Origin of the sequence: Zhongshania aquatica, assembly GCF_027257955.1 — a bacterium.
In the GTDB taxonomy this organism is placed as follows: domain Bacteria; phylum Pseudomonadota; class Gammaproteobacteria; order Pseudomonadales; family Spongiibacteraceae; genus Spongiibacter; species Spongiibacter aquatica.
This window is the reverse complement of record NZ_JANZNQ010000001.1, coordinates 115344-173014: the sequence shown is the minus strand read 5'-3', so window position 1 is coordinate 173014 and position 57671 is coordinate 115344. Positions and strand designations below refer to the sequence as shown.

General features: G+C 49.0%; 48 protein-coding genes (1 of these 48 only partly in view). 29 read left to right on the top strand and 19 right to left on the bottom strand.

The window, feature by feature from the left end; all coding sequences use genetic code 11:
* Positions 1–134: 134 nt before the first annotated feature.
* The 4 genes from O9X78_RS00745 (at position 135) to O9X78_RS00730 (ending at position 4384) form a co-directional block, all read left to right on the top strand.
* On the top strand, positions 135–605 hold the full coding sequence (locus tag O9X78_RS00745; protein ID WP_269617659.1) for a hypothetical protein: 471 nt from the start codon (positions 135–137) through the stop codon (positions 603–605).
* Between the two features lie 121 nt (positions 606–726).
* Positions 727–1344, top strand: coding sequence for a MarC family protein (locus O9X78_RS00740; RefSeq protein WP_269617658.1), 618 nt, complete (start codon positions 727–729; stop codon positions 1342–1344).
* A 505-nt stretch (positions 1345–1849) separates the two neighbouring features.
* Complete coding sequence (locus O9X78_RS00735) at positions 1850–3121, top strand: O-acetylhomoserine aminocarboxypropyltransferase/cysteine synthase family protein (RefSeq protein ID WP_269617657.1); 1272 nt, start codon at positions 1850–1852, stop codon at positions 3119–3121.
* A 195-nt stretch (positions 3122–3316) separates the two neighbouring features.
* On the top strand, positions 3317–4384 hold the full coding sequence (locus O9X78_RS00730) for a zinc-binding metallopeptidase family protein (protein ID WP_269617655.1): 1068 nt from the start codon (positions 3317–3319) through the stop codon (positions 4382–4384).
* 153 nt (positions 4385–4537) lie between these two features.
* Here the strand turns inward: O9X78_RS00730 and O9X78_RS00725 are convergent, their stop codons facing one another.
* Complete coding sequence (locus O9X78_RS00725) at positions 4538–5575, bottom strand: porin (RefSeq protein WP_269617654.1); 1038 nt, start codon at positions 5573–5575, stop codon at positions 4538–4540.
* A gap of 23 nt (positions 5576–5598) precedes the next feature.
* Positions 5599–6579 (bottom strand): TRAP transporter substrate-binding protein, encoded by a 981-nt coding sequence (locus O9X78_RS00720; RefSeq protein WP_269617653.1) that lies wholly within the window; start codon positions 6577–6579, stop codon positions 5599–5601.
* A gap of 216 nt (positions 6580–6795) precedes the next feature.
* Here O9X78_RS00720 and O9X78_RS00715 point away from each other — a divergent pair, with 216 nt between their 5' ends.
* The 7 genes from O9X78_RS00715 to O9X78_RS00685 all read left to right on the top strand — a co-directional run bounded on the left by O9X78_RS00715 (position 6796) and on the right by O9X78_RS00685 (position 18612).
* Complete coding sequence (locus O9X78_RS00715) at positions 6796–8643, top strand: sensor histidine kinase (protein ID WP_269617651.1); 1848 nt, start codon at positions 6796–6798, stop codon at positions 8641–8643.
* The gene (locus O9X78_RS00710) at positions 8640–9998 is read left to right on the top strand and encodes a sigma-54-dependent transcriptional regulator (protein ID WP_269617649.1); all 1359 of its coding nucleotides are present in this window, start codon (positions 8640–8642) and stop codon (positions 9996–9998) included. Before O9X78_RS00715 ends, O9X78_RS00710 begins: the two co-directional genes overlap by 4 nt.
* 221 nt (positions 9999–10219) lie before the next feature.
* Positions 10220–10756, top strand: a complete 537-nt coding sequence (locus O9X78_RS00705) for a TRAP transporter small permease (RefSeq protein WP_269617646.1) — start codon at positions 10220–10222, stop codon at positions 10754–10756.
* A gap of 1 nt (position 10757) precedes the next feature.
* Entirely contained in the window at positions 10758–12155 is a 1398-nt protein-coding gene (locus O9X78_RS00700) for a TRAP transporter large permease (protein WP_269617645.1), read from the top strand.
* Between the two features lie 751 nt (positions 12156–12906).
* The gene (locus O9X78_RS00695) at positions 12907–14025 is read left to right on the top strand and encodes an efflux RND transporter periplasmic adaptor subunit (protein WP_269617643.1); all 1119 of its coding nucleotides are present in this window, start codon (positions 12907–12909) and stop codon (positions 14023–14025) included.
* A 5-nt stretch (positions 14026–14030) separates the two neighbouring features.
* A complete protein-coding gene (locus tag O9X78_RS00690; RefSeq protein WP_269617641.1) occupies positions 14031–17120 on the top strand; it encodes an efflux RND transporter permease subunit in 3090 nt (1029 codons plus the stop codon).
* On the top strand, positions 17113–18612 hold the full coding sequence (locus O9X78_RS00685; RefSeq protein ID WP_269617639.1) for an efflux transporter outer membrane subunit: 1500 nt from the start codon (positions 17113–17115) through the stop codon (positions 18610–18612). The genes O9X78_RS00690 and O9X78_RS00685 overlap by 8 nt, the downstream gene beginning before the upstream one ends.
* Before the next feature lie 202 nt (positions 18613–18814).
* Here the strand turns inward: O9X78_RS00685 and O9X78_RS00680 are convergent, their stop codons facing one another.
* Positions 18815–19666 (bottom strand): AraC family transcriptional regulator, encoded by an 852-nt coding sequence (locus tag O9X78_RS00680; RefSeq protein WP_269617637.1) that lies wholly within the window; start codon positions 19664–19666, stop codon positions 18815–18817.
* A 225-nt stretch (positions 19667–19891) separates the two neighbouring features.
* Here O9X78_RS00680 and O9X78_RS00675 point away from each other — a divergent pair, with 225 nt between their 5' ends.
* A complete protein-coding gene (locus O9X78_RS00675) occupies positions 19892–20302 on the top strand; it encodes a hypothetical protein (RefSeq protein WP_269617636.1) in 411 nt (136 codons plus the stop codon).
* Positions 20303–20556: 254 nt separating this feature from the next.
* Here the strand turns inward: O9X78_RS00675 and O9X78_RS00670 are convergent, their stop codons facing one another.
* Positions 20557–21972, bottom strand: coding sequence for an aromatic ring-hydroxylating oxygenase subunit alpha (locus O9X78_RS00670; protein ID WP_269617634.1), 1416 nt, complete (start codon positions 21970–21972; stop codon positions 20557–20559).
* A gap of 701 nt (positions 21973–22673) precedes the next feature.
* Here O9X78_RS00670 and O9X78_RS00665 point away from each other — a divergent pair.
* From O9X78_RS00665 to O9X78_RS00640, 6 genes are all read left to right on the top strand, one after another.
* The gene (locus O9X78_RS00665; RefSeq protein ID WP_269617632.1) at positions 22674–23597 is read left to right on the top strand and encodes a glutathione S-transferase family protein; all 924 of its coding nucleotides are present in this window, start codon (positions 22674–22676) and stop codon (positions 23595–23597) included.
* Positions 23598–23665: 68 nt separating this feature from the next.
* Complete coding sequence (locus tag O9X78_RS00660) at positions 23666–23842, top strand: DUF2986 domain-containing protein (RefSeq protein WP_269617631.1); 177 nt, start codon at positions 23666–23668, stop codon at positions 23840–23842.
* A 236-nt stretch (positions 23843–24078) separates the two neighbouring features.
* Positions 24079–25425, top strand: coding sequence for a DASH family cryptochrome (locus tag O9X78_RS00655; protein WP_269617629.1), 1347 nt, complete (start codon positions 24079–24081; stop codon positions 25423–25425).
* Positions 25422–26915, top strand: coding sequence for a cryptochrome/deoxyribodipyrimidine photo-lyase family protein (locus tag O9X78_RS00650; RefSeq protein ID WP_269617628.1), 1494 nt, complete (start codon positions 25422–25424; stop codon positions 26913–26915). Before O9X78_RS00655 ends, O9X78_RS00650 begins: the two co-directional genes overlap by 4 nt.
* The gene (locus O9X78_RS00645) at positions 26912–28462 is read left to right on the top strand and encodes a cryptochrome/photolyase family protein (RefSeq protein ID WP_269617626.1); all 1551 of its coding nucleotides are present in this window, start codon (positions 26912–26914) and stop codon (positions 28460–28462) included. The genes O9X78_RS00650 and O9X78_RS00645 overlap by 4 nt, the downstream gene beginning before the upstream one ends.
* A gap of 160 nt (positions 28463–28622) precedes the next feature.
* A complete protein-coding gene (locus O9X78_RS00640) occupies positions 28623–30041 on the top strand; it encodes a cytochrome P450 (RefSeq protein WP_269617625.1) in 1419 nt (472 codons plus the stop codon).
* Between the two features lie 82 nt (positions 30042–30123).
* On the opposite strand, the gene O9X78_RS00635 is transcribed toward O9X78_RS00640, so the two are convergent.
* Both O9X78_RS00635 and O9X78_RS00630 read right to left on the bottom strand, forming a co-directional pair.
* Entirely contained in the window at positions 30124–30549 is a 426-nt protein-coding gene (locus tag O9X78_RS00635; RefSeq protein WP_269617624.1) for a DUF3010 family protein, read from the bottom strand.
* 65 nt (positions 30550–30614) lie between these two features.
* A complete protein-coding gene (locus O9X78_RS00630; RefSeq protein WP_269617623.1) occupies positions 30615–32114 on the bottom strand; it encodes a protein adenylyltransferase SelO in 1500 nt (499 codons plus the stop codon).
* A 384-nt stretch (positions 32115–32498) separates the two neighbouring features.
* Between O9X78_RS00630 and plsB the strand changes: the two genes are divergently transcribed.
* The 6 genes from plsB (at position 32499) to trpC (ending at position 39805) form a co-directional block, all read left to right on the top strand.
* Positions 32499–34973 carry a glycerol-3-phosphate 1-O-acyltransferase PlsB gene (plsB, locus tag O9X78_RS00625; RefSeq protein ID WP_269617621.1) on the top strand — a complete coding sequence of 825 codons (2475 nt, stop codon included), beginning with the start codon at positions 32499–32501 and terminating at the stop codon, positions 34971–34973.
* 23 nt (positions 34974–34996) lie between these two features.
* Entirely contained in the window at positions 34997–35596 is a 600-nt protein-coding gene (locus O9X78_RS00620) for a GNAT family N-acetyltransferase (protein WP_269617619.1), read from the top strand.
* A gap of 222 nt (positions 35597–35818) precedes the next feature.
* A complete protein-coding gene (gene trpE / locus O9X78_RS00615; RefSeq protein ID WP_269617618.1) occupies positions 35819–37357 on the top strand; it encodes an anthranilate synthase component I in 1539 nt (512 codons plus the stop codon).
* Positions 37357–37941, top strand: a complete 585-nt coding sequence (locus tag O9X78_RS00610; RefSeq protein WP_269617617.1) for an aminodeoxychorismate/anthranilate synthase component II — start codon at positions 37357–37359, stop codon at positions 37939–37941. The genes trpE and O9X78_RS00610 overlap by 1 nt, the downstream gene beginning before the upstream one ends.
* A gap of 5 nt (positions 37942–37946) precedes the next feature.
* Positions 37947–39002, top strand: a complete 1056-nt coding sequence (gene trpD, locus O9X78_RS00605) for an anthranilate phosphoribosyltransferase (RefSeq protein ID WP_269617926.1) — start codon at positions 37947–37949, stop codon at positions 39000–39002.
* Entirely contained in the window at positions 39002–39805 is an 804-nt protein-coding gene (trpC, locus tag O9X78_RS00600; RefSeq protein ID WP_269617925.1) for an indole-3-glycerol phosphate synthase TrpC, read from the top strand. The genes trpD and trpC overlap by 1 nt, the downstream gene beginning before the upstream one ends.
* Positions 39806–39910: 105 nt before the next feature.
* Here the strand turns inward: trpC and crp are convergent, their stop codons facing one another.
* The gene (gene crp / locus O9X78_RS00595) at positions 39911–40549 is read right to left on the bottom strand and encodes a cAMP-activated global transcriptional regulator CRP (RefSeq protein WP_269617615.1); all 639 of its coding nucleotides are present in this window, start codon (positions 40547–40549) and stop codon (positions 39911–39913) included.
* 175 nt (positions 40550–40724) lie between these two features.
* On the opposite strand from crp, the gene O9X78_RS00590 reads away from it, so the two are divergent.
* Both O9X78_RS00590 and O9X78_RS00585 read left to right on the top strand, forming a co-directional pair.
* Positions 40725–41147, top strand: a complete 423-nt coding sequence (locus O9X78_RS00590; protein WP_269617614.1) for an OsmC family protein — start codon at positions 40725–40727, stop codon at positions 41145–41147.
* The gene (locus tag O9X78_RS00585) at positions 41140–41550 is read left to right on the top strand and encodes a VOC family protein (RefSeq protein ID WP_269617613.1); all 411 of its coding nucleotides are present in this window, start codon (positions 41140–41142) and stop codon (positions 41548–41550) included. Before O9X78_RS00590 ends, O9X78_RS00585 begins: the two co-directional genes overlap by 8 nt.
* Positions 41551–41614: 64 nt before the next feature.
* Here O9X78_RS00585 and coq7 read toward each other — a convergent pair whose 3' ends face one another.
* The 12 genes from coq7 to O9X78_RS00525 form a co-directional block, all read right to left on the bottom strand.
* Positions 41615–42256 carry a 2-polyprenyl-3-methyl-6-methoxy-1,4-benzoquinone monooxygenase gene (gene coq7, locus O9X78_RS00580; protein ID WP_269617612.1) on the bottom strand — a complete coding sequence of 214 codons (642 nt, stop codon included), beginning with the start codon at positions 42254–42256 and terminating at the stop codon, positions 41615–41617.
* 40 nt (positions 42257–42296) lie between these two features.
* On the bottom strand, positions 42297–45092 hold the full coding sequence (locus O9X78_RS00575; protein WP_269617610.1) for a hybrid sensor histidine kinase/response regulator: 2796 nt from the start codon (positions 45090–45092) through the stop codon (positions 42297–42299).
* Positions 45043–46320, bottom strand: a complete 1278-nt coding sequence (gene purD / locus O9X78_RS00570; protein ID WP_269617609.1) for a phosphoribosylamine--glycine ligase — start codon at positions 46318–46320, stop codon at positions 45043–45045. Before purD ends, O9X78_RS00575 begins: the two co-directional genes overlap by 50 nt.
* Positions 46321–46467: 147 nt before the next feature.
* A complete protein-coding gene (gene purH, locus O9X78_RS00565; RefSeq protein WP_269617608.1) occupies positions 46468–48048 on the bottom strand; it encodes a bifunctional phosphoribosylaminoimidazolecarboxamide formyltransferase/IMP cyclohydrolase in 1581 nt (526 codons plus the stop codon).
* A 60-nt stretch (positions 48049–48108) separates the two neighbouring features.
* A complete protein-coding gene (fis, locus tag O9X78_RS00560; protein ID WP_269617607.1) occupies positions 48109–48423 on the bottom strand; it encodes a DNA-binding transcriptional regulator Fis in 315 nt (104 codons plus the stop codon).
* Positions 48420–49409 (bottom strand): tRNA dihydrouridine synthase DusB, encoded by a 990-nt coding sequence (gene dusB, locus O9X78_RS00555; RefSeq protein ID WP_269617606.1) that lies wholly within the window; start codon positions 49407–49409, stop codon positions 48420–48422. Before dusB ends, fis begins: the two co-directional genes overlap by 4 nt.
* Before the next feature lie 123 nt (positions 49410–49532).
* Positions 49533–50396, bottom strand: coding sequence for a zinc-ribbon and DUF3426 domain-containing protein (locus O9X78_RS00550; protein WP_269617605.1), 864 nt, complete (start codon positions 50394–50396; stop codon positions 49533–49535).
* Between the two features lie 17 nt (positions 50397–50413).
* Positions 50414–51301: a 50S ribosomal protein L11 methyltransferase gene (gene prmA, locus O9X78_RS00545; protein WP_269617604.1), complete on the bottom strand. Its 888-nt coding sequence runs from the start codon at positions 51299–51301 to the stop codon at positions 50414–50416.
* A gap of 103 nt (positions 51302–51404) precedes the next feature.
* The gene (gene accC, locus O9X78_RS00540; protein ID WP_269617603.1) at positions 51405–52745 is read right to left on the bottom strand and encodes an acetyl-CoA carboxylase biotin carboxylase subunit; all 1341 of its coding nucleotides are present in this window, start codon (positions 52743–52745) and stop codon (positions 51405–51407) included.
* 61 nt (positions 52746–52806) lie between these two features.
* A complete protein-coding gene (gene accB / locus O9X78_RS00535; RefSeq protein WP_269617602.1) occupies positions 52807–53262 on the bottom strand; it encodes an acetyl-CoA carboxylase biotin carboxyl carrier protein in 456 nt (151 codons plus the stop codon).
* Positions 53263–53295: 33 nt separating this feature from the next.
* A complete protein-coding gene (gene aroQ / locus O9X78_RS00530) occupies positions 53296–53736 on the bottom strand; it encodes a type II 3-dehydroquinate dehydratase (RefSeq protein ID WP_269617601.1) in 441 nt (146 codons plus the stop codon).
* Positions 53737–53915: 179 nt separating this feature from the next.
* Positions 53916–55613 carry a protein-disulfide reductase DsbD family protein gene (locus tag O9X78_RS00525; protein ID WP_269617600.1) on the bottom strand — a complete coding sequence of 566 codons (1698 nt, stop codon included), beginning with the start codon at positions 55611–55613 and terminating at the stop codon, positions 53916–53918.
* Between the two features lie 163 nt (positions 55614–55776).
* Between O9X78_RS00525 and O9X78_RS00520 the strand changes: the two genes are divergently transcribed.
* The 3 genes in view from O9X78_RS00520 to O9X78_RS00510 are tightly spaced (at most 3 nt apart) and all read left to right on the top strand, a layout consistent with a single transcriptional unit that may run on beyond the window.
* Complete coding sequence (locus tag O9X78_RS00520) at positions 55777–56232, top strand: copper chaperone PCu(A)C (protein WP_269617924.1); 456 nt, start codon at positions 55777–55779, stop codon at positions 56230–56232.
* Positions 56229–57266, top strand: a complete 1038-nt coding sequence (locus O9X78_RS00515; protein ID WP_435056036.1) for a DUF2333 family protein — start codon at positions 56229–56231, stop codon at positions 57264–57266. The genes O9X78_RS00520 and O9X78_RS00515 overlap by 4 nt, the downstream gene beginning before the upstream one ends.
* Before the next feature lie 3 nt (positions 57267–57269).
* Positions 57270–57671 carry the 5' portion of a YajG family lipoprotein gene (locus O9X78_RS00510; RefSeq protein ID WP_269617598.1) on the top strand. Its footprint extends 186 nt past the window's final position, so only the first 402 of its 588 coding nucleotides appear in the window; the start codon lies at positions 57270–57272; its stop codon lies off the right edge, out of view.

Here is a 57671-nt window from a genome sequence, read left to right as displayed (position 1 = left end):
AAAGATGATTATAAACAAAGGGATAAAGGATATGATGTCGCATATCTTAATTGGGGATATACGTACGTGACGTGTTTAATCACGTCGTATCGAAGTCTATTTAGCTGTTATACGAAATCCACGCTGAGAGTCTGATGGAAAGAATTCCTGCGCTAGATTGGATAATTGATTATCTTGATCTATATGAAATCCCATATCTAGTATGTGGTGGGCTTGCGGCACAAGCATACGGTTCTAAAAGGAAGTTAGCTGATATTGATCTTTATATCCCCGATTCCTACATCTCACAGGTTTCGTCAATGGGTGCGGATTACATTACATTTGGCCCAGCCCATCATGTTGGTGAGAAATGGGACCTCACTTATGTGCAGTTCGAATACGAGGGGCAAAAGGTGGAAATAGGTAGCGACAAGGAATGTAGAATATTCGATGCCATCTCAGGAACATGGCATCAAAAACAGCTGGATTTTGAAAGGTACAAAAAACTCTCGCTGTATGGCCGGCTGCTTAGAGTAATGGAGAAAGCCGAATTAATTTCCTATAAGCGTAAATTAGCGCGGCAGGTTGATCTAGAAGATGTCAGTCAAATCACCGAATCAATATGAAAGAACGGCTGCATAATATTGAAAACGAATGGCCTCCACTTTATGGGGGGAACTCTCGCCTCCGCTGTCGCTTCGGCGCCCCAAATGCGAGCGTTAGCGCAACAATAGGTACAGTAAGAATATGAGTGATTTGTATACGCAACTGATTACAGTTTTTATGGGATTTTTTGCAATTATGAACCCTATTGCTAATACAGCTGCGTTCGCTGGTTTGGTCGGTGAAAAAAGCAAAGCAGAACAGAAAAAAATTGCGGCTAAGGCACTTTTTATTACGTTTATTGTAATTGTATCTTTTTCGTTTCTCGGAAAAGCTATTTTTCACTTATTTGGCATCACCATTGATGCATTAAGGATAACTGGCGGTATTTTAGTATTTATTGTGGGGTATCACATGCTAAATGGGCATGGCTCCAAGCTGCATTCTGCTGAGAGTGACGATGAATCTGATTTAGCAGTATCACCTTTAGCCGTTCCCCTTCTTGCAGGCCCTGGCACCATTGCAACGGCAATGAATTACTCTGCATCCGGTGGGATGATGGGAATACTAACTACCGTATCCGTTTTTGCAGTTTTATGCCTTATAACTTTTATTTGCTTTATTTTTAGTTCAAATATTTTGTCAGTTATTGGTAAAAGTGGTCTTAGTATAGTCACTCGATTGATGGGGTTAATTCTTGCTGTTATCGGCATGCAAATGTTCATCGTTGGGGTAACTGCTCTTTTCAATACATTGAGCTAACAAGGCTATCAAAAATCGTTCCGGCCCAAAAACGGCCTCCACTGGACGCGATAACACGATCCTATTATAGGGGTTTGGCCGAGATGGCCTAATTATCGATATTGAGAAAATAACGTATTCCGACATGGAGATATTCACTGGGAGAGAATACCTTCGTGCTCCTCTTTGATAATACAGGTGGGTTTGCCGGCTTCGACGAGTATTGTGAAAAAGCGCGACACAACTGGATCTTAGTTAGTTGCCGCCAGCTTTAATGAAAAGGAACTGAGGCGTCACAGAACGTTCGGTTTGAAAAAAGAGAATTACCCACTGTAGCGAAAGACGTTGATGACATTGATGTTCGTGGTGTGTAAAGGCGCATATCTGGTTATCTTTGGTTTAACGTTTTTATGATTGTTGTTATACGTTTACAATGCATCCTGTTGACTAATACTTTAGTTACGCAAGCCAACTAGAAGGCTGTTATTTAGTAATATAACCACCATAAATCTAAACGAGACATATTATGAAACTCGAATCTATTGCGCTACACGAAGGCTATGAGTCCGAAGCGACCACCAAAGCTGCAGCTGTACCTATTTACCAAACCACGTCGTATACCTTCGATGATACTCAGCATGGTGCAGATCTGTTTAATTTAGCTGTGCCGGGCAATATCTATACCCGCATTATGAACCCAACCACCGATGTGTTAGAAAAGCGTGTGGCTGCGATGGAAGGCGGTATTGCGGCGCTGGCGGTGGCATCTGGTATGGCCGCAATTACCTATGCGATTCAGTGTATTACCCAGGTGGGAGACAATATTGTCAGTACTAGCCAGTTGTATGGGGGTACGTATAATCTGTTTGCGCACTCGCTGCCGCGTCAAGGTGTGGACGTGCGTATGGTGTCGCATGATGATTTTGCGGGTTTTGAAAACGCGATTGACGAAAATACCAAGGCGATATTTTGCGAATCTATTGGTAACCCAGCCGGTAATATTGTAGATATTGTGCGTTTGGCTGAGATTGCGCACAAACAAGGTGTGCCTTTAATTGTAGATAACACGGTGGCCACGCCTTATTTGTGTCGGCCGTTTGAGCTTGGTGCCGATATTGTGGTGCATTCACTGACTAAATATATTGGCGGCCACGGGACATCGATTGGCGGTATTATTGTCGATTCTGGCAAGTTTGATTGGGTTGCCAATAAAAAACGTTTTCCGATTCTTAATGAGCCAGACCCTTCATACCACGGGGTGGTATACACCGAAGCCTTAGGTGCTGCCGCCTATATTGGCCGTTGCCGAGTGGTGCCATTGCGTAACACTGGCTCTGCTATTTCTCCGATGAATTCGTTTCAAATTTTACAAGGCTTAGAGACGTTAGGTTTGCGCATGGATCGTCATTGTGAAAACGCTCAACGCCTTGCCGAGTATTTACAGCAACACCCGAAAGTAGAGTGGGTAAACTACGCTGCCTTACCTAATAGTCCGTATTATGCAAGCTGCCAAAAAATTACCAAGGGCAAAGCCTCCGGTATTTTGAGCTTTGGTATCACCGGGGGTGTTGATGCCTGCGCCAAGTTTATTGATTCGCTCGATATGATTTTGCGCTTGGTCAATATTGGCGATGCCAAATCTCTGGCATGTCATCCTGCTTCTACTACACACCGTCAGTTGAATGAAGAAGAGCTTAAGAAAGCTGGTGTGAGCGCCGACCTAGTGCGTATTTCGGTGGGTATTGAGCATATCGACGATATTATCGCTGATGTATCGCAGGCTCTGGATAAAGCTTAAAGCGTGATTCGAGGCCTGTGTTCAAGTGGCAGGCCTTGTTTGTCAGAGCTGTTCTCTCACGAACATGTAATTGATACTGATCGTCCGCTTGATGATATCAGGCGGCAGTTAGGCCAAATACCAGAACGCATATGGCACAGAAGATGTTGCATAGCGAAGCCGGAATTACTAACTACAACTATTTGAGTAATCAGTATGCAGACCTTCAAGTGTGATCATTGCGCGCAACTCCTTTTTTTTGAAAATAATCATTGCATTCGCTGTGGCTATTTATTGGGTTTCTCAATTGAAGAGGGAGATATTCTCACCCTTAAGCCCACAAAGGATTCCCCCGATACCTACATTGACGTCAGTGACCCAAAAGGTTCTCAATACCGTTTATGTACAAATTCGATAAAATATAACGCTTGTAATTGGCTGATTCCTACAACGGAATCTCATGAGTTCTGCGTTTCTTGTCGGTTAACTGAAATATTGCCTCCTATGCAGGATGAAACACGTCGAACTCAATGGGTAAAAGTAGAGGCAGCAAAAAGACGTTTGTTGTATACCTTGATTGGTTTGGGGTTGCCCGTTCAGTCTAGAGTTGAAAACCCCGAGCTCGGGTTGGCGTTTAGATTTGAAGAATCTACTGAAGACAAACCCGTTTTTACGGGGCATGCGTCGGGCGTCATTACTTTAAATATGGCTGAGGCTAATGCTACTTTTCGAGAAAATACGCGAGAGAAGTTGGGTGAAGCTTACCGAACGATTTTAGGACATTTGCGTCATGAGTGCGGGCATTACTATTGGGAGCTGCTTGTTTTACCTTCGGAAAAATGGTTGCCCAAGGCGCGCGACGTGTTTGGTGATGAGCGGGTAAGCTATCAAGATGCTATCGCCAAGCATTACGCTGATGGTGCGCCAGCAAATTGGACTAACTCATATATTAGCGCGTATGCCACGATGCATCCCTGGGAAGATTGGGCAGAGTCATGGGCACATTATCTGCACATGCTTGATACCTTAGATACCGCAGCGTCTTATGATTTGAGTATGAAGTCACCCTCTACAAAAGGTCGGCATCGACACCTTAAAGCGAGTATGCGTCATCGTCAGGACTTCGATAAATTATTTGAAATGTGGTATTCGCTCACGTTTGTGTTAAACGGTTTAAGCAGAAGCATGGGTATGCCTGATAGCTATCCGTTCGTAATTTCTGACACGGTTAAAGAAAAGTTAAGGCTCATTCATCATATAGTGGATGATCTGGCGGTAGGCTGAAGCTAAGTCAGGCGCTTGTAGTTAAAACGATGGATGCTCAGGTGCTGAGGATCATGTTTAAAGTGATATATGATTGGTGCTGAATTTAACCGTCAGTGATCTCAGCTGATCTTATCTTAGATAAGATCAGCTTTTGTGAGGATTAACTACAATTTAAAAATCTGCGCGAACACCCAGTTGTAACTCAGACATATCGTCGCCTGAGCTAGTGGTGGGTTTTCGACCAATATCATTTTTTAGATCTTCATAAGAAAGCCATACTGAATAATTTTTCCCTAAGCTTCTGACATATTCCAATTTGACAGAGTCAACATCGCCAGAAATATCACATGTATCTATAGCATATCTAGCATGGATCTTATTTTTTCCGAAAACATATTGCCCATAAATTCCGTTGCTGCTGCTTTCCTCCGTTATGCATGAGTTTATACCATTTTTATTACCTTCAATTTCCGCTTCACGTAGGCGAACATTTCCAGTACTAGTGCCATACAGGTCAAAATCTTCATCTGCTCTATGTGAATACGCCGACAAGGTAAAACTATCAGTGACTTTCCACCACGCCCTTAAACCCAGTAGTCCGCCGGTATTGTCACCACGATTATCTTTTAGATAGGCTGCTTGCAGTGTAACTGGGCCGGCTTTGTATTCACCACCAATTTGAAATTGATCGAATGAATCACCGTCTTGCCCCTCCATTTGAACCCCGAGGCCCAACGTGAAGTCGCCAGCCTGATAGTAATATTGTAGCAAGTCATCATCACGGATGGTGCCTTGGCGGACAGAATCATAGCCGTCGGAAAAATAGGAGCCGCGAACGAACTTATGCCACACCAATGTTTGAGATCCGTAGTACACGGTACCCCAGTCGCCTTTTAGACCAACCATCATTAAGCGCATGGTAGGCCCTTCATTTTGTTCAACATCCACCAAGTTATCAGAGCGTAAACCATACTCAAGTTGCGCAAGGCCAGTTAATCCGTCTCCCAGGTCCATACTGCCTTTCACGCCAATTCTACTCAGGTAATCTCGTCCGTTTGCGCCATCGTCGCTGGTGCCAGCATCCACACTATCAATACCAATACGAAAGGAGGCATATAAGTCCAAATCTGGTTCACTTTGGGCAAAGGCTTGACCGGCTGCTGCCAGAATACTTACAACTAGGGCTGATTTAGAAAGTACTGTTTTCATTATTATCACCTTATTTTTTTAAATCATTCTTCGTTTGATTGAACTGCAGCATTAATGAGATCAGAGCCAATTTTGTTGCTAAACTTATTCCAGACAGGCCTCATCGCGTTAACCCACTCTTCTCTCTGAGAGTCTGTAAGCGTATATATCGTCGAAACTCCGGAATCAGCAATTAGTTTTCTGTCCCGTAAATCAAAAGCCAGCGCTTTTTCGTTGCCGTATTCTATGGCTTCATCTAATGATTTTTTGATTACGCCACGATTTTCTTCCGGGATTTCAAGCCAAAATTCAACGGAGGTAACTACGAGGTAATCTAATAAGCCATGATTGGTTTCAGTAATATACGGCTGAACTTCATAGAACTTTTTAGAGTAAATGTTCGACCAGGTATTTTCCTGTCCGTCGATGGCCTTTGTTTGTAGCAAAGTAAAAACCTCAGCAAATGGTTTTTTCAAGGGCATGGCGTTGACGGCCTCAAACTGAGCCTGCAACACGTCAGACGTCATAATGCGAAACTTTTTACCTTTGGCGTCGGACGGAATGATAACGGGGTCATTTGCAGTGAGCTGCTTCATTCCATTGTGAAGATAACCAAGTCCAATGAGCCCTTTGTTGCGCATAGACATTAGCAATTTCTGGCCTACATCACTTTTTTGAAAACGTTCTGCTGCAGCTAGATCTTTAAACAAAAACGGTAAATCAAATATCTGCAGTTTATCGGTATACTTTTGCAACTTAGAGAGTGAGGGTGCGGCCATTTGCACATCACCAAGAATCATGGCTTGTAAAACGGTATCGTCGCCAAATAATTGCGCATTTGGATATACGTCTACATGTACTTGCCCTGGAAGGCGCTCTTCTACAAGCTCCTTGAATTTCAGGGCCATTTGACCTTTTGGCGTATTTTCGGCGACGACATGAGAGAACTTTATCGTAATGGGTGCGGACCAACTTAGAATGGGGGCTGCCAGCAATACAGCTGCAAGAAGTGTTTTAATCTTCATGTTCGATCTCCTGAATTATTGATTATTTAAAAATGGATCAACATTTATTTAGAAAAAGCTGATAAAGGTTCAGCGAATTTATTATCAGCGAATTGGAATTTGCACTAAGTATGCCAATCTGCGCTATACTCAAGCCATCGCCCGTCATTGCTGGTATTACGAATCCCGCGTTACAAATAGAGAATTATAAAATGGGTCAGTTCTGAAACATTTGTCATGGAAAAAATGACTATCGCCACCCAAAACGATCAGCAGATGGCCAGTTCGAAGAGATGGCCGCTTTTTAGCTTCAATAATATTTGGATGTTACTCCTATGGATTGTTCTCTCATTTATATGGGGAAGCTATAAATTTAAGTCAGATAAGAATAGTAGTCTGATTGCGCTGGGCTTAGAGGCATCCCAAGTTGCGTCGAGTCTTGAGGCACATCTGGCAAGGTTTCAATCATTGCCAAAAATCCTTGCGAAAACCCCCGACATTAAACGTGTTTTGTATTTACCGAATGAAGTCGTCACCGAAAGAACAAATCGGCTGCTTAAACAACTTAATGAGCAGCTTAGTACTGATGTCATCTATATCTTACAAACAGACGGAACAACGGTTGCCTCAAGTAATTATGACAACCCCGAAAGTTTTATTGGCAAAAACTATGATTTTCGCCCCTACTATAAATCCGCATTACTCGGTAATGAGGGGCGCTACCATGCACTTGGTACGGCGTCACGTAAGTTGGGCTATTACTATTCTGCGCCCATATATAGCAGTGATCGGATTATTGGCGTAATTGTTATAAAGATTAATTTAAAATTTATAGACCGCTTAACTAGCTATCCAGATCTTGACTATATGATTGTAGATGAAAACGGAATTATCTTTTTTTCAACTAAAAGGGATTGGATGTATCAGGCGATAAGTAGTTTGTCGGAAGAAAAGGTATTAAAAATAAACAAAAGCAGGCAATACGGAAAGCTCAATCCAGGCGTAATTTTGAAAGACATTAAGTCCGTCGATTCAGATGAGTTTTTTTGTATTGGAAGTGGGAAATATTGCAATAAATATCTCCATGCAGAGGAGTATATTCAGGAAAGTAAGTGGGATGTATATACTCTAAGTCCGCAGCGCTTATTGCTTACTGATTTGTTTTATAGCTTAGTGTTGTCGAGTTCACTATTTTGGCTGATAGCGTTGAGCGTTCTTTTCTATAGAAATTACAAGTCACATGAGCGGTACTTAGCCGATGAAAAAAGTCGACTGTTAAACACTGTAGGAATTTTGACGGCTGATTTGCGAAAAACTAATAATGAGTTACAGGCCAACGTTGACCATTATCGAAGTGCAAAATTGGAGTTAGAACACACTCAAGACGAGCTTATTCAAGCAGAAAAGCTTGCATTGCTTGGCGAGTTATCTGTTGGTTTAAATCATGAGCTTAATCAACCTATCTTGGCAATTAAGGCCTATTCTGAAAATGGCATTCGATTTTTACAGCGACATCAGATTGACTCCGCCGAGAGAAATCTTTCTGAAATCAGCAAAATTTCAGACACAATGGGCGAGATAATTGCTCAATTTAAAGTATTTTCTCGAAAAGAGAATACATTGAGTTTGGTGAATATGGCAGACATCGTTGAAGGCTCGTTAGTTATCATGCAGCCGCGTCTATCATTTCAAAAAGTGGTCTTGAACAAACACTGGGAAGATAATATAGATGCCATTTTTTATTGCAATTCAACTCAGATGCAGCAGGTAGTTGTAAATTTAATAGCTAACGCAGCTCAGGCGTTGGATAAAACGCCACATCCAAAAATAGATATTTCTATTTTTATCCATGCTGATTTAGTTGTACTGGAGGTGGCAGATAATGGTCCCGGTATTGACAGCCAAAACAAGGAAAATATTTTCACTCCATTTTTCACTACTAAACCTCAGGGCTTAGGTGTGGGTCTTTCACTTTCAAAAAGAATTGTGGAGTTATTTAAAGGTAAAATTTACGCGAAAAATAATATTCACGGTGGAACGGTATTTAGATTGGAATTTTCCGCATACAGTGGACAGCTTAAATGAATAGAGATATTGAGATAATTTTCGTAGATGACGAAGAAAATGTTCGAAAAGCGCTATGCCAAACGATTGAAATAGAAGGGTATCGCGTAAATGATTTCGCCTCTGCAGAGCACGCCTTACCTCATATAGACCCGAGTTTTCCGGGTGTAATTATCACAGATTACAATATGCCGGGAATTAACGGTATAGAGTTCTTGCAGCGAATAAAGGCAATAGATGCTGACATACCGGTAGTACTTTTGACTGGACATGCTGATGTAAGTGTTGCCGTGGAGGCTATGCGTTGCGGTGCGTATGACTTTTTGGAAAAGCCCTTTTCCCCGGAGGCCTTACTAGAAAGTCTAGCTCGTGCACTGGAAAAACGACAACTGGCATTGGATAACCGCCAATTAAGACTAGAGCTAACCGGGCAATCTATTCCGGGCCGACGAATCCTAGGAAATCATCCAAGTATTCGCGACCTACGCACAACATTATTGCGCGTCAAAGATGCTCCTGCTGATATTTTGGTCTTTGGCGAAACCGGAAGCGGGAAAGAAATGGTCGCGCGATTCCTGCACAACCATAGCAATCGTCACAACAAGCCCTTCGTGGCCATTAATTGTGGCGCGATACCCGAAAATATGATTGAAAGCGAGTTATTTGGTCATGAAGCGGGCGCATTTACCGATGCAAAAAAGCGCAAGGCTGGGAAATTTGAGTACGCCAACGGTGGCACTTTATTTTTAGATGAAATTGAAAGTATGCCAATGGCATTACAAATTAAAATACTCCGTGTACTAGAAGAGCGTTACGTCGAACGGCTTGGTAGTAATGATGGTTTTAATATAGATGTTAGAATTGTTGCGGCAACTAAAGAAGACTTGAAAGAAAAGGCCGCGAGAAACGAGTTTAGGCTGGATCTTTATTACCGCTTGAATGTGATCGAAATCAGTATACCGTCGTTGCGAGAACGCCTTTCCGATATTCCACTTTTATTTGAACACTTTTTATTAATGGCAGTAGAGAAATTTGGCATGGAGAAGCCACCTGTGACGGCCCGTCATCTGCAGGCATTAGCGCAACATAAGTGGCCCGGAAATGTGCGTGAGTTGCGTAATGTTGCGGAATGCTTTGTGCTCCTAGGCGAACAGAAAGCCTTTCCTGATAATGCGCTATCGGTTTCCAGTCGCGAGCTTACCCTGAGCGAGCAATTAGAAAAGTTTGAAGAGCAGGTAGTGCGCAATGCTTTAGAGCAGCACAATGGCCGACTGAAAGAGGTACAAGAGGCATTAGGCATCGGTAGAAAAACGCTCTACGACAAAATGATTAAATTTAGTTTGGATAAACAGGAGTTTAAGAACGCAGTAAATTAGCCGCCGCTAGTTCATTGTAAGTTACGTATGGTTTTCACCCCGTTACGCTTAACTAGCGGGGTGAACTTGACACAAAATCTGTTCCCTCCGCTCCCTTGTTTTTAAATTATCCCTTATTTATCAGTAGGTTGTGATAAAATTTTCAGCTGGCATATGCTTTGCTATTAGTCCCTACATCACTGATTTTAAAAACAATAGATAAGTGTAGTAGAGGAAACAACATGAAGCTCTCCGTATTTCATAAGCTAGAGGAAGCACTTATTGGCTTGCTGCTAGTAACTGTAACCCTATTAGTCTTTGTCGAAGTGATATTGCGCTTTGGCTTCAACACAGGCTTGCATTGGTCCCAAGAGATAACGCTATTACTTAACGCGTGGTTTGTACTCTTAGGCGCATCCTGGGGCCTTCGCGAAAAAGTACATATTTCCGTTGATGCATTTGTCAAAATCCTACCCCATAAATTACGCGTCGTTTTTACTTGTCTCGCGATTACGCTTTCTTTGGTTTATGTCGGTTTGCTTATTTACGGGTCATGGATTTACTTAAGTAAAATGCGGATGATCGGCATTGAAATGGAAGATGTTGCTATCGAAAAATGGATAGTGATGAGCGTCCTAGTAATTGGATTTGGCCTTATAGGAATACGCTTAATAGGCATGTTTTGGCGAGTTATTAGGTACGGTGAAGTTAATCAATTTCACAATTCTGAATTATCTGAACTAGTAAATCCTGAACTCAATAATAACAAGGGGCTTTAAAATGACAGCTCTCGTACTCTTTTCCCTATTACTATTTTGCATATTAATTGAGGTTCCCGTCGCTATCGCGCTGGGTCTATCCTCCACAATTATTATCCTATTTTTCTCTGGCGATTCGCTCGCATCGGTGTCATTGAAGTTTTTTGAGGCGACCTCAGAACACTACACTTTATTAGCTATACCGTTTTTTATTTTGTCATCGTCTTTTTTGTCTACCGGTGGCGTGGCACAACGGCTGATTAATTTTGCAACCGATTCAGTTGGCCATGTACGCGGCGGTTTAGCAATGGCATCAGTATTGGCCTGTATGATGTTTGCGGCGGTGTCTGGTTCGTCACCCGCAACGGTTGCCGCTATTGGTTCAATCGTCATTGTGGGGATGGTGAAAAATGGTTACCCCATGTCGTTTGCAACCGGTGCGGTGAGTACGGCGGGAACCTTGGGCATATTAATACCGCCGTCGATTGTGATGCTTGTTTACGCCACGGCTACCGAAGTCTCAGCTGCGCGCATGTTTATGGCGGGTGTTATTCCTGGCATCATGATGGGCTTGCTCCTAATGATTGCAATATATATTGTTGCTCGCCGCAAAAACCTTCCTGCCTTGCCATTTCCCGGTTTCAAACAGTTGTCGATATCAGCCTCAAAAGCGGCTGGTGGGATGCTATTACTCTTTATTGTACTGGGTTCAATTTACGGTGGAGTTGCGAGCCCAACAGAAGCCGCAGCAGTTGCCGCAGTATACGGATTTCTGGTGGCGGTATGGGGCTATCGTGATATAGGCCCGCTGAAAACTACGCCTTGGAGAATGGCGGAAGAAAGTCTTGGAGCGGCTGCCGTCCGCAATATCGCATTATTTCCTGTCGCGATTGTGAAATCTGTGTGGCATCCAGATATAGCGAAGGTCACGAAAGATGCTTCAAAAGTGAGTGTCATGCTGCTGTTTGTTATAGCTAATGCGATGCTATTCGCCCATGTGTTAACAACTGAACGTATTCCTCATGAACTCACTCAAGTTATCGTCGAGTGGGGTTTGCCAGCGTGGGGGTTTCTGATTGTCGTCAATATTCTGCTGCTAATGGCAGGGAATTTTATGGAGCCGTCGGCTATTCTATTAATCATGGCGCCGATCCTATTTCCTATTGCTATGGAGTTAGGCATAGATCCGATTCACCTGGGTATTATCATGGTGGTGAATATGGAGTTGGGTATGCTGACACCGCCCGTCGGCCTAAACCTCTTTGTTGCGTCAGGCATTACGGGCAAGCCTTTGGGCTGGGTAATACGCGCCTGTGGCCCTTGGCTGTTGTTGATGCTGTGCTTCCTGCTCTTGATCACTTACGTGCCCAGCATCTCGCTTTTTCTTCCAGAATTATTAGATTCTTTATCTGGCCGTTAGGCGCAGAATCAGACAGAGAGTTGTGCCCGAAAGGACACGCTCTCTTTTGAATACTGCGGCAGCTTCAAGCTGAATGCCTTCCAATTACAGGATGTAACGTTGGTTTGTGCCGTACCGACTAGGTTTGTTCACGCGACAACCTTTACCAATGCGGTTGACGATTTTTACCGGCCAGCTATTCGCAAGACACTGATTCCCTAAATCCAGTAAAAATTGCCAGCGCACTAGGCTGGTGGGAAGGGCTACATGGATTGGCTTCTAGCAGGTTGTTGATTGAGGGTGATCATCTTTTGTGAATCATCGGGTTGTAAAGGCTCAACTCCCCCCGCTTTTCGGTAATGATTCCACGTAGGGCTATACAAAAATGGGCTGTGAGGCGGGCGCTTCCACTTTCTTCAGGTCGTTCTTCCAGTAGCTTCGAATTCCCTTATTGCCAATTAATATGGTCAGACAGTCTGTGCGTTATATGGATATTGTCATCGGTTCTTACATCAAAACATGGCACGTTGATGCTCAAGCGCATATTGGCCGTACTGGATAGTATTGTGGCCAGATTTCGCAATACGGTGGTTGAGCAATCGAGGTAGTCTAGCGTCCATAAGTCGGTTGTCGTGGGGTGTCGTCCCAAGTCACGGCAACTTATCAATGCTCTGTAAGGACGTTTTTCCATGATTTTATGCGGTATCTGTGATTTGGCTGGCAGGTATTTTCTCTCTGATACCAAACGGACAAGCTGTGCAGGAGGTGAGCTATGAAGTCGCCTGCAGGTTTTCGGGCAAAGCCTCTGGTTGTGAGTCTGATTGTCTTGGTCGCGGTGTTTAGTGCGCTTTATGTCTGGCGCATTGCCCGCGTTGATTCTCAGGGGCCGTATGCCGGGCAGCCCATTCCCGTGACGGCAACCAAAATAGTAGGACGTACGGTTAGCAATGAATTGCAGGCATTGGGCGAATTGCAGGCTGTCCATGAAGTGTTGTTGTCACCGGATACGGCGGGAAGAGTAACAGCAATTCATTTTGAGGCCGGCCAGATGGTCAATCAGGGGGCGTTGTTGCTGCAGCTTTTTGATGCACCTGAACAGGCCGACTTACTGGCGGCCTCTGCCAGAGCTGAATTTGCTCAATTGCAACTGGAACGCGCGCGGGAATTGGTTCCAGTGGGTGCCGAGTCGCAGGAATTGTTGGAGCAGCGTCAGGCTGAGGCTAATCAGGCCATGGCGGGAGTCCGTCAGTTAGAGGCGCGTATTATTCAAAAGCGCATTCGGGCTCCTTTTACTGGCCAGCTTGGCATTCGCCGCATTGACCTAGGGCAGTATCTCAATCCGGGGGATGTTGTCGCAACATTGACGCAACTTGACTCTCTCTATATCAATTTCATGTTACCCCAGCAGGCGCTGTCTGAGTTAAGTGTTGGCGCTTTGGTGCAGGTGGCAGTTGATGCAGCCCCTGATCGGCTGTTTACCGCCAAGGTGAGCAGTATTGAGCCGAAAGTGAATAGCGAAACACGGAATATTCTGGTGCAGGCTGAACTGGCCAATCAGGATCATAGTCTGCGTCCAGGGATGTATGCGTCTGCCCGTCTTGAGCTCCCTCCTGAACTGGATGCTGTTGTGTTGCCGTTAACCGCTATCCAGACATCGGCCTTTGGCGACACGGTTGTTGTGGTGCGGGACGTAAATCCTGACGGTGTGGGTGAAGTGGAGACTGTGCCGGTAACGCTTGGACGTCGTCTGGGGGATGACGTGCTCGTGGAGGGCGGTGTGAACGTGGGTGATGTTGTCGTCTCGGCAGGTCAAAACCGGCTGCCATCGGGTGCGCAGGTTAAGGTTTCTTTCGGCACCCCTAACACCTCTTCTGCGGCTGCACAGGAATAGGGGGCATGATGCATTTTACCGATATTTTTATCCGCCGCCCCATCCTTGCCCTAGTTGTCAGCGCACTTATTTTGCTGGTGGGTTTACTTTCTGTATTTGCATTGCCGGTGCGGGAGCACCCTTATCTTGAAAATGCCACGATCAGTGTGACGACCACGCTTCCCGGCGCGACGCAGGACGTGATGCAGGGTTTTGTGACGACTCCGATCACCCAGGCTATTGCGACCGCCAGCGGGATTGAATACCTGAGTTCATCTACGACCCAAGGGCAGAGTGAGATCAGGGCACGGCTGTTGCTCAATGCCAACTCTGATCGCGCGATGACCGAGATCCTAGCCAGGGTGCAAGAAGTTAAGTATCAATTGCCTGCGGGGGTTACCGATCCGGTTATCAAGAAATCCACAGAGGGTGGGACGGCGGTCCAGTACATCACCTTCTCTGGTGGAAATTTGTCGCTCCAGCAGATTACCGATTTTGCGACACGTGTGGCTCAGCCCCTTTTTGCCGGTATTCCCGGTGTAGCCCTAGCCAGTGTGGAAGGCGGCAGGGAGCCAGCGATGCGCATTTGGATTGATCCGTTGCGGCTGGCTTCCCGGGGGCTTACAGCCAGTGATCTGGTGGAGGTGCTGCAGGCCAATAACGTTCAGGCCGCGCCGGGACAACTGAAAACCCAACTGACGTTGACCAATATCAGCGCAGCGACCGATCTGCGCAGTGCAGAAGACTTCAGGCAGATGGTAATCAAAACCACTGTCGACGGCGGTTTGGTTCGCTTGAAGGATGTGGCTACGGTGGAGATCGGCGGTCAAAACTACAATAAGGTGTCATTTAACTCAGGTAAACCATCTGTCACTGTGGCCTTGTACCCCGCGCCAGATGGTAACCCCCTTGAGATCGTTAAGCATGCCAAAACCTTAATTCCCAAAGTGAATGAGATGGCCCCCCCTGGCGTGGTTGTGGCTTCGGTCTATGATGTGGCGCGCTTCGTCAATGCCTCCATTACGGAGGTCGAGCACACGTTGATCGAGGCAATTGTGATTGTCATTGTAGTGATCTTTTTGTTTTTGGGAACCTTCCGTGCGGTGATTATTCCCGTGGTGACTATTCCCTTGTCGCTGGTCGGTACGGCGGCGCTGATGATGGCCTTTGGCTTCTCTCTGAACTTGTTGACATTGCTGGCAATGGTGCTCGCGATTGGTCTGGTGGTGGATGATGCCATCGTGGTGGTGGAAAACATCCATCGCCATATCGAAGAGGGATACACCCCTGTGCAGGCGGCATTATTGGGGGCGAGGGAAATTACCGGGCCGGTGATTGCCATGACGATCACTCTGGCGGCCGTTTATACCCCTATTGGAGTGATGGGCGGCTTGACCGGTGCGCTGTTTAAAGAGTTTGCCTTAACCTTGGCGGGGTCGGTCATTGTCTCCGGCGTGGTTGCGCTTACCTTGTCACCGATGATGAGCTCCATGCTATTGCATTCCAAGCAGGGCGAGGGCCGCCTAGAAAAGTTCATTGAGGGCTATATGGCTAGGTTGACGGCCTATTATCAAACATTGCTTGCTCATACCTTGGCTGCACGCGGTGCCGTATTGCTGGTGGGGGTGGCGGTGCTGGCAGCTATTGTGGTCTTTCTCAACGGTACACCACAGGAATTGGCCCCGACAGAGGACCAAGGGATGGTAGTTGTTATCAGCCAAGCACCACAGTATGCCGGTTTGGGATACAGCATGCGTTATGTTTCACAGCTTGAAGAGATATTTAAGGCTATTCCGGAGTATGACAGCAGTTTCATGGATGTGGGCGGTGATGCCGGTGGCCAGAACAATTTGTTTGGTGGCGCAGTCCTAAAAGATTGGTCGGAGCGCAGCCGCTCTGCTGCAGAAATTCAGCAGCAGATTCAGGCCGCTGGTGATGATATTGATGGCCTGACTGTGACCGCAGTGCAGTTGCCGCCACTCCCTGGGTCAAGCGGTGGTTTGCCGATTCAAATGGTGTTGCGGTCGTCGGGAGACTATAAAGCGCTATATGAAGCGGCTGAAGCCATTAAAACGGCGGCCTACGCCAGTGGTAAATTTCTGTTTGTGCAAAACACGCTTGCCTACGACAGTCCGCAGGCGCACATCACTGTGGATAGCGATAAAGCCAGAGCGATGGGCATCAGCATGGAGGCGATTGCCAATACCCTAGCGGTGATGGTTGGCGAAAATTATATCAACCGGTTCAATTTCTATGATCGCGCCTATGACGTTATCACCCAGGTGCGCGACAGTGAACGGATGACGCCAGATGACATCGGTAAGCTTTATGTGGGCACTCGCTCCGGTGAGCTGGTGCAATTGTCTACTGTTGTTCACGTCGATGTGCGCCCACAGGCTAACCAGCTGGCGCAGTTTAACCAGTTGAACTCGACAACGCTGGAAATGTTGCCGGCACCGGAGGTGAGTATGGGGGAGGCGGTAGCATTCCTGCAGTCGCAAGCTTTGCCTCCGGGCATCAGTGTGGATTGGCTCAGTGATAGCCGGCAGTACATTCAGGAGGGAAACCAGTTACTGTTTTCCTTTGGCTTTGCTCTAGTGGTGATTTTTCTGGTGCTGGCCGCGCAGTTTGAGAGCCTACGTGATCCCTTAGTCATTCTTGTAACGGTTCCCCTAGCGGTCTGTGGCGCATTAGTGCCGCTGTGGCTGGGTTATGCCACGCTTAATATTTACACACAAATAGGTCTGGTGACGCTGATTGGCCTGATTTCCAAGCATGGCATTTTGATGGTGACCTTCGCCAACCACATTCAATATCACGAAAATTTGAGCCGGATTGACGCCATTGAGAAGGCGGCGGCGGTGCGGATGCGTCCTATCCTCATGACTACGGCCGCCATGGTAGGGGGCTTGGTGCCTCTGCTTTTGGCGGATGGTGCGGGGGCGGCCAGCCGTTTCTCCATTGGGCTTGTGGTTGTTATGGGTATGCTGGTGGGCACCTTCTTTACGTTATTTGTATTACCTACGGTTTACAGTTTTATTGCCAAGGATCACCGGGCAGCAGCAGAAAGTCCCCGTGTACGTGAGCTTGCCAGTGTGGAGGCACCCCATGTGTAACCCTACAATGCCGCAGGCAACCCACATTCGCTGGTTCACGCGGGTGGTTTGTAATCTCAGAGACCTTTTTAGGTATGGCATACGGGTACTTGCTACCGGTGCATTTCTCTCAGGCTGTGCCAGTGGTCCTGACTACCAGTTGCCGACAGTAGACGATTCAGCGGTTGGCCCGTTTGTTAGTCGTAGCGGCACCTTGGATACAGACCAGTCCGTGCCCGCGCAATGGTGGAGGCTGTACGATGATGTTGTATTAAATGGATTGGTGTCGGATGCGCTACTCGCCAACACCGATTTGCGCGTGGCTCAGGCCAATCTCGAACGTGCCCGTGCCATTTACGGCGAAACCCGTAGTGGCCTGTTGCCAGCTACCGATGTATCAGCGGGTGCGCGTTATGGTCGTGACCAGACCAGTTGGAGCGGCAGCGGTCAAGCGCCCAAGCAGTGGGTTTATACCGGTGGTTTGGATGTGGCTTACGAGGTGGATTTGTTTGGCCGTGTGCGACGCGATATTGAGGCCGCACGCTACGATACTGAAGTCGTCGCAGCCCGGCTTGATGCCGCGCGAGTGATCGTGGTGGCCGAGACGACAAGAGCCTATCTTGATGTGTGTACCTTAGGGGATGCGATTGATGTGACTAAGGCTTCCATCGAATTGGCGCAGCGCAGTCGTGATATCGTCGTTGAAAAAGAGCGTCGGGGAGCGGCGTCACGTATGGATGTCAATCGGGCGGATGTATCCTTGGCGCAAGCTCAAGCTGAACTGCCCGTACTGCGCGGGCAAAGGCAATCTGCATTATTTGAATTGGCGGCGCTTCTGGGTAAACCCCCTTCCCAGGTGCCGGATGTGGCGCGGGGCTGTATCAAGGCGCCGGATATTAACGGATCCTTACCTGTTGGGGATGGCTCGGCCCTGTTGCGTCGTCGTCCTGATATTCGTCAGGCCGAGCGCGAGCTCGCGGCGGATACCGCGCGTATCGGGGTGGCAGTGGCGGCGCTTTATCCTCAAATTAGTCTGGGGGCATCAGTCAATTATTTGCGTAACGACGATCTCAAAGGAGATCGCAGCTTTTCATTTGGCGTGGGGCCGCTGATTTCCTGGCACTTCCCCAATACGAGTGTTGCACGCCGTCGGGTTGAGCAAAGCAAAGCACAGGCATCCGCCTCGCTGGCAGCATTTGATGGCGTGGTACTCGCCGCGCTGAAAGAAACGGAGCAAGCCCTCAGTGCTTACGATGCGACCTTGGAGCAACGCAAGGCATTGATAGAGGCTCGAGATCAGGCGGAAAACGCCTTCAAGCTTGCCGAACTGCGTTACCACGGCGGCGCCATTGGGTATCTTCACCTGATCGTCGCCCAATCAACGTTCATTGATGCTCGTTCGCGAGTGGTGGCGGTCGATCAACAGGTCGCTTCCGCTCGTGTCTCTGTTTTTAAAGCCTTGGGTGGTGGATGGGGGACTGGCGATGACGAATCAGAAATAACCGAGCCATAACGCTTAGCGCAGATGACAAATCTCATTTACTCTCGGTGAGCTGTTGATACGTCATGGCAATTATTTGTTTCAGGAAAGAAAGTGGAGATGTAACGATAGCTCACCGTTTAATTTTTGGCTTTGTTGCAGTTAGCGCAGCTCTGATTAAGTCGGCTTCACTAAAGCTAAAGCTAAAGCGCTGGAACTATTCGTCACGGAAAAATCAGATTAGACCATGATCGGAAAGCTTGATGCCCGGCACCGCCGTAGTCTCTTCGTCGGTCATTCGTTCCGAGATGTATCGTGCTGGAGGTTTGCCCACTGCTTTGCGAAACATGGTGATGAAGCCACTAGCATTTTCATAACCCAATTCCAGCGCCACCGTCTGCACACTTTCGCCTTTGCTTAAGTGTTGAAGTGCGAGGATCACATGCAGTTGTCGACGCCAGCGTCCGAAGCTCATGCCGATTTCGTGCAGCAGGAGCCGACTCATGCTTCGTTCGCTCATGCCTATGCGAGTGGCCCAATCGCTCTTTAATGTTTTGTCTGTGGGGTCGGCCAGCACCATTTTTGCGAGTTGACGCAATCGCGGATCGCGGGGCATCGGCAGATGGAGATCTTCTACGGACGCCGCTGCCAACTCATCCAGTAAAGTGGCGATCAGTCGGTCTTCCCGGCCCCCTAGCACATATAATTCGGGAAAACCCACCGCTTTCAGAAGCAACTCGCGTAGCAGCGGCGAAACCGAAATCGTGCAGCAGGTTTTTGGAAGATTCGGTGCGGCATCGGGCTCGACGAATAGGCAATAACACTCCGTTTCCCCTGATCCTCTGGCCGAGTGGGGCAAGTTTCCCGGTATCCATACGGCACACTGAGGCGGCACGATCCAGACGCCGTCTTCGGTTTCGCAGTTAAGGATGCCACGAACGGAGTACAGCAGTTGTGCCTTGTGGTGCTTATGATTTGAAAGTTCCCAGTCACTTGTTACCGACGTGGCACTCAGAGCGACAGCGGGCCGTGGGACGTTGTCAACGTCTTGGCTTATAGTCAGGTCGGTGATTGCAATGCTAGACATGGTAAGTTTTGAGCCTCGGATCGAAGATGAAATATTTTGGCCTAATTGAAATATATTATGGCTAAGTTGTGCAATGACGTCTAGCCTCCCTTTAGGTATCTTAGGGCTACTATGTTGGCCGTTTTGCTCACTCGGAACCTAGCTCTTCCCGACTGGGAGAAGCCCGATTTTCTAATGAGGCATGGCTGCCAGCATTATTTTGTTATGTTTTGAAGGAGTGTTGGTATGCAGATTGACGCCTCGCAGTTCCCTCTGGTCTGGATGCGATTTAACGCGTTGGGCACCGATCCCGACGTCTCGCCTTTTGCTGAATTCGAGTCACTGCTCGCGCGTAAGGAAATCTTTGTTCTGCTCAACGATGAAGGGCTTGATAAAGGTGATCACGAACATTCGCCGGAAGAAAAGAGGCAAACCTCGCTTTGGATGAAAGGCCATAAGCGTGAATTGAGAGCCTTCGTTAAAGCAGCGATTTATATCGAGCCGAATACTGCCAAGCGGCTGGCGATCAAGGCGCTCGCCGTAGTGTATGAGAAATTCTGGGGCTATCCTATGCTCATGGTTGCTACTAAGGGTGGCGCACTGGCCTTGGCGCAACAGTTATTATTTGGCGAGCAGTTGGGTGAACGGGCACCCTAAGCCCGGCTAAGGGCAAGGATGGTCTAATCGATTTACCCGTGCACGTGTATGGGGGGGAGTGAAGTTGGGGCGGTGCCTTTTATAGAAGATAGCTGTTCAGTGGAAGCTAAGCTGTATGGTACATCACATTGAAAAACTGATGAATGACGGCAATATCGCATTTAGCCTAGATCCTGTAACTGCATAAGAAATGATAAAACTTATGCAGTTACACGGGTAAAAATTGAGGCCAAATACGCCTTGAGGCACTTCTATTACTCCCTTCCTATCAGGCGGTCTATTTCATTTAGATAGTGGCGAATACGAATTTCGGCTTCACACAATATCGCCCCAGAGAAGGCATCGGATTCAATTCCCTTCTGCACATTGGGTATTCGTTCAGCATCTTGCCACATGACCCGCCCCCAAACTTCCGCGTTTGCCTCTTCCGGGTCATCCCAATTCGGGCGAAAACGAGCTGGTCGTTCAGAGCCGTCCCAGCCGGGAGGGCCAAAACTATCGGGGCCAAAACTATTGATATCCATCACGCGGGTATTGGGGTCGCTCACGGGTAGGCAAAGAGTTAACACCGAGTAGTAGCTTTTTCGCGGGTCGCTTGCGTGAGGTTTCCACGACTGAATCAAGAGCCCGTCCGAGAAGACATTCAAAGTCATATTAGGAAATACGTGGTAGTTCCAGTCATCGGCGATTTGATCGTCGGTTAAATTATCGAAAAACGAATAACCTTGTTTTTTACCCCACTTTCGTTTGGTATCGATAAAGGCCTTTTTATACTCGAAGCCTTTCAGATCTTTGTAGTCGTTGTTGTCGCCGCCGTACATCTCAACAAACATTTTCAGGTAGGGGTTCACCTCATCCTGATCCTCCATCCGGCAGGTTGCGAGACAGTTCTGGATAATCATCCGACTCACCCCGTTTTGGTATAAATCGTATTGAGTTTCTAAGGTTGAGGAAATCGGAATGACCTCTGGGTGAACATCGTCCGAATGATAAAATTCGAGAAAGGCTTCTGCGGCGGTCTTCCAATTTGCTGGCCATTCGGCTTCAAAATCTCGCAACACGCGAAACTCACCGAAGGGATAATTTTTAAGATGTTCGGGAATCACATCGAGGAAGTCGATCAAGGGTTTGGCGTCGGCATCCATGTTGATGAAAATAAGCGAATTCCATATTTCACAACGCACACTTCTTAAACAAAGGTCGTTCTTCAGTGTTTCTTCACGAAATATTACATCGTCTTTGACCTTGGTGTTTTCGCCATCTAGTCCCCACTTCCAACCGTGAAAGTTACAATAAAAATTATCTTTTACGTGGCCAAAATCCTCGGTGACAATATAGTTTCCGCGATGAGGGCAGACATTGTAATAAGCCTTCACATCATTTTCATGATTGCCGGTTCGAACCACAATAAATGACTCTTTGCCGAGGTCGTAGCGTAGATAGTCTCCCGGCTGCTTCAGATCAAAACTGAGTCCGGCAAATGTCCAAGACTTTCTCCAGACATGCTGCCATTCGAGATCGTGCTCTTGTTGGGAGTAGTAGCGTGTTTTATCTGGTTTTGCGGTGCCGTGATCTATATAAGGCGCTTTAGCAGCGGGGTTCTGAGGGTCAGTTACTTCGGGATAGGAGGTGTATCCCTTGGTATATTCAAAGTCGAACTTATTAGACATAGTGGTATCTCCGTGGCGTCCATCAAGCTTGGTTTAGTATGTTTAACCTATTCCAGTGGCGATCTTGACGCAGTTTCTCCTTTGAGTTCTTGATGCATATCAATATAAGAGTTCATGATGTCCATCAATATCAGCAAAAAATACCAAACCGTTGATTAATTCAATTAACCGCCGCCCAAAGACAGTGTCAGACTGGCTTAACGCGCAATACAAAAATAGATCCTCTAGAGATGGACGTCCCCGAGCAATACAAGCGACTTCGTGCTATGTCATGCCCTATAGATACTCATTGAGGTTACGTATGATGGCTGAATCTAGAAATGATTTTTAACCAGCAAGCTGGAAAGCGTTGCGGAAATATTTGATCTAGTCGGATTGGGAATTCGTAATCCCGTAAATAGTCAATCTGCGTTCGAAAAAAGTAGCTTCCACGTTTTGCGTATTCAAAACATGTTCTTGTTGGGTTTGAGCGTATAGTCGATGATGGCAAGTATTAGGGTTTGATCGTAGATTTGGTAACTCGCCTTGACCTCTGCGGTAGGTAAGGACGGAGTAGAATAAGCTGCTTCTATTAGGCCACGTTCTAAAAGGGAGCGTGATGCTTAGCCTTAATGAAGAGTTTTTTACGTGCTTAAACTTGTCAGCTCGTCTTGATCCGTTTTGAGCGGTGCTTTTGCTAAGACCTCTACAGAGATATAAATATGACTGAAACTATCATTCTTCATCACTACGACAAATCGCCCTACGCGGAAAAGATTCGCCTGATGTTTGGCTTGACCAATACACCTTGGTCTTCGCTACTTTCACCCGCTTGGCCGCCGCGGCCGAATCTCGATCCCTTGACTGGAGGTTATCGTCGAATTCCTGTCGCGCAGATTGGCGCGGATATTTTTTGTGACACTGCATTAATTGCGCAGGAAGTGGCTAGACTGAGCGGTAGTGCTGCTCTTGATCCTACCGCGGTAGAGGGCAGCGCGCTTGAGTTGATGAAACAAGCTGAAGGGCAGGCTTTCTTTGCGGCTATCGGTACAGTACCGCCGGTTCGTTTGATTACTACTATGTTGCAAGGATTTGGCCCAATAGGAACGTATCGTTTTATAAAAGACCGCGTTTCTCTATTGAAAGGCGGAACGAGTAGACCGCCTAAAGGTGATAAAGCGAAGTTGGTCATGGATTCCCTGTTCTATGCGCTTGATACTAGGTTGACTGAGGGCGCATGGGTGGGCGGAGATAATCTCTCGGTGGCGGATTTGTCCGTGTTTCATCCACTCTGGCTGCACGTAAGTTGTAACCGGAAACCGCTAGCTGCTAGCCAGAAGATTCAGCAGTGGTATAGCCGGGTAGAAAATATTGGGCATGGGGCGCGTTCGGAAATTTCTCAGGAAGATGCCTTTAAAGCGGCGCGTGAATCGCAGCCTCGTTTGTTGCCAGTTAGTTCAAGTGATTCGCCTGTGGCTATTGGTGCCGCAGTGCAGGTTGCGCCCTTGGACTATGGTGTTGTGCCGGTTGCGGGCACGCTAGCTGCGGTCACCGAGACTCGTATTATTGTCGCCCGCGAGAGTGCCGACTTTGGCACGCTACACGTTCATTTTCCTCGAGCTGGTTATTCGATTTTCGCAAAATGATTCAAGCGGGTCTAAACTCCGGCTCGCCTTACTAGTGTTAGGCGTGTATCAATAATTGAGCGCAGTGTATGAACCGTCGTAAAAAAGGCAATGCAGCATCAAAGGCGCGCATTAAAAAGGCCAATGCGAAATTGGCCATCAACACCAAGCCTAAATATATTAGTAAGGCTGAGCGTGCGAAATTAGAACTTGCGTCTGCCCAAACTGTTGTCGTGGTTGCCGATGATGCAGCTCATGGGATTTAACCATTAGTCAATTTGATAGCGAGTTGCCTTTTTGCGAAAGTCTTCCATAACAGCGTTAGACTAACAGTTATTTGTTCAGTCCTATTATTTTCAATTCGCGCTGCACTCAAATAATTACCCCCCCTTAAAAATCCAAACTGTTTTCCTTTACCTATAAAAGACTATTTCGATGAAAGTCTGGCGGTGTTCTGCCGTGACTTTATACATGGCCAATTTATGTGGAATGTCGGTTTGGAATGAAGAAACTTGGTCTATATTACTTCGGTAATGATTTGCGTCTGCATGATTTGGCACCGCTGCGAGCCTTAGCCGCTAGAGTCGATTACTTGTTGTGCGTGGTGTGTGTCGACCCCGCATTGTTAGGCAGTTCGCCCCATATTCTTGGCGATGCGTCAATATCGCATCGGCGTCGGCAGTTTGTAGAAGAGAGTATTGCCCAGTTATCTGAGGACTTAGATGCACTGGGGCAGCGTCTAATCGTTTGCCGAGCGTCGCCTGTCGACGGACTTGGCGAGCTGTTAGATCGGTATCCGGTAGATGAGGTATATAAAAGTCGGCACCCTGGTAGTTATGAACGAGTTCAGTGGCAAGTGTTACAGAAACGCTTTCCCAGTACCCGCTTTCAAGAGTTAGACAGCCATACGCTATTTAATTGGGATGCGCTGCCATTTGCGCCTGCGGAGTTACCCCCGACCTTCTCGCAGTTTCGCAAAGCCGTTGCGGCGTTGCGGGTTCAGCAGCCCCTGCCTACCTTGACCGAGTTGCCACCGCCACCCGATGCGATGGAGTTGCCAGCGCGTGATGAGGGTTTTTTAGCCCTTGGTGACGATGCTAAGCATTTTCGATTTTACGGTGGTGAAGTTGCGGGCCTAGAACACACACAGAGATATTTTGACAGTGATTGGCCGAGTCAGTACAAGGTGCTGCGCAATGATCTTGATAGTTGGCATCACTCCACCAAGTTTTCACCGTGGCTTGCGCTTGGCTGTGTATCGGCTAGGGAGATTGTTTCGCAATTGCGTGACTACGAGGCGCGCCACGGCGCGAACGACTCTACCGAGTGGATTTATTTTGAGTTGCTGTGGCGAGAGTATTTTCAGTGGTATGCCTATCAGCACGCCGATCGTCTCTTTTGCTTTCAAGGTATTAAAGAGCACAAGCCGCTGACAAGTTTTTATCCCGAACGCTTTCGCGCTTGGAGCTGCGGTAAAACGCCCTGGCCGTTGGTAAATGCCTGTATGCATCAGCTTAATGAAACTGGCTATATGAGCAATCGCGGACGACAGATTGTTGCTAGTTGTTTTGTACACGAACTGCAATTGGACTGGCGCTACGGTGCCGCTTATTTTGAGCAACAGTTAATCGACTATGATATGGCGAGTAACTGGGGTAATTGGCAATATCTCGCTGGGGTAGGTGCCGATCCCCGTGCTCATCGCCGTTTTGATCTGGAAAAACAAGCTCGTCAGTATGATCCCGATGGTGCGTTTACACGACGATGGCGGGGTGGGGAAACCTGTGCCGCAATAGACAGCCAAGACATGGTGGGCTGGCCCTGCGTTGATGGGTCTAAGAATCAATGACGGATTCGCTAGCCCTAGTTTGGTTGAAGCGTGACTTGCGCCTGCGTGATCATGATGCCCTCGCTGCCGCCTGTGCAAGTGGTCGGCGCGTCATGGTCTGCTATATCTTTGAGCCGATACTGCTGCAAGACCCCCATTATGATAGACGTCATTGGCGCTTTGTATGGCAGTCTTTGCAATCACTAAACGTAGCCTTGCGGCCCTTTAATACCCGCGTATTTATATTTCACGGTGATGCGCTGTCTGTGTTGCAAAGTATTGACGATGAATTAGGTATTCATAGCCTATTTAGTCACCAAGAGATTGGATTAGCTAACACGTTTGCTAGAGATCGTGAGGTTGCGGCATGGTGTGGGGAGCGTCAGATACCGTGGTTTGAATCACCCAGCGGCGGTGTGCGACGTGGCGCTCATAACCGTTTGAACTGGGACAAACACTGGCAGCAGCATATGCATGGCGTCCTGAGCCAGCCAGCCTTGGATACTGCAAATTTTATGAGTGATTATCCCTTGGCGCCATTTCAGCCGCCTGATGACTGGTTTCAGGGTGGTGATGTGTTTCAGCGCGGCGGCATTGAGATGGCTAACAAAACCCTTGATAGTTTTTTGGCAGGCCGTGGCCGTGAATATTATCGAAGGCTATCTAGCCCGTCGACAAGTCGCAAAGCTTGTTCCCGAATGTCGCCTTATTTGGCGTGGGGGAATATCAGTGTACGGGATATGTATCAGCGCTTATTGGCCCATCGCAATGCGCCGGGTTGGCAGCGCTCTTTGACGGCACTGTCGTCTCGTTTGCACTGGCATTGTCATTTTATTCAAAAGTTTGAAAGCGAATGTGAGATGGAGTTTCGGCCAGTTAACCGAGCATACGCGGATTTGCCTTATAGGGATGATGACTTGGCGGCTGAGCATTTACGCGCTTGGCGAGACGGATACACCGGCTACCCTCTCGTCGATGCCTGTATGCGTTGCCTGCATGCAACGGGCTATATCAATTTTCGTATGCGGGCGATGTTGGTGAGTTTTCTTTGTCATCACCTTAATCTGCACTGGCAGTATGCAGCGACACATTTGGCGCGTTTGTTTTTGGATTTTGAGCCAGGTATCCACTACCCACAAATTCAGATGCAAGCTGGTATTACCGGTGCTAATACCATTCGAATTTATAACCCAGTGAAACAATCTAAGGAACAGGATGCTGAAGGAATATTCATCCGTAGGTGGCTGCCGGAGTTGGCTGAATTACCGCTAGATTTGATTCACGAACCTTCGGAAATACCGCCTTTGGAAGCGCAGATGATCGGCTTTACACCCGGTCAGGATTATCCCCAGCCGATAATAGATTTGGCCGTGACCTCGCCGGCCGCGCGCGACCGTTTGTGGTCGTGGCGAAATCAAGCTGACGTGCAATGTGAGGGGCAGCGTATTTTGGCTCGTCATGTAAGGCCGACCGGTAGTATGGCCAAACAAAAAAAAGGGAGTGCGACTTGAAAAGTGCGAAGACCCTTAGATTAGTTCTTGGTGATCAGCTTAATGCCAGCCATAGTTGGTTCAAGCGTGTTGATGATGACGTCCTTTATGTGATTGCGGAGCTGCAACAAGAGCTTGATTACTGCCTTCATCATGTGCAGAAAATTTGCGCATTTTTTGCCGCTATGGAGAACTTTGCCGATGCCTTGCAGCGTGCCGGTCATCGTGTTCATTATCTGACGCTTGATGACAGCGCCACCTACGCTGACTTACCCGCGCTAATTGAATCGACGCTGCTGGCTTGTCGAGCGACGTTGTTTCAGTATCAGCGTGCAGATGAATATCGATTGCTTGCTCAGCTGCGTTCGTTTTCACCGTCGACAGTGACGGTTGAGGAGTGCGATAGCGAACATTTTTTACTGCCCTTTGATGAAATCGCCCAGCAATTTAAAGCCGGTAAGCATCGTCGCATGGAGAATTTTTATCGCGGCATGCGTCAGCGGTATTGTGTGCTGATGGACGATGATTTACCACGCGGTGGACGTTGGAATTTTGATAGTGAAAATCGCCATCGTCTGAGTGCGGATGACATTGCTGAATTACCGGAGCCGCTGGTGTTTGCCAATGACGTGAGTGAAATTTTGCAGCGCCTAGAGCGCCACGGCGCAAAACATTTTGGGCGCCCCGAGCCCCAGATTTTATGGCCGGTAAATCGGCGTCAGGCGAGAGAATTATTAGACTATTTTTGTCGACACTTGCTACCGCGTTTTGGTCGCTTTCAAGATGCAATGACCGCCGAGGGACCAAAGCGCTGGAGTTTGTATCACTCGCGCCTGTCTTTTGCGATTAACGCAAAGATCTTGCATCCCATGCAAGTTATTAATGCGGCGTTGCATGCATTTGAGACCAGTGATGGCGCAGTTGATTTGGCGCAGGTAGAGGGCTTTGTGCGCCAGATTTTGGGGTGGCGAGAGTTTGTTCGCGGAGTCTATTGGGCAAATATGCCGCGCTATGCAGAATTGAATAATTTAGCCGCTTGTCGTGAATTGCCGTCGTATTTTTGGACTGGCAAAACGAATATGCGATGTTTGTCGCAGGCTATTGGCCAATCACTGGATTATGCCTATGCTCATCATATCCAGCGTTTGATGGTCACTGGTAATTTCTGCCTGTTAACAGGCATCGATCCCACTGCGGTGGATCAGTGGTATTTAGGTGTTTATGTGGATGCACTGGAATGGGTGGAGATGCCAAACACCCGAGGTATGAGTCAGTACGCGGACGGTGGTTTGGTTGGCACCAAAGCCTATGCGGCGGGCGGTAATTATATTCGCAAAATGAGCGATTATTGTGGAGATTGCGCGTATCGAGTACAGGATAAAATCGGCGATAAAGCCTGTCCGTTGAATAGCTTGTACTGGGACTTTATGCATCGTCATCGCCATCGATTTGGCACTAATCCGCGCCAAGGGATGATTTATAAAAACTGGGATAAAATGGCCGATGAAAATAAGCAGGCCATCCTTGATCGCGCGCAGTGGTGTCTCGATCACATTGAAGAGCTGTAGTGTGATTATTGTTTAGTGGCGCTAATCGCGAGTCATAATCTAAAACAGCTGTTTTAGATTTAGTTTTAAAACGGTGTTTGCTTTACCGTGAGTTGCTGGGATTTACCTCGCAAACGTCATCGTGCTAGCATCGCCGATTAATAATTTAGAGCATACTCATATGCCAAATATACTGTATCACTCCCGTCGACTGCTGCTTTCTTATTTAATAGAAGCGCTACTTCGCCATATGCATTGGCGCAAGAAACGCTCTCAGGCAGACGTTAAGTCCGCAGTAATACCGCTTAGTGATGCGCAGATCCCCGAACATCCTAAAACACCGGAGGACTTTAGACCGCTCGAAAATGCCTGTTTTCAAAATCCCTATCGTTTTTACAAAATGTTGCGAGAGGAATATCCCGTCTACCGATTGCAAAATGGCATTTACTGCTTGTCGCGCTACGACGATATAGCTGCGGTGTGTCGTGATACCGAGGTTTTTTCGTCTACCCATCAGGGCGCGATTGTTGGTTTAAAGCCCCATCAAACGATTTTAGAAGAAGGCCGAAAACAGGATCGGCTTGCTGCATTGGGTCTTACGCCGTGTGATGTGTTGGCGGTGGCAGATCAACCGCAGCACAGCAATGATCGTAAGGTCGGCCACAAGGGTTTGAATTCGCGCTTTGTGAAAAGTTTGGAGGGTGAAATTGAAAGTGCCTGTAGTGAATTGATCGATAAATTTATCGACAGTGGCGAAGTGGAGTTTATGCAGCAAGTAGCGTGGCAGTTGCCCATGCAGATTATTATTAAATTATTGGGCTTTCCTGTGGCGGATTATCAGAAAATTAAGTATTGGTGTATGCACACCATCTCTACCCAGAGTGGAGTGTCTAGTTCCTTAGAAATTGCAAAAAGCCGCGCCGAAATTTTAGTTTTTGTCCGCTATTGTTGGCGGCAATTGGCGATAGCAAAAAGACACCCTCGCAATGATCTTTGCGGTGTATTTGTAAGCGCGGTTTTAGATCCCGAAAATCCGATGACGGATCAGCAGGCGGTGAGTAGTATTTTTCAGTTGTTGGTGGCCGGTAGTGATTCGTCGGCCACGAGTATGGGGAATGCGATAAAGTTATTAATTGAAAATCCGGAAATTCAAGCGGAGGTTCGCGCGGATATGACGAAGCTGGACAGCTTTATTGAAGAGGTGTTCAGGCTTGAAGCGGCGTTTCAGGGGCATTTTCGCTGGACTAAGATCGACACTGAATTGCATGACGTAGTATTGCCAGCGGGCAGCCGTGTATTTTTGATGTGGGCCGCCGCGAATCGTGATGAGACGGTTTTTGAGAATCCCGATAGCGTCGATTTGAATCGGCCTAATGGCAAAAAGCACCTCACTTTTGGGCATGGTATTCATGCCTGTATTGGGCGTGAATTAGCGCGCAGCGAAATCCGTATTGTCTTGCGCGCGTTTTTATTACGCACTAAGAACATTCGTATGTCTGGAGATGCGCCTTTTGTCGCGTCTATGTTTGCTCATACATTGCAGCGTTTACCTTTGCGCTTTGAGGTGATCGAGGATTCAATTTCTGAACACGCGGCGTAATAGCCGCGTGATAGGTGTAGTGAAGAGTTAGCGACATAAACATAAATAGCAGTTGCAATATGATTCTTGGGATGAGCACTTGCTAGATAGTCTGATGTGCTACATAGGCTGTGATAAATGCCGCCTCTTGAAAGCCCTTTAGCTCGGTGTCGGCAAAGGGAATTTGCAGGGGGTTCTCCGCCAGTGCCGCTTTTGCTTGTGAGGAGGTCAGCACAACAACGTCGATGTCGGCAATAAGCTGAATCGCCGCTTCTAATTTAAAGCTGATTGCACCACCGGCAAATTTGCCCTTGGGTAGTCGACCTTTGATGGCGACTTTATCAACTTTGTAGTCTCGCATTAGCTGCGTGAATGCGGCTTGAAATTGTTTTAAATCTTCTCTGCTGTGTTCTTTGGGTAAGCTAATTTTACGTGCCCGGCAATCCGGTATATTGAACTGCTGGTTTTCTAAATTAAGTAGGCAGACTACGGCATCGTTGCCGGTGAGTTCCACGCCGCAAATTCTCATTGTGATTCCTTGATGTCAATTGTCGATCTTGATTGTTGATTTTGTGTGTTGTGTGCGCGGTATTTTCATGTGCCGCAAAACGTTTGTAGTACCCGCTCGTTTGGTTTGGCGGGCAGAGCATAGCGCTGTTTGTTTGGATCGAAAGTATGGGGCGTTTTCAGTACGTCTACCAGCTGATTAAAAGCACTAAAGTCGCTATTGCGTTCTGCAGCGACGATGGCTTCTTGAACGAGATGATTCCGTGGAATGAAAACAGGGTTAGCTTTAAACATTTGTGCTTGGCGTTGGGCGGGTGTTTGGGTGTCTTCAATTAAACGCTGGCGCCACTGCTGCAACCACGGGGTGAAGTTGCCGTTAAATTCAAAAAGCTCGTGAACGCTGTTATTAATGCAGGCACCTTCGTCCGCCAATTCTGCCAGTCGGCGAAAACACAGGGTAAAGTCTGCCTTTTCTTGTTCCATGAGTGTGAGCAAATCTTGGAATAAGGGATCGTCCTGTTCGCTAAAGCTACTAAGGCCAAGCTTATCTTTAATAATCGCTTGATAGGCTTTGAGGAATAGCTCCGGAAAGGCATCTAGGGCTTGTTGGGCGAGGGCAATCGCAGATTCTTCAGTGGCGTCTGGGGCATTATCTAAAATGGCTAATAATGCCTGTGCAAGTTGAGCCAAATTCCAATGCGCAATACCGGGTTGATTGCCATAGGCGTAGCGGCCGTTGTGGTCTATGGAGCTAAAAACGGTTGCGGGGTCGTAATTTTCCATAAACGCGCAGGGGCCGTAGTCGATGGTTTCGCCGCAAAGCAGCATATTGTCGGTGTTCATTACTCCGTGAATGAATCCGATGGATTGCCACTTGGCAATGAGGGTGGCTTGGCGGCTGATGATGTCATTGAGCATCGTTAAGACGGGGTTGCTTGCCTTGGCGGCATCGGGGAAGTGGCGATCTATTAAATAGTTGCTCAGACTTTGCAGCGCTTCGGTGTCTTGACGGGCGGCAAAATACTGCATGGTGCCGACCCGAATATGGCTTTGGGCGACGCGGCTAAATACTGCGCCGGGCAGCGCTTGATCGCGAAATACTAGCTCGCCAGTGGTAACGGCGCCAAGAGCGCGGGTGGTAGGTACGTTTAGTGTCGCCATTGCTTCACAGAGAATATATTCCCGCAGTACAGGCCCTAATGGCGATTTACCGTCACCGCCTCGTGAGTAGGGTGTGCGGCCAGACCCTTTTAACTGCCAATCGTAGCGAGTGCCGTTTTTTGCAATGAGCTCACCGAGCAATACTGCTCGGCCATCGCCGAGTTGCGGATTCCATCCGCCAAATTGATGACCGGCGTACACGGTAGCAATGGGTTCTGCGCCATCTGGCATGTGATTGCCCGCCATGGTTGCTATTCCCTCTGGTGAGGCCAACCATTGCGGGTCAATACCTAATTCTTCCGCTAATACGGTGTTGATTCTGACGAGCTTCGGCGTTGCTACGGTAGCGGGTTCTTGCGGGCTGTAAAACCGTTCTGCTTGTTTGACGTAGCTATTGTCGAAGGTGGGGCTATTTGGTGAAGTCATGGCTTGGCCTGCATAAAACGGTAAGACAATTCGGGTAGAGTTTTAGTTACCCTGTTTTCGACGATTGTACATGAATCCTTCGCAGCTAGTGGCGCTAGGCCTTATAAACAGCCGATATGGGGCCGTTATTGGAAGAAATCTAGCGAGTACTTTCTGGTGTCGATGGGCGAAAACCGCGACGCGGAGCAAGAGACCAAGTAAAATCGTTGGCAGTGGCTGTTTTGATCATCAGAGTTTTTAAGCACACGACGACAAGTGTGGAAAAACAGCGCAGTTTTGGAGACCTTTGCACGACTAAGAATTGTGTTCTACTGGCGGCAAAATCTGGCTGGCAGTAGGCAAAACAATAAGTGTGCGGTCTCGTTTAATAAGGATTTATGCATTATGTCGTGGTTCACACGTCTGTTTTTTGTATTGTGCCGGATGCTCTCCGCGCCATTTCTTGTCGGTATCAAGCCAAAGCTGGTGCAGTTTGATGAGTCTTTGTACGCCGAGCTTGAGGGTAAGCCGGTGTGTTATGTTCTGCGGCAACACAGTTGGACCGACCGATTTTTACTAGAACGGGTATTTAAGGCCCATAATTTGCCTTTGCTGCGCAGTTCACCGGGTAGGTTGCCAGACAGTGACCGTGCCGCTTGCTTGTATTTGCCGGTACTGAGCGGTCAGCGTGGTGGCTCGCGTGGCCATGAAACCATCGCGGCGCTTGTTGCGCAGGCGGCAGATCAAGATTATCCCTTGCAGATTGTACCGGTGTCGGTATTTTGGGGGCGAGATCCGGGCAGCGAGACCTCGTTTTTCAAGCTGCTTTTAGGTGATGGCGACCGCGCCGGTGCCTTTCGTAAATTGATGGTTATTATTGTTCAGCGCCGCAATGTGCTTATTCATATTGCCCAGCCCGTGCGCTTCAGTACCTTTGTTGAGCGCAAGCAAGATCCCGCTGCTGCCGCAGCAATGATGGCGAGACTGTTGTCGTTTTATTACTCCCGTCGTAAAACCGCCAGCCTTGGCCCCAGTTTACTGTCGCGCCAGCAGATCATTGATGTGGTTCTGCGCCGTCAGGCCGTTCGAGATGCTATTTCAGAAGAACAGTCGGAGTCTATCAGCAAGCCTGAGGCGGTTAACAAGCGGGCTCGTAAAATGGCCGAAGAGGTCGCGGCTAATTTTGATGGCCGAATGATTCGCGCGTTGGAACTCATCCTTAGCTGGGCGTTTCGGAAGATATTCGCGGGTCTGAAAATCCATCATATCGATCGACTGCGCGACACAGCAAATAGTCGCCAGTTAATTTATATGCCGTCGCACCGGAGCCACTTCGATTATTTGCTGATCTCTTACACGTTATATGTGCAGGGTTTAGTTCCACCGCATATTGCCGCTGGGGTGAATTTAAACTTTTGGCCGGTGGGCGGTTTGTTGCGTCGGGGTGGTGCTTTTTATATTCGCCGCAGTTTCGGTGGCCAAAAATTATACTCAGCGATATTTAAGTCCTATTTAGACGTGTTATTAGGTCGGGGTTATCCCGTCGAGTTTTTCCCCGAGGGTGGAAGAAGTCGCACCGGCCGTTTGCTACCGCCAAAAAAAGGCATGTTGAAAATGACGGTGGAGAGTTTTGTTCAGCAGCCGGGGCGTAAGGTGGCTTTAGTCCCTATTTATGTTTGTTACGACAAGTTGGTGGAAAGCGCATCCTATGTGAAAGAGTTGCGCGGCGGCGTTAAGCAAAGTGAGTCTGCGGGTGGTTTATTAAAAGCGCGGAAGATTTTTAAGTCGTCCTACGGCAGTCCGCATGTGGCATTTGGCGAGCCTATTAGTTTGCATGAGTGCTTTAGTCATATAGAACCTAACTGGCGCAAACGCACTCAAGCTGGGGATCATTCTTTTGTCCCGGCGGTGATTGATTATATTGCCCAAGAGAATATGGAGCGTATCAATGCCGCGGCGGTGGTCAATCCCATCGGCCTGGTGGCGATGATTTTGTTATCTAGCCCCCAGCGGGCCATGGCTGAAGATGAGCTGCTGCTGCAAATAGACCACTTTATTACCATTTTACGGCGTCTTCCCTACAGTCCCGATATTACCTTGCCAGACGGCAGCGCCCAGGAAATTTTGGAGCAGGCGGCGCGCACAGCAGGGCTTTCTAGGATTGATCACCCTTGGGGCCCAATTATTACGGCGACGGGTAAAGAGGCAGTAATGTTGACCTATTACCGCAATTCGGTGATGCACGTTTTGGCCCTGCCGAGCTTGATTGCGCGCTTTTTTCGACACAGTCAGTCGGTCAATGAGGCTGAATTAATTGAAGGCTGTGTGCTGCTATATCCCTTTGTTAAAAATGAGCTATTTCTACGAACTAAAATTGAAGATTGTGCCGATGCGGTAAAGGATCAGATTAATAACTTAGTCGAGCTTAATTTGCTGGCTAGGGATGATGCTAGCGGAAGTTTGAGTCGCGCCAATGTCGGTACCGAAGGCTATGCGGTACTCACTGGCTTGGGACGAATTCTCCGGGAGACCTTCGAGCGCTACACGATTACCAGTTTGCTTCTGGTGCAGGATATATCAGAGGTGCCAGCGCTGCGCGACGACGTGGAATTGCACACCATTGAAATGGCTCAGCGTTTGGCCATATTAAGCGGCCGAGAAGCCCCCGAATACTTCGATAAAAACCTGTTCCGCGGCTATATCGATACCTTAATTCAAGAGGGCTTGCTGCTGACTGATGAGCGGGAGTCCGGCGAGTTCCTGCGGGTTGATAAACGTCTTGAAGCGCTGTCTCAGCGTTGGGTGGCCTTGCTCGGGCCAGATGTGCAGCAGAGTATGCAACAGTTGATTCGCAAGCCAGTGATGAATGAGGGAAATTAGTGTTCGCTAGTAAGGACGCGTCAATGATGACATTCAATAACTGCATTCTCGAAGGTCGCTATGTGAGGCTGGAGCCATTATCGATGGCGCATAATGATGGCTTGCGCGATGCGGTTGCCGATGGTGAATTGTGGGATTTATTTGTTACCAAGGTGCCTCGTATCGAGGCAATGGATGAGTTTATTGCCAATGCCTGCACTGATTTTGAAAATGGTGAGGGGCTGGCCTTTGCGACCATCAATAAAGAATCCGGCAAGGTCGTGGGCTCCACTCGGTTTATGCGCCCCAGCCTAATTAACAAACGGGTGGAGATTGGCTTCACGTTCTTGGCCGCATCTGCGCAGCGTTCTCACGTTAATACCGAAGCGAAAATGCTGATGCTTGAACACGCTTTTGAAGCGATGGATCTTAATCGCGTTGAGTTTTTGACCGATTATCTAAATCATCGGTCCCGCGATGCGATTCTGCGGCTAGGTGCAAAGCAGGAGGGTATTTTGCGCAATCATGTTGTGATGTCGAATGGCCGGGTCAGAGACTCGGTGGTATTTAGCATTATTAACACTGAGTGGCCGGGCGTGAAGCAGCATCTATCGGCGAAATTGTCGGCTTACGATAAGGGTTAACAGACCGTGAATCTGTGGCTATTTTTGAGGTTCCCCCACGGCGCGGCCTCGGTTACAATGTTTCGACATTCTAATTACGTGTGACGAGTCTGAAAAAATGGTGCATAACGCCCGCATGACACTGCTGTGTGCTTGCCGTCGATGGCGATGGTAGCTCTTGCAATAAGCGAATTACTGCAATTAGCAGATTACCAAGCCGAACCCCATTTTTAAGGATTTATCATGCAAGCCCAGCGATATAATGAACTGGCGCAGCAAAGCTATAACCGTATTCCGGTTTACCGCGATGTGCTGGCCGACCTCGATACGCCTCTCAGTGCCTATTTAAAACTTGCCGCCGAACCCTACAGTTTTCTGTTTGAGTCTGTGCATGGCGGTGAGAAATGGGGTCGTTACTCAATTATTGGTCTTGGTGCGCGCACGGTGCTGCGTGCCGAGGGCAAGCTGGTCACGGTCGCCCGTGACGGCAAAATAATCGAATCCCACGAGTGCGACGACGCCTTAGCTTTTGTCGAGGCTTTTCAAGCCCGTTATCAGGTGCCTGATATTGAAGAACTACCTGCTTTTTACGGCGGGTTGGTGGGCTATTTCGCCTACGATTGCGTGCGTTACATCGAACCTAAATTACTCGCTAGTACGCCGCCTGATGTTCTGGGTACGCCAGATATTCTATTGATGGTGTCTGAGGAGTTGCTGGTTTTCGATAATCTGTCGGGTATCGTCAAGATCATCACTCATGCCGATCCGGCTGATGACCGCGCGTTCGCCAAAGCGCAGGAGCGCTTGGATTCTTATGAGCAGATGTTGCGCGGTTTGTCACCGATGCTACCGGCATTAAATCTGGACGCCGATGGTGTTGCTGAAACCGATTTTGTGTCGAGCTTTGGTGAAGATAGATTTAAAGATGCGGTAGAGAAAGTACGTGAATATGTATTGGCGGGTGACGCCATGCAGGTGGTGTTATCGCAGCGCTTGAGTATTCCCTTTACGGCATCGCCACTTAATTTTTACCGTGCATTGCGCCATCTCAATCCATCGCCGTATATGTATTACCTCAATTTGGAAGATTTCCATATTGTGGGTTCGTCGCCGGAAATTTTGGCGCGTCTGGAGCACGGCGAAGTGACCGTTCGTCCGATTGCGGGAACTCGCCGCCGTGGCCATACCGAGGCGGAAGATTTAGAGCTGGAAAAAGATCTATTAGCCGACCCCAAAGAAATTGCCGAACATTTAATGCTCATCGATTTAGGCCGCAATGACGCGGGTCGTGTTGCTAAAACCGGCACCGTGGAATTGAGCGATAAAATGGTGGTGGAGCGCTATTCCCACGTGATGCATATCGTGTCGAATGTGCGAGCCCAAGTGCGCGATGAGGTGACCGCGATGGATGTGTTGCGGGCGACCCTGCCAGCCGGCACCTTGAGCGGAGCACCAAAAGTGCGAGCCATGGAGATTATAGACGAACTAGAGTCGGTAAAACGCGGCATTTACGGTGGTGCGGTGGGCTATTTAAGCTGGAATGGCAATATGGATACGGCTATAGCGATTCGCACGGCGGTGATAAAAGACAATCAGCTTCATATTCAAGCGGGTGCCGGAATCGTTGCCGATTCGCAGCCGCGGCTTGAATGGAAGGAAACCATGAATAAAGCGCGGGCAGTGTTTAAGGCGGCGTCTATGGTTCAAAGTGCGGTGGTTCAAGGGGCGGTGGTTCAACGTGCAGTGGCTCAAGAATCTGACAATAATGGGGAGGCGTCATAATGTTATTAATGATCGATAATTACGACTCCTTTACCTACAACGTCGTGCAATATTTCGCAGAATTGGGCGCCGATGTAAAAGTACTGCGCAATGATGAAGTCACTGTCGAGGAAATCCGCGCCCTGGCGCCCACGCATCTGGTGATTTCTCCCGGCCCGTGTACGCCGAATGAAGCGGGTATCTCGCTTGCGGCGATTAAGGCATTTGCCGGAGAGATTCCAATTCTTGGTGTGTGCTTGGGGCATCAGAGTATTGGGCAGGCATTTGGCGGCAAAATTGTGCGCGCTCGGGAAGTCATGCATGGCAAAACGTCGCCGATGCATCATCACAATACTGGCGTGTTCGCGGGCTTAAATAACCCGGTTGTGGCGACCCGCTATCACTCGTTGATTATTGAAAAAGAGAGTTTGCCCGACTGTTTTGAGGTGACCTCGTGGACTGAAAAGCCCGATGGTTCGGTGGATGAGATTATGGGCGTGCGACATAAAACACTAGATGTTGAGGGCGTGCAGTTTCACCCAGAGTCTATTTTGTCTGAGCAGGGGCACGAACTGTTTAAAAACTTTTTGGAGCGCGGCGTATGAATAATATGAATATTAAAGACGCGCTGGGCTTGGTGGTTCGCAACTTAAGTTTAAGCACCGACGATATGGCGTCGGTGATGCGCGACATCATGACGGGCCAGTGCAGTGACGCGCAGATTGCGGCCTTTCTTATTGGTTTGCGGATGAAAAGCGAAAGCTTAGATGAAATTGAGGGGGCGGCTCGCGTTATGCGTGAGCTTGCCACACCGGTCGATATTTCTGGCTTAGAGCATGTTGTGGATATAGTCGGCACCGGTGGTGATGGCGCTAATCTCTTTAATGTGTCGTCGGCAAGCACCTTTGTTATTGCGGCGGCAGGTGCCAAGGTTGCCAAGCATGGTAATCGTTCGGTGTCGTCAAAAAGCGGTAGTGCGGATTTACTGGAGAGTGCCGGTATTCAGCTAGACCTAAATCCCGCCCAAGTTGAGCGCTGTATTCGCGAAGTGGGTGTTGGCTTTATGTTTGCAGTTAATCACCATAGTGCGATGAAGCACGCGATTGGTGTGCGACGTGATATCGCTCAGCGAACCATTTTTAATATTTTAGGGCCGCTGACCAACCCGGCTGGCGTAACTCGTTTGGTGTTGGGCGTATTCAGCTCAGAGCTTTGTCGTCCCTTGGCCGAAGTGTTAAAGCGTCTGGGTGCTGAGCATGTGATGGTGGTCCATGCCAAAGACGGCCTTGATGAAATTAGTTTAGCGTCGGCCACCGAAGTAGCCGAGTTAAAGAATGGTGAGATTCGAGAGTATTTACTGACACCAGAAGACTTAGGTATTAGCAGCCAGAGTTTGGTCGGGTTGGATGTTGCTGATAGCAATGCCTCCTTGGCCTTGATTCGCGATGCGCTGGGTAAACGCGAAACTGAGGCCGGCAAGAAAGCGGCGGATATGATCGCCCTGAATGCCGGCGCGGCACTGTATGTATCTGGTGTGGTGAAAACACTAAAGCACGGTGTAGCACTGGCGGAAGACACCATACATGGTGGCCAAGCACTAGAAAAAATGATGGAGCTTGCGGCGTTTAGTCAGGGGCTGAATCCGGCGCGCGAGGCCCAAGTATGATGAACGATAGTGGCACGCCAACGGTATTAAAGAAGATTATTGATCGCAAGCGCGAAGAGGTTGCCGAGCGCAGCGCAGCAATGCCAATTGCCATGCTACAAGAGCAGATTAAAACCACCTCCGCGCCACGCGGTTTTGTTAAGGCGATAGAGGCTAAGCTCGCTGCAGGAAAGTCGGCGGTGATTGCTGAGGTAAAAAAGGCATCGCCTTCCAAAGGCGTGATCCGCGAGAATTTTATTCCCGCAGACATTGCACAGAGCTATGAACGTGGCGGCGCGGCCTGTTTGTCGGTCTTGACCGATGCGGATTTTTTTCAAGGCGCGGAACTGTATTTACAGCAAGCGCGTGCCGCCTGTTCGCTGCCGGTAATCCGTAAAGATTTTATTGTTGATCCCTACCAAGTCTATGAGGCGCGTGCCATCGGTGCGGATTGCATCTTATTGATTGCTGCGGCCCTAGATGACAGTGCTATGTCGGGCTTGAATCAGCTTGCCCAAAGCTTGGGTATGGATGTATTAATAGAAGTACATAACGCAGAAGAACTGGCGCGAATCTTACCGCTGGGCAATCGCTTGGTGGGTATCAATAACCGCAATCTGCATAATTTTGAAACCTCTCTGCAGAACACCTTTGACCTGCTACCGGCCATTAGTGATGAGCATATTGTAGTGACCGAAAGTGCTATCCATACTGCTGAGGATGTTGCGGCGATGCGTGAAAAGGGTGTTAACGCATTTTTGGTAGGCGAGGCATTTATGCGGGCAGACGAGCCAGGCGAGAAGCTGGCGGAGTTGTTTGGGTAAATAGCTTGATGTCGGAGGTCTAACGTCTGATGCTAAGTCCGACTTCCGACTTCCGACTTCCGACTTCCGACTTCCGACTTCCGACTTCCGACTTCCGACTGGCATTCAGCGCGTGCCGTAGACCACCATCGTTTTACCCTTCACCTGTACCAAACCCTGTTCTTCTAAGGTCTTTAATACACGGCCAACCATTTCACGAGAACAACCGACAATGCGGCCGATTTCCTGACGGGTAATTTTGATCTGCATGCCATCTGGATGGGTCATTGCGTCGGGTTGTTTGCAAAGATCTAGCAGGGTGTGGGCTACCCGGCCGGTAACGTCGAGGAAGGCTAAGTCGCCCACTTTTCTTGTCGTTAGCCGCAGTCGCTTCGCCATCTGCTTGCCAAGGGCGAGTAAGATATCTGGATATTGTTTGTTGAGTTCGCGAAATTTGGTATAGCTGATTTCGGCAATTTCACACTCTGTGCGGCTTTTAACAATCGCACTTCGGGTAGGGGGGATCTCTTCGTCAAAAACGCCCATTTCGCCGAAGAAGTCGCCCTTGTTAAGGTAGGCAACGACCATCTCACGGCCCTCATCATCTTCGATAATGACGGTAACTGAGCCATCCATGATGTAGTAAAGCGCGTCACTGGCGTCACCGGCATAGATGAGTGTACTTTTACTGGGGTAGCGGCGCCGGTGGCAGTTTGCGAGAAAGTTTTCTAAATCGGCGATTTCTGGTTTTAGGGAATTCAGCACGGCTTGGGTCTCTCGGTATAGCAGAAAATCCGTTTAATGAGTTAAGGGCGTATAAATGTTTTATTGTCGGCCCCAGGCTGTCTTAAGTATGACCTGCTTTGTCCGCCTTGGCGAGCTTGAATCTGGGCCCTGTGGTAAGCTTAGGTCAATTTTTTTTATTTTGCATGAGGATAAAATGAAAGCGACGGTTAAGTGGGTAGATGGCGCGATGTTTCTTGCAGAGTCGGGCAGTGGTCACTCGGTAGTGATGGACGGACCTGAAGATCATGGCGGTCGTAACATGGGGGTTCGTCCCATGGAGATGTTGCTGCTGGGTATGGGCGGCTGTGCGTCATTCGACGTGATGAGTATGTTGAATAAGTCTCGTCAAGATGTCTCCGATTGCCGCTGTGAGTTAGAGGCTGAGCGCGCTGATGCGGTGCCTGCGGTATTTACAAAAATACACCTTCGTTTCATTGTTAGTGGTAGAAATTTGAAAGATGCTCACGTGAAGCGCGCTGTGGAGTTATCCGCCGAGAAGTATTGTTCAGCGTCAATTATGATGGAAGCGGCCGGCGTCGATGTGAGCCACAGTTATGAGGTTATAGAACTTGTCTGAGAAAGTAGTGCGTCCAAAACCACATGGCGGTATGCGCCATGTGGCACTGTTTGTGGAGAAGTTTGACGATACCTTGCGCTTCTACACTGAACTGCTTGGCATGACGGTGGAATGGCAGCCTGACCCGGACAATATTTATTTGTGTTCTGGGAGCGACAATCTTGCTCTACATCGTTACACAGGGGCTCAAAGGCCGGTGGCTGGGCAGCGTTTAGATCATATCGGCTTCATTTTGAATGCGCCTGAGGATGTAGACGCGTGGCATGGTTTTCTACTGGCGAATCACGTGAGTATTAAGACAGAGCCGCGCACCCATCGCGATGGCGCTCGCAGTTTTTATTGCTTAGATCCCGATGGTAATCTTGTTCAGTTGATTTTTCATCCGCCAATCAGTGGCCGTTAGTCGCGTTCTACTATCGCCGTTCACTCGCTAGATTGCTTGTGAGGGTCCCGGAGTAAACGGGGGCTTAGATGTAATAGGTGCTGCCCGTCATCACCTTCGACATTAGGCTCATGGCTTTTTTCACCGGCGCAGGAAAAATCTGACCGCCGGCTTCAATCGCTTTATGCGCATGTTCCGCTTCGTCTTCTAACATTTGCTGCAGAATCGCCCGTGATTTTTCGTCGTCGCTGGGCAGTATTTGTAAATGTTCACGCAGGTGTTCACACACTTGGTCTTCCGTGGCGGCAACAAAGCCGAGACTGATCTTATCGCTGATAGCACCGGCTGTTGCGCCAATCGCAAACGACGCCGCATAAAACAATGGGTTTAAATGGCTGGTATGGCTGCCTAGTTCTAGCAGTCGTTGTTCGCACCATGCCAGATGGTCGATTTCCTCGCATGCGGAATGTTCCATTGCTGCTTTTACTTGCGCGTTCTTTGCGGTGAGCGCTTGCCCTTGATAGAGCGCTTGGGCGCAAACTTCGCCAGTATGGTTTATGCGCATCAAACCGGCTGCGTGTCGGCGTTGTTGGTCTGCATTAGGTGAACTGCTGAATGAGGTGGCGGGGCTTAGACGTTGGGCGGTGCTACTCCCTTTCACGAGGGTCTTAAGGCTGCGGTCTGCCCCCATTAGGGCGCGATCGAGCAGGGTATATTGACGTGTCATGATTGTGTCCTCCGCAGGTTAGTGTACTGCAAATGCAACATTATGACTTGTTTTGCTGGTAACCGGTCCAGCGCTTGATCGCCTCTGCCAGTTCCCAAAGACGAATCGGTTTGACTAAATGCAGATCCATACCTGCGCGCAGGTAGCTGTCTCGCTGCTCGTCCAGCGCGTTGGCGGTAAGACCAATAATGGGCGTTCGCTCACGATTCTCTTCTTTTTCGAACTGACGAATTTGTCGCGTTGCCTCAGCACCGTCCATGATAGGCATTTCTATATCCATAATCACGACATCGAAGCGATGCCGTGTGTAGGTGTTGACCGCTTGCTGGCCGTTTTCAACATGGTGAACCGTGATGCCAAGGCTTTTTAGCATGCGTTTTAAGACCTGCGCATTGGTCGGGTTGTCCTCTGCAATCAAGCAGTGTAGCGAGGAGAGGGACAGGGCATCGGTGCGGTATTGATCAGGTAGGTGATTTACTGCATTGGCATCAAAGTGGCATTCGGCCAGCAACGCGCTGCGCAGTGCAACGCCAGTAAGTGGTTTACTCAGAATACGACGGACACCAGCTGCACTTAATTCTTCGCGATTAAAAGAGATGTTGGCATGTGCCAGCATGAGGCTAATCGGGGTGTTTGGCAGGTCCTTGGTTTCATCATTTATGCGCTTTGCCAGTTTCAGTCCGCCGCCAGGCAGGGTGTGATCGATAAGAATGATGTCGATGGGCGCGCTGATTAAATTCTGATTACGAATAGTGGCGATGGCCGCGTTGTCACTGTTGGCAATAAAAACAGGCATACCCCAGTTAGCGCATTGCGTTGATACCACTTTGCAAAATGTTTGATTGCTGTCGACGATTAGCAATCGCTTATTGCCGAGGAGGCCGGTGCGAATGCGCATTGTACTGTTGTCGATATTACTGGGTACGCCGAGTTGTAGTGAAAATCGCAGGGTGTGCAGGCCGTTTGTGCTTCGCACGGCGACGCTGCCGTTCATTAAGCTAATCAGCTGGGACGCTATCGCCAGCCGTGCGTTGACGATACTGTCTTCGTCGGAGCCTGATCGACTCAAAGCCAACTTTTCTTGAGCACTAAAAGGCTTACCCCGGTGACTTAGTTCAAAGTTCAGTAGACCGGGTTTGATGTTGGACGCAGAGACTTTTAATAAAATAAACCCTGACTCGTAATGCTCGAAGGCGTTGTTCATTACGTGTGATAGTAGTTGTCGGATACGTGAGGGATCTCCGATAAGCTTTTCACTTACCTCGTGATCGACATCACAAATTAGTTCTAAGGCTTGTTCGGCGGCAATGTTGCGGAAGCCAGATACCGACTCATCGATGATTTCCGGTAAATTTAGAAGCTCGTTGCTTAGCTCTATATCGTTTTTATTTAGGCGGGTTGCTTGGCTAGCTTCCTGCAGTAATTGCAGTAATTCGTGGCCCGAGCGCTGTAGGGTGCGTACGTGATCTTCTTGGTTGGTGGTTAAACGTGTTTCTTGTAATAACTCTGATACGCCGAGCATGGCGCTCATTGGTGTCCGGATGTCATGGGTAATACGCGCTAGGATATCTGTTTTAGCGCGGTTGACCGCCCCCAATATCGCAATGTGCTGTTCATCCTGTGCCTGCTTTTGTCGGCGAACATAGTGTCGTGCTATCAGCATAGCGGTGTGAGTGATACCAACCGCGGTGGCGAGTGCGATTAATAATAAGTTCGCGGTCTCGGTGGAAATGGCGGCTAAACCGTAGCTTAGGAAGGTTAATACGAGAATAAACAGCAGAACCGTGCGGGCTACCATGTAATAAAAAATAAGTCGGCTGTAGGTTTGGAAAAAACAATTTAGCGCAATGAGCAGCATCACGATTGAATTGATTGGAAAGAGAATCTGGATGGTAATGGCGGCAATATGAGCGCCGCCAATAATGCCTAGGGCAATGCCAATAAGGTCTGCGATGATCAAAAAGCGAATTATACCGGGCGCGCGTCCGGGTTTGTTAGTGGGGTAAATTGGGAAATGCAGCGCGTAGAAGAGATCGGTAAGGCTTATCCCCATAATGATAAAAATCAGACCATAGCCGTTCCACGGAGGCAGTAGGCCCTGCGGCATGCCGACGTAACCCCATGCAATAACTTGTCCGCCAATAACGAGAAGAGCGTAGAGTGCGGTTATGAAAAATAGTGCGTCTTTGTGTAGTGACGAGCTTATTAGGCTGAATATTAAGAGTACGCTAAGAATACCTAGGAAAAACGCGTTGACGAATTCTCGTTTACTGACATCACCCAAAAAGCTGGCGTAGTTATGCAGTACGAGCGAAAGCTGACGGTCGAAGGGGTACTCTACGGAGAGATAATAGGTGTCTGCTGTCTGGGCATTTACTGCAAGTGAAAATAGGGTTTCTGAGCGAATTAAGGCTTCCGTAGATAATGGGTTTATTTGCTCGCCGGACTTTTTGTAAAGCTGCACAGCCTTGAGGTCTACGGGTGTGATCTGCAGTAATTGCTGGCTGATGTTCTCGCTCGAATTACTAAGCGTAAAGCGAAACCAATATCGACCCACATCATGGGATAAATTAAAATCGTCACCTTCAACCGGTCGAAACTGACGTTCAATATGTGGCGCTAAAATATCGTCTATACGGTAGCGTCGGTCGGGGTCTTCGATGATGTCGCTGAAGGCATTTAGCGATATTTCGCCCTGATCTGAATCCAGCAGTAATGGCGGCGCAGCATATGCGGTAGCTGATAGTATCAGTAATACCGCACAAAGGAGTTGTTTGACCAAACGGTTACTCTCGGGCAATAGCGCGGTAAGCAATGTCAGTGCGATAGAAGGCATCCTTCCACTTTATCTGCTTCGCAATTGAATAGGCAAGTTGTTGTGCGGCACTGACGGTCTCGCCCATCGCCGTTGCGCAGAGTACTCGACCACCGTTGGTTACAAGCACACCTTCTTGAAGCTGGGTACCTGCGTGAAAAACCTTGCCGCTGGCATTGCCTTCGGGGATGCCTGTGATCGCGTCGCCCTTATTGTATTCTGCGGGATAACCGCCCGCCGCTAGCACTACGCCTACCGCAGGTCGCGGGTCCCAATCAGCACTTACGGTGTCTAACTCGCCGTTAATAGCGGCTATGCACAAGGCGACTATGTCGGACTGCAGCCGCAACATAATGGGTTGGGTTTCTGGATCCCCAAAGCGGCAGTTGTACTCAATGACCTTGGGCTCGCCATTGGCGTTGATCATGAGTCCCGCATATAGGAAACCGGTGTAGCGATTTCCTTCAGCGGCCATTCCTTTTACTGTGGGAATGATGACTTCATTCATGATTCGATCATGAATTTCCTGTGTGACCACGGGGGCGGGAGAATACGCACCCATGCCGCCAGTATTCGGGCCGCTATCGCCATCGCCAACCCGTTTGTGGTCTTGGCTGGTGGCCATGGGCAGAATATTCTCGCCATCGACCATCACAATAAAGCTGGCTTCTTCACCCTCTAAAAATTCTTCGATGACAACCCGGCAGCCAGCGTCGCCAAAAGCATTGCCAGACAGCATGTCGCGCACAGCGTCTTCGGCTTGTTCTAAGGTTTCGGCGACGATAACACCTTTGCCGGCAGCGAGGCCGTCAGCTTTCACTACAATTGGCGCGCCCTGTTCACGCAGGTACGCAAGGGCTGGTTCCAGTTCGGTAAAGTTTTGGTAGCCGCCAGTGGGAATGTTGTGGCGGGCTAGAAAATCTTTGGTGAAAGCTTTTGAGCCTTCAAGTTGTGCAGCGCCCTTGCTGGGGCCAAAGCAGGGAAGGTGACGTTCTCTGAAGTAGTCAACCACGCCTTCTACGAGTGGCGCTTCTGGGCCGACAATGGTTAGGCCAATATTGTTGGTTTCAGCAAAGTTCGCTAGGGCTGCGAAATCATTGATCGCAATATCAATGTTCTCTATCCCTTGATCTAGGGCAGTACCAGCGTTGCCCGGTGCAACAAATACGGTATCTACCTGTGCAGACTGGGCGGCTTTCCAAGCTAGGGCGTGTTCACGGCCGCCGTTTCCAATTATCAGTACATTCATGATTTGGTTGAACGCTTGATGAGAGACGGAAGACGCTAAGCTAGGTCTACCGCTGCTATCGGCGTCCATACTCCTTTATTTGTGATTAAGTCTAAGGTTGGGAGGAGGCATTTGCGTCCCCGGTCTCCCATCCTGCATCTACCGTATTTAGTGGCGGAAATGGCGCATGCCGGTAAAGGCCATCGCGATGCCGTGTTCATCGGCTGCAGCAGTAACTTCGTCGTCGCGGATTGAGCCACCGGGTTGGATGACGCAGCTAATACCGTTGGCAGCTGCGTTGTCTAGGCCATCGCGGAAAGGGAAGAAGGCATCTGATGCCATTACTGCGCCTTTTACGACAAGACCGGCGTGCTCGGCCTTAATAGCGGCGATGCGCGCTGAATTCACGCGGCTCATTTGACCAGCACCAACACCAATAGTCTGGCGATTTTTTGCGTAGACGATGGCATTGGATTTGACGAATTTGGCAACCTTCCACGCGAAAATCATATCGTGAATTTCGCTTTCTTCGGGTTGGCGTTTGGTCACGATTTTTAGATCTGCTTCGGTGATCATGCCAAGGTCACGGTCTTGTACTAGCAGGCCACCGTTTACCCGTTTATAGTCGAAAGCGGGATTGTTGGCGCCCCATTGGCCGCAGGCAAGTAGGCGCAGATTTTTCTTCTCTGCGACGATGGCCGCCGCTTCTTCGCTGACGCTAGGCGCGATGATAACTTCTACAAATTGACGATCACAGATGGCTTTTGCCGTTGCCGCATCGAGTTCGCGGTTAAAGGCGATAATGCCGCCAAACGCTGACTCGGGATCAGTAGCAAAGGCCAAATCATAGGCTTCACCAATGCCGTTTAACGATACTGCAACACCGCAGGGATTGGCGTGCTTAACAATAACGCAGGCCGGTTTTACGAAGGATTTCACACATTCCAGCGCGGCGTCAGTGTCTGCGATATTGTTGTAAGACAGTGCCTTACCCTGTAATTGGGTGGCGGTCGCCACTGAGGCTTCGCTGGGGTGGCGCTCAACATAAAAGGCTGAATCTTGGTGTGGGTTCTCACCGTAGCGCATGTCTTGGGCTTTAATAAATTGGCTGTTAAACGTGCGTGGGAATTTTTCGGTGCCGCCGGGGACTAGGCGACCAAAATAGTTGGCGATCATACCGTCGTAAGCCGCAGTGTGTTCGTAGGCTTTAATAGCGAGGTCGAAACGCGTAGCGTGCAATGTGCAGCCGTCATTGTTGCGTAACTCGTCAAGAATGATGTCATAGTCGGTGGCGTTGACCACAATCGCAACGTCGCGATGATTTTTAGCTGCAGCGCGAACCATGGTTGGTCCGCCAATGTCGATGTTTTCTACTGCGTCTTCTAAAGTGCAACCGGGTTTGGACACAGTTGCTTCAAAGGGGTAGAGGTTAACCACAACCATGTCGATGGCGTCGATGCCATGCTCGCTCATGATTACATCGTCAATGCCGCGACGACCTAAAATGCCACCGTGTACTTTGGGGTGCAGAGTTTTAACACGGCCATCCATCATTTCTGGAAAGCCGGTGTAGTCAGAGACTTCGGTTACGGCAATATCATTTTGATTTAACAGAGCGTAGGTGCCGCCGGTCGAGAGCAGTTCGATACCCAGTTTGGTGAGTTCGCGGGCGAAATCGACGATGCCGGATTTATCAGAAACGCTAATGAGGGCGCGTTTAACGGGGCGGGCCTGGTTGTCTGTAGTCATGCCTAGTGGGTCACCTTGAGATTAAAAAAATGTCGAACGGGAAGCGGCTTGCGATGATGCTTACAGTAAATCGTATTGCTTTAATTTTTTGCGCAAGGTGCCGCGATTTAAACCAAGCATTTGCGATGCCCGGGTTTGGTTATTGCGGGTGTAGCGCATGACTTCTTCAAGTAACGGCGCTTCAACCTCTGACAGCACCATATTGTAGACATCACACACGTCTTGGCCGTCTATGGTCGATAGATAGTTGTTTAGCGCAATCGCAACACTGTCACGTAAGTTCTTTGCTTTACTAATATCGTCGTTTGCTGCAGTCGTAGCGGCGTTGGTAGCGGCTTCTGCGACTGGGGTGGTGTCTATGCTGTTTAAATTCATGCTGCGGCTTCCTGTAGGTTTCGTTCGTGCTGTTCAAAGTAGCGATGTACAGCATCTTGTTGTGCGCTGGCTGACTCTAGGCGGTTGAATAGGCCGCGAAAGCCAGCGGTGGGGTCGAGCTCCTGCAAATACCATGCACAATGTTTACGTGCGATACGCAGTCCGTTATGTTCACCATAAAAGCGGTGGAGTGCGCCGAGATGACTCAGCAGCACCTGCTTAATCTCTTCTGATGTTGCTGGCGTAGGCAGCACGCCGGTTGCTAAATATTCGTTAATTTCTCTAAATATCCATGGCTTACCCTGTGCACCACGGCCAATCATCACGCCATTGGCGCCGGTGTAATCCAAAACGTGTTTGGCCTGCTCCGCCGTGCAGATATCGCCGTTGGCAAACACCGGGATGTCCAATGCCTGCTTTATCTCCGCGATGGTGTCGTACTCGGCGTTGCCCATATACCGACATTCCCGCGTTCTGCCGTGCACTGCCAAAGAGCGGATGCCGCAATCTTGGGCGAGTTTGGCGATGTCATTGCCGTTGCGCTGATCCCGTGACCAGCCAGTACGAATCTTCAGTGTGACGGGAATATCCACCGCAGATACCACCGCACTCAAAATGTCTTTTACTAATTCTGGTTCTCTTAACAGCGCAGAACCTGCGGCCTTTTTACATACTTTTTTAGCCGGGCAGCCCATATTGATGTCGATAATGTCGGCACCTAGGTCTGCACAGCGTCTTGCCGCATCCGCCATCATTTGCGGATCCGCGCCGGCAATTTGTACGGCGCGAGGTGTATTGTCGTCATGGGCTAAGCGCAAGTGACTTTTGCGGGTGTCCCATAGCGTTGTATCACTAATCACCATTTCCGACACAGTTAGTCCGGCGCCAAACTCGCGGCACAAGCGGCGAAATGGCAGATCGGTAATACCCGCCATCGGCGCCAATACGGCACGGGCAGGAAGCTTGTGAGGACCAATCTGGATCATCGCCATGCCCTGTGAAGGGAATTTAACCGTGGGAAAACAGGGCAGCTATAATACTCGTTCAAAGACTTCACCGGAAGTCTTGCGCTCAGAAAATAACCAGTTTTCGATGTAAAAAAATGGCCTTTACGGCAGCAGCTGTAACTGGTAGTTCACCGCTTGTGGGCCTGGATCGACGATCTCAAGCGCGATGTGGACGGGTTGCTGGCTTGGGAGGCTAGCGTCCTGGCTGAGCTCGCCAGCGAGATATTCGGCAGGTTTAAAGGTGCGGCCGGCAACGGTTTGGCCGTTGATATCACTAAATCGGAGTTGCAGCTCGGGGAATGAGGTACTGGCTGGGCCCCGGTTTAAAAGTATGGTGTCGACGAGAAGCGCATTTTCCTGTGAGGGATGTTTACGAACCACGAGCTTGGTGCTGACAACATCGGCAACGGGCGAACTGCGAGTACTGGATTTCTCTTCGCAAAGTAGGGGGTTAATAGGGCATAGCTTACGTAGCTGGTCGCCCATAGGACTGGCAAACAAGGCTGCTTTTTGCCAGAGGGCAATTTGGGCTAAGAGTATTAGCAGTGCCAGCGTGTTTGCGGCAAACCAAAACCAGTGTGTGTTGTGGCTGGGAGTTAGGTGATGTTCAAAGTCATGGTTAACCGTACTTAGGCCGGTTAGCAAATCGAGTTCTGGTGGCTCGCCTTTAAGGCCGTCGCCATCAATATCGTCGCCGCTTGTAGACTCAAACTCTAGCGAAACGTCGTCAGTCTGGTTGTTGTCAATGTCGTGGTTTTCGATATTGCTGGTGTCGCTATCACTCCCTTCGATATCGGTAAGTAATATTGAGGCGTCGGTTTGTTCGTCAATGCCACTGAAAATACTCATGCACACGCTGCATCGGACTAAACCATCGGCGAGCAGCAATTGTTCAGCTTTCACCCGAAACCGGGTTTCACATTGTGGGCATTGAATGCTTTTTGCGGGATTGTGTTCTGTGTCCATCGCCGAATTTAGTCGCTCTAGCTATTGTTTTTATTGCCACTGATTCTAACCCATTCTTCTTTTTGGGTCAGGTTCAGCTCATTAAACCATTGCTTATAGCAGCTCATAAGTTCGTCGGCTTGGGTTTGCAGTATGCCTGACAAGCATATGGGTGAGCCAGCATCCAGTGTTGCGGCTAATGTCGGTGCTAGTGAAATGAGTGGGCCAGCCAGTATGTTGGCAACCATTACGTCGCCATGTAAGCCGTTGGGAATTTGCTCAGGCAGTAGGCAGTCAATACGCGTGTCGTCGATATTGTTGCGGCGGGCGTTGTCACGGGTGGCGAGCAGCGCCTGCGGGTCATTGTCGACAGCGATGACTTTTTCAGCGCCGAGTAGCAGTGCCGCAATACCTAAAATGCCGGAACCGCAGCCATAGTCGATTACAGTGAGTCCAGCCAAGTCTTGCTGATCTAGCCATTGCATGCATAGCCATGTGGTGGGGTGTGTTCCGGTGCCGAAGGCGAGGCCTGGATCGAGTAGCAGATTGACGGCGTTGGGGTCTACTGGTTCTCGCCAACTCGGGCAGATCCACAGCCGTTCGCCGCATTGAATGGGGTGGTAGGTATCCATCCATTCACGAATCCAGTCGCGGTCTTCGAGTATTTCTATTTTTAACGGTGGTAATGCTTGGTCGTAATAGGCCTGCAATTCCGCCAGTGTTGCTGTCATATCGGTGTCGGCGGTGAATAAGCCAGTGACCCTTGTGTGCTGCCAGACCGGGGTTTCTCCCACGCCGGGTTCGTATACGGGCTGGTCCGCATTGTCTTCCATGGTAACTGCTGCGGCTCCAATTTCTAAAAGCGCATCTTCGAGCTGGGAGGCGGTGGCGGGGTCGGCGTCAAGTCGCAGTTGTAACCAAGTCATTGGGTGCTCGTTTATAAGATATAAATTTGTTGTGATCAAATATCAGAAATAAAAAAGGGGCCGATCCGAAAATGGGCCCCTTTATGTTACAGACTTAATTCATTTAGAGCTTAAGTTTTTTCTCTAAATAATGGATGCTGACGCCGCCTTCGCGGAATGCGGCATCACGAACTAGGTCGCGGTGTAGCTCAGTGTTGGTGCGGATACCGTCAACCACTAACTCGTCCAGAGCATTGCGCATCCGGCTCAGTGCGATTTCGCGACTGTCACCCCAGGTGATGATCTTGGCGATCATCGAATCATAGTGGGGTGGTACGGTGTAGCCACTGTACAGATGTGAGTCTACCCGCACGCCCAAGCCGCCCGGCGGATGATAATGCTTTATCAAGCCTGGGCAGGGCATAAAGGTTTTTGGATCTTCGGCATTGATACGGCATTCAAAGGCATGGCCTTTGATTTTGATGTCGTCTTGGGTAATCGACAACTTCTCGCCACCAGCAATTAGCAGCTGCTGTCGGATCAAATCAACACCGGTCACCATTTCGCTGACCGGGTGCTCAACCTGAATTCGGGTGTTCATTTCAATAAAGAAGAATTGCCCATTCTCGTAGAGGAACTCGAAGGTGCCCGCGCCGCGATAGTTTATGGCGATACAGGCATCGACACAGGATTTGGCGACCTGAGCGCGAATCTCGTCGGGAATCCCTGGTGCCGGCGCTTCTTCTAACACTTTCTGGTGGCGGCGTTGCAATGAGCAATCTCGGTCACCTAAGTGGATCGCGTGGCCTTGGCCATCAGCAAGAACTTGAATTTCCACGTGGCGTGGATTTTCAAGGAATTTTTCGATATAGACCGTTTCGTCGCCAAAGGCGGCTTTCGCCTCTGACTGGGTCACATACACAGCATTGAGAAGAGCCGCTTCGCTATGCACAACGCGCATGCCGCGACCGCCGCCACCGGCTGCAGCTTTGATAATAACAGGATAGCCGATACGTTTGGCCACCGCTAAGGTTTGCTCATTATCATCGGTAATCGGGCCATCGGAGCCGGGGACAGTCGGTACGCCAGCTTTTTTCATCGCCTTAATTGCGGAGACCTTGTCACCCATCATACGAATAATGTCGGGGGTGGGGCCAATGAAGACAAATCCGCTTTTCTCGACCTGTTCGGCGAAATCGGCATTTTCCGCTAAGAAACCGTAGCCGGGATGAATTGCCACGGCGTCGGTCACTTCAGCGGCACTGATAATAGCGGGTATATTTAGATAGCTAGCTGGCGACGGCGCGGGGCCAATGCAGACCGACTCGTCGGCTAATCGGACATGCATTAGTTCGCGGTCTGCGGTGGAATGAACCGCCACAGTCTTAATGCCAAGCTCTTTGCAGGCGCGAAGAATGCGCAATGCAATCTCTCCGCGGTTGGCAATAACAACTTTTTTAAGCATTTGAAATCAATCCCTTTTGGGTATGTTGATCGGACAATTGTTTGTTCCGGGCAAGCCCGTTTTACACAATAGTGATCAAGGATTGATCGAATTCCACCGGTTCTGCGTCATCTACAAGTATGGCTTCGATCACGCCTGATTTGTCGGCCTCGATTTGGTTCATCATTTTCATCGCTTCTACGATACAAATAACGTCGCCAACTTTAACGTGTTGACCAACTTCAACGAACGCCGGTGATGATGGCGAAGGTGAGCGGTAGAAGGTGCCAACCATGGGCGATTTAATGATGTGCCCATTGGGCTCAGCAGCTTTTGGCGCTTCTGCTGGTGCTGCAGCAACGGGCGCGGCAGCAGGTGCTTGCATCATCGGCTGGCTCATATACTGCGGTACTTGCATACCTTTGGCGGCGCTATTGCGGCTGATCCGCACAGACTCTTCACCCTCTTTAATTTCCAGCTCGTCGATATTTGACTCTTCGAGTAGCTCGATTAATTTTTTTACTTTTCTAATATCCATAGTCGCTCTCTTGAATGGGCTAAGTTGATGACATTATTGATTTAACTGTTCCATCGCTGCCTCTAGTGCTAATTGGTAGCCTTGAGCTCCCAATCCGCAGATTACGCCGCGAGCGATGTCGGAAAAAAAGGAATGATGGCGGAAGCTGTCACGCGCATGCACATTGGAAAGATGTACTTCAATAAAGGGTATGTCGACAGCTAGCAATGCATCACGCAGGGCAACGCTCGTGTGGGTGAAGGCTGCTGGATTGAAAATAATGAAGTTAATCCCCTCTGGTCGCGCCAGATGAATTCGGTCAATTAGCTCGTATTCCGCGTTGCTTTGCATTGACTGCAGGTGGTGTCCGCCAGCCTTGGCGCTGAGTTGCAATTGGGCATCAATATCCGCCAGTGTGTTGCTCCCGTATACGCCGGGTTCACGTGTGCCGAGTAAATTTAGATTTGGGCCGTGAAGAACTAGTATTGATGCCATATTTTACTGCTTGGATGCGTCAATCAGGGTGTAACGCGATTGTGCCTTATTTGGATTTCTGAGTCCAACGCATCTCGTGAATTTTTTAAGATAGCGTCATATGTCTGCAAGTTTGCAGAAGATAGCTGGCGTTTTACCGTCCTCAGTGTTTTCGGTGCTAACACCTCGGGCGGCTAATCTTATCTGTTTAGTAGTTCAAAGATCATCGCTTTGGTTAGAACCTGCGGAAGCATGATTTCGGCGGCGTTGAGGTCTGCGGGGTAGTAAATATACAGGGGAATGCCATTGCGCTGATAATCCGCGAGGAGCGCGGTGATCGCGGGGTCGTAATTGGTCCAATCAGCGACGAAATAGGTCACATTGTGTTGGTCAAAGGCCTCACTTACCGCCTTGGTATTGAGTACGAGTGCTTCATTTGCCGCGCAGGTAATGCACCAATCTGCCGTGACATCTAAGAAAACATTGTGGCCACTTTCACGCAGACGTTGAATCTCATTTTTGTCAAAGTTGCCGCTCGTCGAGTTGCTATTGTCCTGCGGGCCATTTAGACCGGTAACGAGCATGGCGATGGCCGCAATTAAGGTGGCGCCCGCCAGTAATTTATTGCCGAGCCCGTGTAGCCAAACCCCGATGGCAAGTAGCAGCCACGCAGCGAGCGTTAACGCCATGCCGTCTGCGCCAGTTTGGCGGCCGATAACCCAAGCCAGCCAGATGGCGGTTGCCAAGAGTGGGAAGGCGAGAAATTGTCGGAGCTTCACCATCCATATGCCGGGCTTGGGTAGTCGTCGTAAACCGGCTGGAAATAGAGTCAGCAGTAAGACCGGCAGTGCCATGCCGATGCCGATAAAGGCAAAAACCAATAATGCAATTACCGCAGGTTGGCTAGCTGCGAAACCTACAGCGGTGCCCATGAAAGGCGCGGTGCAGGGGCTGGCAACGACGGTGGCCAGCACACCGGTAAAAAAGCTCCCAGCGTAACCATTCTTGCGGCTTAGATCGCTGCCGATATTCATTAAGTTGCCACCGAACTCAAATAAGCCCAGCAAATTTAGCGACAGAACAAAGAATAAGCATGCTAGCAAGGCAACAAACCACGGGGTTTGCAGTTGAAAGCCCCAGCCTATGGCGGCGCCAGCCTGTTGTAAGACTATTAATACGGTCGCGACAGCAATAAAACTCGCAACTACGCCAAGGCTATAAACCAGGCCGTGGTTAAGTGGGCTGCCGTCCCTAGCATTGGCAAAGCTTAAAACCTTGAGCCCTAATACCGGAAACACGCAAGGCATAAGGTTGAGAATGGCGCCACCAAGGGCCGCAAATACCAATATCAGCCATAGGGCCTTGTCTTTGTCTGATTCACCCGACAGGGTGGTGGCGCGATTTACCGCGATTGTTGGCGCCGCAGATTCGCTAATCTGCCGCTGGATAGGATCAACGGTGTAGTGTTGGGTTTGCGGTGGGTAGCATAGGCCCGCGTCGGCGCAGCCCTGTGAGGTGACGCTGAGCGTGAATGTGTCGGCGGGGAGTCCACTCAGCGTTATCGTGGTGTTATGGTAGTACACCTCGGTTTCACCAAAATTTGGATCTTGTTTTAATTTCCCAGTTTCAAATTTGGGCGATATTGCTACCGCGCGGCCATCTACCGCTGCCTTGATGGTAAAGCGCTCTTTATAAAGGTAGTAGCCGTCGGCGGCTGTCCAGCTCAATAAAAGGTCGTCGTTATTCCATAGTAATTGGGATTGATAGGCCTCTTCTACAGGTAAAAATTGTGGACTAGCGTCGTCGAAGCTGGAGGGTGATGGTGCCGAGAAAAAGTCGTCTGAACTGTGGGCGATCCCAGCAAACAGTAAAATAACCAGTAATAAAAGCTGCTTCATAAATACAATCACTAAGGCGGTGGCGGTATGATACGTCAAAATAGTTAAGCTCGACCTTGGAGTATAACCGCGCTGGTGAGTTCGGTGCAGTTTGCGAGATAAATTGTTTGCCGCAAGATGTAAAAATGTTGCACAAAAATATGAGGAGGACGGTGTGGTAAAAATGTGGAGGATATCGCTGTGCGTGTTGGTGGTGATACCGTTGCTTGCGCAGGCCCTAGAAATCGAAAATCCGTATGTTCGAGGATTGCCGCCAACCCAGCGTAACACGGCTGCATTTTTTACCGTGCATAATGCCAGCGACAAAGCCGTTGAATTAAAGGCTGGCACCAGCGACGCTGCAGAGCGATTGGAGATTCATAGTCATCGCCATCACGACGGCATGATGATGATGCAAGAAGAAGGTTCGGTCACTATCGGCGCGGGCAAAAGTATTGTTTTTTCACCGGGTGGCTACCATTTAATGTTGATTGATCTCACTCGACCCGTGCGCGATGGCGATGAAGTAAGCTTTAGCCTTGTCGCGGATGACGGCGAAGAGATCATGGTCGTTGCGCCGGTAATTAGTGTGCTAAAAGAAGCGCCGTCCAAACACGAACATACAGAGATGCACCCATGATGAAGCAAAAAATATCTGACTTCTTTTCGCGTGGAAAAGAGGGGATACAGGATTGGCTAGGAAACGGCGTGGCGTGGCGTATTGCCGCGGTTGTAGTGCCGCTCTACCTACTGCTAGTGATTGTACTGGGCGTATATTGGAGCATTACTCCGGATATGCCAGAAACGCGTTATCTTCAGCAGGATGCGAAAATGGCAGTCGTAGGTACCGCGACAACCTCTGCCCTTATTGATGTGAGTGAAACGCTGCTCGACAAGCCCGGTGGCTTTTTAAGTAATGACATTACGCCGCCCGGTATTTTCATGGATGATATGCCTGCATGGGAATACGGTGTGCTGATTCAAGTGAGGGAATTGAGCCGGGCGATGCGCGAGAGTTTTAGTCGTTCACAATCCCAATCGCAAGAAGATAGCGATTTAGCTATTGCCGAACCGCGCTTTAACTTTTCTACCAATAGCTGGGCTGTTCCGGCCTCTGAGTCTGAGTATCGTCAAGGTATTAAATATCTTAAAGCCTACCGTAAGCGCCTCAGCAATGTGGATGATCCGCAGGCCCAGTTTTATGCGCGGGCAGATAATTTGCGTTATTGGCTGGCGGGGGTGGAGTCTCGCTTGGGAAGTTTGTCGCAGCGTTTGAGCGCTAGCGTCGGTCGGCCTCGCTTAAATACAGATTTAGCAAATGATCCCAATGCGCGTCAGTCCACACCGGCGGCGAGCGATCAGCGGGTGAAGACGCCATGGCTTGAAGTCGATAATGTATTTTATGAGTCGCGCGGCACAGCTTGGGCGCTGATCTGTTTTTTACGGGCGGTCGAAATTGATTTTGCTGACGTATTGGCAAATAAAAATGCGGCGGTTAGTCTGCGACAAATAATCCGCGAGCTGGAGGGAACCCAGCAAGCAATGTATAGCCCAATGGTGTTGAATGGCAGCGGCTTTGGACTACTTGCAAACCATTCTCTAGTGATGGCGTCGTATATTACCCGCGCTAATGCCGCAATTACCGATCTACGTGATTTGTTATCCCAAGGATAAATGATGAGTTATACAAATTTGATGAAAGGATTTATCGTGAGTGTCGCGCTGTTGATTACGGCTTGCGCGCAAAGTCCGCAAGCTATTCAAATAGCGCCTGAGTTTACTACGCCAGCGCTAACCACGGGCAATGATAGTCCGGTTAATGTGCGAGTGAGCGATCAGCGTGCAAACAAAGTGCTGGGGAGTCGTGGCGGTCCCTACCGTGAAACATCGGTTATTACCTTAGCCAATGATTTGTCTTTGCCCGTAGAGAAGGCGCTGTCGTCATATATGGCGTCAATGGGGTACAACGTAGATAGTTTGAATCCGAATACAACGGATCTACACGTGATCTTTACGTCGCTGGTCTACGATCACCCCAAGGAAGATGGGGTGGGCTATGATATGGATATGTTGGCAACG

Coding starts and splice junctions, on each gene's coding strand:
- O9X78_RS00745 (WP_269617659.1), top strand. CDS start 135: ATGGAAAGAATTCCTGCGCTAGATTGGATAATTGATTATCTTGATCTA.
- O9X78_RS00740 (WP_269617658.1), top strand. CDS start 727: ATGAGTGATTTGTATACGCAACTGATTACAGTTTTTATGGGATTTTTT.
- O9X78_RS00735 (WP_269617657.1), top strand. CDS start 1,850: ATGAAACTCGAATCTATTGCGCTACACGAAGGCTATGAGTCCGAAGCG.
- O9X78_RS00730 (WP_269617655.1), top strand. CDS start 3,317: ATGCAGACCTTCAAGTGTGATCATTGCGCGCAACTCCTTTTTTTTGAA.
- O9X78_RS00725 (WP_269617654.1), bottom strand. CDS start 5,575: ATGAAAACAGTACTTTCTAAATCAGCCCTAGTTGTAAGTATTCTGGCA.
- O9X78_RS00720 (WP_269617653.1), bottom strand. CDS start 6,579: ATGAAGATTAAAACACTTCTTGCAGCTGTATTGCTGGCAGCCCCCATT.
- O9X78_RS00715 (WP_269617651.1), top strand. CDS start 6,796: ATGGAAAAAATGACTATCGCCACCCAAAACGATCAGCAGATGGCCAGT.
- O9X78_RS00710 (WP_269617649.1), top strand. CDS start 8,640: ATGAATAGAGATATTGAGATAATTTTCGTAGATGACGAAGAAAATGTT.
- O9X78_RS00705 (WP_269617646.1), top strand. CDS start 10,220: ATGAAGCTCTCCGTATTTCATAAGCTAGAGGAAGCACTTATTGGCTTG.
- O9X78_RS00700 (WP_269617645.1), top strand. CDS start 10,758: ATGACAGCTCTCGTACTCTTTTCCCTATTACTATTTTGCATATTAATT.
- O9X78_RS00695 (WP_269617643.1), top strand. CDS start 12,907: ATGAAGTCGCCTGCAGGTTTTCGGGCAAAGCCTCTGGTTGTGAGTCTG.
- O9X78_RS00690 (WP_269617641.1), top strand. CDS start 14,031: ATGATGCATTTTACCGATATTTTTATCCGCCGCCCCATCCTTGCCCTA.
- O9X78_RS00685 (WP_269617639.1), top strand. CDS start 17,113: ATGTGTAACCCTACAATGCCGCAGGCAACCCACATTCGCTGGTTCACG.
- O9X78_RS00680 (WP_269617637.1), bottom strand. CDS start 19,666: ATGTCTAGCATTGCAATCACCGACCTGACTATAAGCCAAGACGTTGAC.
- O9X78_RS00675 (WP_269617636.1), top strand. CDS start 19,892: ATGCAGATTGACGCCTCGCAGTTCCCTCTGGTCTGGATGCGATTTAAC.
- O9X78_RS00670 (WP_269617634.1), bottom strand. CDS start 21,972: ATGTCTAATAAGTTCGACTTTGAATATACCAAGGGATACACCTCCTAT.
- O9X78_RS00665 (WP_269617632.1), top strand. CDS start 22,674: ATGACTGAAACTATCATTCTTCATCACTACGACAAATCGCCCTACGCG.
- O9X78_RS00660 (WP_269617631.1), top strand. CDS start 23,666: ATGAACCGTCGTAAAAAAGGCAATGCAGCATCAAAGGCGCGCATTAAA.
- O9X78_RS00655 (WP_269617629.1), top strand. CDS start 24,079: ATGAAGAAACTTGGTCTATATTACTTCGGTAATGATTTGCGTCTGCAT.
- O9X78_RS00650 (WP_269617628.1), top strand. CDS start 25,422: ATGACGGATTCGCTAGCCCTAGTTTGGTTGAAGCGTGACTTGCGCCTG.
- O9X78_RS00640 (WP_269617625.1), top strand. CDS start 28,623: ATGCCAAATATACTGTATCACTCCCGTCGACTGCTGCTTTCTTATTTA.
- O9X78_RS00635 (WP_269617624.1), bottom strand. CDS start 30,549: ATGAGAATTTGCGGCGTGGAACTCACCGGCAACGATGCCGTAGTCTGC.
- O9X78_RS00630 (WP_269617623.1), bottom strand. CDS start 32,114: ATGACTTCACCAAATAGCCCCACCTTCGACAATAGCTACGTCAAACAA.
- plsB (WP_269617621.1), top strand. CDS start 32,499: ATGTCGTGGTTCACACGTCTGTTTTTTGTATTGTGCCGGATGCTCTCC.
- O9X78_RS00620 (WP_269617619.1), top strand. CDS start 34,997: ATGATGACATTCAATAACTGCATTCTCGAAGGTCGCTATGTGAGGCTG.
- trpE (WP_269617618.1), top strand. CDS start 35,819: ATGCAAGCCCAGCGATATAATGAACTGGCGCAGCAAAGCTATAACCGT.
- O9X78_RS00610 (WP_269617617.1), top strand. CDS start 37,357: ATGTTATTAATGATCGATAATTACGACTCCTTTACCTACAACGTCGTG.
- trpD (WP_269617926.1), top strand. CDS start 37,947: ATGAATATTAAAGACGCGCTGGGCTTGGTGGTTCGCAACTTAAGTTTA.
- trpC (WP_269617925.1), top strand. CDS start 39,002: ATGAACGATAGTGGCACGCCAACGGTATTAAAGAAGATTATTGATCGC.
- O9X78_RS00590 (WP_269617614.1), top strand. CDS start 40,725: ATGAAAGCGACGGTTAAGTGGGTAGATGGCGCGATGTTTCTTGCAGAG.
- coq7 (WP_269617612.1), bottom strand. CDS start 42,256: ATGACACGTCAATATACCCTGCTCGATCGCGCCCTAATGGGGGCAGAC.
- O9X78_RS00575 (WP_269617610.1), bottom strand. CDS start 45,092: ATGCCTTCTATCGCACTGACATTGCTTACCGCGCTATTGCCCGAGAGT.
- purD (WP_269617609.1), bottom strand. CDS start 46,320: ATGAATGTACTGATAATTGGAAACGGCGGCCGTGAACACGCCCTAGCT.
- purH (WP_269617608.1), bottom strand. CDS start 48,048: ATGACTACAGACAACCAGGCCCGCCCCGTTAAACGCGCCCTCATTAGC.
- fis (WP_269617607.1), bottom strand. CDS start 48,423: ATGAATTTAAACAGCATAGACACCACCCCAGTCGCAGAAGCCGCTACC.
- dusB (WP_269617606.1), bottom strand. CDS start 49,409: ATGATCCAGATTGGTCCTCACAAGCTTCCTGCCCGTGCCGTATTGGCG.
- O9X78_RS00550 (WP_269617605.1), bottom strand. CDS start 50,396: ATGGACACAGAACACAATCCCGCAAAAAGCATTCAATGCCCACAATGT.
- prmA (WP_269617604.1), bottom strand. CDS start 51,301: ATGACTTGGTTACAACTGCGACTTGACGCCGACCCCGCCACCGCCTCC.
- accC (WP_269617603.1), bottom strand. CDS start 52,745: ATGCTTAAAAAAGTTGTTATTGCCAACCGCGGAGAGATTGCATTGCGC.
- accB (WP_269617602.1), bottom strand. CDS start 53,262: ATGGATATTAGAAAAGTAAAAAAATTAATCGAGCTACTCGAAGAGTCA.
- aroQ (WP_269617601.1), bottom strand. CDS start 53,736: ATGGCATCAATACTAGTTCTTCACGGCCCAAATCTAAATTTACTCGGC.
- O9X78_RS00525 (WP_269617600.1), bottom strand. CDS start 55,613: ATGAAGCAGCTTTTATTACTGGTTATTTTACTGTTTGCTGGGATCGCC.
- O9X78_RS00520 (WP_269617924.1), top strand. CDS start 55,777: ATGTGGAGGATATCGCTGTGCGTGTTGGTGGTGATACCGTTGCTTGCG.
- O9X78_RS00515 (WP_435056036.1), top strand. CDS start 56,229: ATGATGAAGCAAAAAATATCTGACTTCTTTTCGCGTGGAAAAGAGGGG.